The organism is Amycolatopsis sp. WAC 01376, assembly GCF_003947415.1.
Taxonomy (GTDB): Bacteria; Actinomycetota; Actinomycetes; order Mycobacteriales; family Pseudonocardiaceae; genus Amycolatopsis.
In genome coordinates, this window is record NZ_QHKL01000009.1 from 112205 (window position 1) to 168334 (window position 56130).

Annotated in this window: 55 protein-coding genes (2 of these 55 only partly in view); 20 read left to right on the top strand and 35 right to left on the bottom strand. The window is 68.5% G+C overall.

Going from position 1 to position 56130, the window contains the following annotated elements; translation table 11 throughout:
- Positions 1–989, top strand: partial view of a hypothetical protein gene (locus DMH03_RS35930; RefSeq protein WP_125796470.1) — the 3' portion only. It extends 292 nt beyond the left edge of the window; the window shows 989 of its 1281 coding nt (coding positions 293–1281); its start codon lies off the left edge, out of view; it ends in the stop codon at positions 987–989.
- Positions 990–1312: 323 nt separating this feature from the next.
- Here DMH03_RS35930 and DMH03_RS35935 read toward each other — a convergent pair whose 3' ends face one another.
- Positions 1313–1906, bottom strand: coding sequence for a TetR/AcrR family transcriptional regulator (locus DMH03_RS35935; protein ID WP_125796471.1), 594 nt, complete (start codon positions 1904–1906; stop codon positions 1313–1315).
- Between the two features lie 84 nt (positions 1907–1990).
- Between DMH03_RS35935 and DMH03_RS35940 the strand changes: the two genes are divergently transcribed.
- From DMH03_RS35940 to DMH03_RS35950, 3 genes are read left to right on the top strand one after another with little or no spacing between them, the layout of a single operon-like run.
- A complete protein-coding gene (locus DMH03_RS35940) occupies positions 1991–2392 on the top strand; it encodes a MerR family transcriptional regulator (RefSeq protein ID WP_125796472.1) in 402 nt (133 codons plus the stop codon).
- Entirely contained in the window at positions 2389–3372 is a 984-nt protein-coding gene (locus DMH03_RS35945) for an aldo/keto reductase (RefSeq protein WP_199749154.1), read from the top strand. Before DMH03_RS35940 ends, DMH03_RS35945 begins: the two co-directional genes overlap by 4 nt.
- Positions 3373–3400: 28 nt before the next feature.
- Positions 3401–4402: an aldo/keto reductase gene (locus tag DMH03_RS35950; protein WP_125796473.1), complete on the top strand. Its 1002-nt coding sequence runs from the start codon at positions 3401–3403 to the stop codon at positions 4400–4402.
- 62 nt (positions 4403–4464) lie between these two features.
- Here the strand turns inward: DMH03_RS35950 and hisS are convergent, their stop codons facing one another.
- From hisS to DMH03_RS35990, 8 genes are all read right to left on the bottom strand, one after another.
- Complete coding sequence (gene hisS, locus DMH03_RS35955) at positions 4465–5751, bottom strand: histidine--tRNA ligase (RefSeq protein ID WP_125796474.1); 1287 nt, start codon at positions 5749–5751, stop codon at positions 4465–4467.
- 36 nt (positions 5752–5787) lie between these two features.
- Positions 5788–6177 (bottom strand): hypothetical protein, encoded by a 390-nt coding sequence (locus tag DMH03_RS35960; protein WP_125796475.1) that lies wholly within the window; start codon positions 6175–6177, stop codon positions 5788–5790.
- 1059 nt (positions 6178–7236) lie between these two features.
- The gene (locus tag DMH03_RS35965) at positions 7237–8421 is read right to left on the bottom strand and encodes an amidohydrolase family protein (RefSeq protein ID WP_125796476.1); all 1185 of its coding nucleotides are present in this window, start codon (positions 8419–8421) and stop codon (positions 7237–7239) included.
- The gene (locus DMH03_RS35970) at positions 8418–9551 is read right to left on the bottom strand and encodes an MAB_1171c family putative transporter (RefSeq protein ID WP_125796734.1); all 1134 of its coding nucleotides are present in this window, start codon (positions 9549–9551) and stop codon (positions 8418–8420) included. The genes DMH03_RS35965 and DMH03_RS35970 overlap by 4 nt, the downstream gene beginning before the upstream one ends.
- A complete protein-coding gene (locus tag DMH03_RS35975) occupies positions 9548–10069 on the bottom strand; it encodes a hypothetical protein (protein ID WP_034304696.1) in 522 nt (173 codons plus the stop codon). Before DMH03_RS35975 ends, DMH03_RS35970 begins: the two co-directional genes overlap by 4 nt.
- Complete coding sequence (locus DMH03_RS35980) at positions 10066–10458, bottom strand: helix-turn-helix domain-containing protein (RefSeq protein ID WP_125788981.1); 393 nt, start codon at positions 10456–10458, stop codon at positions 10066–10068. Before DMH03_RS35980 ends, DMH03_RS35975 begins: the two co-directional genes overlap by 4 nt.
- A 404-nt stretch (positions 10459–10862) precedes the next feature.
- Positions 10863–11315 carry a flavodoxin family protein gene (locus DMH03_RS35985; protein ID WP_125796477.1) on the bottom strand — a complete coding sequence of 151 codons (453 nt, stop codon included), beginning with the start codon at positions 11313–11315 and terminating at the stop codon, positions 10863–10865.
- Between the two features lie 2 nt (positions 11316–11317).
- A complete protein-coding gene (locus tag DMH03_RS35990) occupies positions 11318–12955 on the bottom strand; it encodes a phospho-sugar mutase (RefSeq protein ID WP_125796478.1) in 1638 nt (545 codons plus the stop codon).
- Positions 12956–12984: 29 nt separating this feature from the next.
- Here DMH03_RS35990 and DMH03_RS35995 point away from each other — a divergent pair, with 29 nt between their 5' ends.
- Positions 12985–14139, top strand: a complete 1155-nt coding sequence (locus DMH03_RS35995; protein ID WP_125796479.1) for a glycosyltransferase — start codon at positions 12985–12987, stop codon at positions 14137–14139.
- 73 nt (positions 14140–14212) lie between these two features.
- Here the strand turns inward: DMH03_RS35995 and DMH03_RS36000 are convergent, their stop codons facing one another.
- The 3 genes from DMH03_RS36000 to DMH03_RS36010 are packed head-to-tail and all read right to left on the bottom strand — an operon-like array spanning position 14213 to position 16393.
- The gene (locus DMH03_RS36000) at positions 14213–14998 is read right to left on the bottom strand and encodes a purine-nucleoside phosphorylase (RefSeq protein ID WP_125796480.1); all 786 of its coding nucleotides are present in this window, start codon (positions 14996–14998) and stop codon (positions 14213–14215) included.
- Entirely contained in the window at positions 14991–15422 is a 432-nt protein-coding gene (locus tag DMH03_RS36005) for an ABA4-like family protein (protein ID WP_125796481.1), read from the bottom strand. Before DMH03_RS36005 ends, DMH03_RS36000 begins: the two co-directional genes overlap by 8 nt.
- Entirely contained in the window at positions 15419–16393 is a 975-nt protein-coding gene (locus DMH03_RS36010; RefSeq protein WP_125796482.1) for a hypothetical protein, read from the bottom strand. The genes DMH03_RS36005 and DMH03_RS36010 overlap by 4 nt, the downstream gene beginning before the upstream one ends.
- Positions 16394–16468: 75 nt before the next feature.
- Between DMH03_RS36010 and DMH03_RS36015 the strand changes: the two genes are divergently transcribed.
- Entirely contained in the window at positions 16469–17173 is a 705-nt protein-coding gene (locus tag DMH03_RS36015) for a MerR family transcriptional regulator (RefSeq protein ID WP_233611807.1), read from the top strand.
- A gap of 45 nt (positions 17174–17218) precedes the next feature.
- Here the strand turns inward: DMH03_RS36015 and DMH03_RS36020 are convergent, their stop codons facing one another.
- Together DMH03_RS36020 and DMH03_RS36025 are read right to left on the bottom strand one after the other, a co-directional pair.
- Entirely contained in the window at positions 17219–17962 is a 744-nt protein-coding gene (locus DMH03_RS36020) for a cyclopropane-fatty-acyl-phospholipid synthase family protein (protein WP_125796483.1), read from the bottom strand.
- A gap of 287 nt (positions 17963–18249) precedes the next feature.
- Positions 18250–20010 (bottom strand): serine/threonine-protein kinase, encoded by a 1761-nt coding sequence (locus DMH03_RS36025; RefSeq protein WP_125796484.1) that lies wholly within the window; start codon positions 20008–20010, stop codon positions 18250–18252.
- A 128-nt stretch (positions 20011–20138) separates the two neighbouring features.
- Between DMH03_RS36025 and DMH03_RS36030 the strand changes: the two genes are divergently transcribed.
- From DMH03_RS36030 to DMH03_RS36055, 6 genes are all read left to right on the top strand, one after another.
- Positions 20139–22028, top strand: coding sequence for a methylmalonyl-CoA mutase family protein (locus tag DMH03_RS36030; RefSeq protein ID WP_199749155.1), 1890 nt, complete (start codon positions 20139–20141; stop codon positions 22026–22028).
- Positions 22028–24196 carry a methylmalonyl-CoA mutase gene (scpA, locus tag DMH03_RS36035; RefSeq protein WP_125796485.1) on the top strand — a complete coding sequence of 723 codons (2169 nt, stop codon included), beginning with the start codon at positions 22028–22030 and terminating at the stop codon, positions 24194–24196. Before DMH03_RS36030 ends, scpA begins: the two co-directional genes overlap by 1 nt.
- Before the next feature lie 3 nt (positions 24197–24199).
- Positions 24200–25198 carry a methylmalonyl Co-A mutase-associated GTPase MeaB gene (gene meaB, locus DMH03_RS36040; protein WP_125796486.1) on the top strand — a complete coding sequence of 333 codons (999 nt, stop codon included), beginning with the start codon at positions 24200–24202 and terminating at the stop codon, positions 25196–25198.
- Positions 25199–25255: 57 nt separating this feature from the next.
- A complete protein-coding gene (locus DMH03_RS36045) occupies positions 25256–25555 on the top strand; it encodes a hypothetical protein (protein WP_125796487.1) in 300 nt (99 codons plus the stop codon).
- Positions 25556–25793: 238 nt separating this feature from the next.
- Positions 25794–27092, top strand: coding sequence for an amidohydrolase (locus DMH03_RS36050; protein ID WP_125796488.1), 1299 nt, complete (start codon positions 25794–25796; stop codon positions 27090–27092).
- Between the two features lie 239 nt (positions 27093–27331).
- Positions 27332–28174: a DUF559 domain-containing protein gene (locus DMH03_RS36055; protein WP_199749174.1), complete on the top strand. Its 843-nt coding sequence runs from the start codon at positions 27332–27334 to the stop codon at positions 28172–28174.
- Between the two features lie 63 nt (positions 28175–28237).
- Here DMH03_RS36055 and DMH03_RS36060 read toward each other — a convergent pair whose 3' ends face one another.
- Positions 28238–28690: a gamma-glutamylcyclotransferase gene (locus DMH03_RS36060; protein ID WP_199749156.1), complete on the bottom strand. Its 453-nt coding sequence runs from the start codon at positions 28688–28690 to the stop codon at positions 28238–28240.
- A 127-nt stretch (positions 28691–28817) separates the two neighbouring features.
- Between DMH03_RS36060 and DMH03_RS36065 the strand changes: the two genes are divergently transcribed.
- From DMH03_RS36065 to DMH03_RS36080, 4 genes are all read left to right on the top strand, one after another.
- Entirely contained in the window at positions 28818–30221 is a 1404-nt protein-coding gene (locus DMH03_RS36065; protein ID WP_125796489.1) for an NAD(P)H-quinone dehydrogenase, read from the top strand.
- 80 nt (positions 30222–30301) lie between these two features.
- Positions 30302–30763 (top strand): hypothetical protein, encoded by a 462-nt coding sequence (locus tag DMH03_RS36070; RefSeq protein ID WP_370311021.1) that lies wholly within the window; start codon positions 30302–30304, stop codon positions 30761–30763.
- A gap of 152 nt (positions 30764–30915) precedes the next feature.
- Positions 30916–31587 carry a class F sortase gene (locus tag DMH03_RS36075; RefSeq protein ID WP_125796490.1) on the top strand — a complete coding sequence of 224 codons (672 nt, stop codon included), beginning with the start codon at positions 30916–30918 and terminating at the stop codon, positions 31585–31587.
- A gap of 5 nt (positions 31588–31592) precedes the next feature.
- Positions 31593–32111 (top strand): hypothetical protein, encoded by a 519-nt coding sequence (locus DMH03_RS36080; RefSeq protein ID WP_125796491.1) that lies wholly within the window; start codon positions 31593–31595, stop codon positions 32109–32111.
- A gap of 216 nt (positions 32112–32327) precedes the next feature.
- Here the strand turns inward: DMH03_RS36080 and glpK are convergent, their stop codons facing one another.
- Together glpK and DMH03_RS36090 are read right to left on the bottom strand one after the other, a co-directional pair.
- A complete protein-coding gene (gene glpK / locus DMH03_RS36085; protein ID WP_125796492.1) occupies positions 32328–33842 on the bottom strand; it encodes a glycerol kinase GlpK in 1515 nt (504 codons plus the stop codon).
- 13 nt (positions 33843–33855) lie between these two features.
- Positions 33856–34611: an MIP/aquaporin family protein gene (locus DMH03_RS36090; RefSeq protein ID WP_199749157.1), complete on the bottom strand. Its 756-nt coding sequence runs from the start codon at positions 34609–34611 to the stop codon at positions 33856–33858.
- 234 nt (positions 34612–34845) lie between these two features.
- Here DMH03_RS36090 and DMH03_RS36095 point away from each other — a divergent pair, with 234 nt between their 5' ends.
- Positions 34846–36585 (top strand): glycerol-3-phosphate dehydrogenase/oxidase, encoded by a 1740-nt coding sequence (locus DMH03_RS36095; protein WP_052120197.1) that lies wholly within the window; start codon positions 34846–34848, stop codon positions 36583–36585.
- Between the two features lie 97 nt (positions 36586–36682).
- Positions 36683–38146 carry an aldehyde dehydrogenase family protein gene (locus DMH03_RS36100; protein WP_125796494.1) on the top strand — a complete coding sequence of 488 codons (1464 nt, stop codon included), beginning with the start codon at positions 36683–36685 and terminating at the stop codon, positions 38144–38146.
- A gap of 120 nt (positions 38147–38266) precedes the next feature.
- Here DMH03_RS36100 and DMH03_RS36105 read toward each other — a convergent pair whose 3' ends face one another.
- The 5 genes from DMH03_RS36105 to DMH03_RS36125 all read right to left on the bottom strand — a co-directional run bounded on the left by DMH03_RS36105 (position 38267) and on the right by DMH03_RS36125 (position 41963).
- Positions 38267–38797: a GNAT family N-acetyltransferase gene (locus DMH03_RS36105; protein WP_125796495.1), complete on the bottom strand. Its 531-nt coding sequence runs from the start codon at positions 38795–38797 to the stop codon at positions 38267–38269.
- Between the two features lie 21 nt (positions 38798–38818).
- Positions 38819–39193 carry a DUF1707 domain-containing protein gene (locus DMH03_RS36110; RefSeq protein WP_125796741.1) on the bottom strand — a complete coding sequence of 125 codons (375 nt, stop codon included), beginning with the start codon at positions 39191–39193 and terminating at the stop codon, positions 38819–38821.
- 41 nt (positions 39194–39234) lie between these two features.
- Positions 39235–39693: a DUF1707 domain-containing protein gene (locus DMH03_RS36115; protein ID WP_125796496.1), complete on the bottom strand. Its 459-nt coding sequence runs from the start codon at positions 39691–39693 to the stop codon at positions 39235–39237.
- A 46-nt stretch (positions 39694–39739) separates the two neighbouring features.
- Positions 39740–41530: an acetyl/propionyl/methylcrotonyl-CoA carboxylase subunit alpha gene (locus tag DMH03_RS36120; protein ID WP_125796497.1), complete on the bottom strand. Its 1791-nt coding sequence runs from the start codon at positions 41528–41530 to the stop codon at positions 39740–39742.
- Between the two features lie 148 nt (positions 41531–41678).
- Positions 41679–41963: an SAV_915 family protein gene (locus DMH03_RS36125; RefSeq protein ID WP_125796498.1), complete on the bottom strand. Its 285-nt coding sequence runs from the start codon at positions 41961–41963 to the stop codon at positions 41679–41681.
- A gap of 83 nt (positions 41964–42046) precedes the next feature.
- Here DMH03_RS36125 and DMH03_RS36130 point away from each other — a divergent pair, with 83 nt between their 5' ends.
- The gene (locus DMH03_RS36130) at positions 42047–42730 is read left to right on the top strand and encodes a hypothetical protein (protein ID WP_125796742.1); all 684 of its coding nucleotides are present in this window, start codon (positions 42047–42049) and stop codon (positions 42728–42730) included.
- 129 nt (positions 42731–42859) lie between these two features.
- On the opposite strand, the gene DMH03_RS36135 is transcribed toward DMH03_RS36130, so the two are convergent.
- Both DMH03_RS36135 and DMH03_RS36140 read right to left on the bottom strand, forming a co-directional pair.
- A complete protein-coding gene (locus DMH03_RS36135; RefSeq protein ID WP_125796499.1) occupies positions 42860–44224 on the bottom strand; it encodes a dicarboxylate/amino acid:cation symporter in 1365 nt (454 codons plus the stop codon).
- A 100-nt stretch (positions 44225–44324) separates the two neighbouring features.
- A complete protein-coding gene (locus tag DMH03_RS36140; RefSeq protein WP_125796500.1) occupies positions 44325–44951 on the bottom strand; it encodes a nucleoside triphosphate pyrophosphatase in 627 nt (208 codons plus the stop codon).
- Positions 44952–45118: 167 nt separating this feature from the next.
- Here DMH03_RS36140 and DMH03_RS36145 point away from each other — a divergent pair, with 167 nt between their 5' ends.
- Positions 45119–46924, top strand: a complete 1806-nt coding sequence (locus tag DMH03_RS36145) for a glycoside hydrolase family 3 protein (RefSeq protein WP_125796501.1) — start codon at positions 45119–45121, stop codon at positions 46922–46924.
- A 125-nt stretch (positions 46925–47049) separates the two neighbouring features.
- Here the strand turns inward: DMH03_RS36145 and DMH03_RS36150 are convergent, their stop codons facing one another.
- The 11 genes from DMH03_RS36150 to DMH03_RS36200 all read right to left on the bottom strand — a co-directional run.
- Positions 47050–48663 carry a DHA2 family efflux MFS transporter permease subunit gene (locus DMH03_RS36150; RefSeq protein ID WP_125796502.1) on the bottom strand — a complete coding sequence of 538 codons (1614 nt, stop codon included), beginning with the start codon at positions 48661–48663 and terminating at the stop codon, positions 47050–47052.
- Positions 48644–49270 (bottom strand): PadR family transcriptional regulator, encoded by a 627-nt coding sequence (locus DMH03_RS36155; protein WP_125796503.1) that lies wholly within the window; start codon positions 49268–49270, stop codon positions 48644–48646. Before DMH03_RS36155 ends, DMH03_RS36150 begins: the two co-directional genes overlap by 20 nt.
- Before the next feature lie 150 nt (positions 49271–49420).
- Positions 49421–49741: a hypothetical protein gene (locus DMH03_RS36160; protein ID WP_125796504.1), complete on the bottom strand. Its 321-nt coding sequence runs from the start codon at positions 49739–49741 to the stop codon at positions 49421–49423.
- Positions 49738–49944 carry a DUF397 domain-containing protein gene (locus DMH03_RS36165; protein WP_125796505.1) on the bottom strand — a complete coding sequence of 69 codons (207 nt, stop codon included), beginning with the start codon at positions 49942–49944 and terminating at the stop codon, positions 49738–49740. Before DMH03_RS36165 ends, DMH03_RS36160 begins: the two co-directional genes overlap by 4 nt.
- Positions 49945–50141: 197 nt before the next feature.
- On the bottom strand, positions 50142–50975 hold the full coding sequence (locus tag DMH03_RS36170; protein WP_125796506.1) for a helix-turn-helix transcriptional regulator: 834 nt from the start codon (positions 50973–50975) through the stop codon (positions 50142–50144).
- Between the two features lie 85 nt (positions 50976–51060).
- The gene (locus DMH03_RS36175; protein WP_125789011.1) at positions 51061–51279 is read right to left on the bottom strand and encodes an acyl-CoA carboxylase subunit epsilon; all 219 of its coding nucleotides are present in this window, start codon (positions 51277–51279) and stop codon (positions 51061–51063) included.
- Positions 51276–52913 (bottom strand): acyl-CoA carboxylase subunit beta, encoded by a 1638-nt coding sequence (locus tag DMH03_RS36180; RefSeq protein ID WP_125796507.1) that lies wholly within the window; start codon positions 52911–52913, stop codon positions 51276–51278. The genes DMH03_RS36175 and DMH03_RS36180 overlap by 4 nt, the downstream gene beginning before the upstream one ends.
- Positions 52914–52972: 59 nt before the next feature.
- Positions 52973–53635, bottom strand: coding sequence for a response regulator transcription factor (locus DMH03_RS36185; RefSeq protein ID WP_125796508.1), 663 nt, complete (start codon positions 53633–53635; stop codon positions 52973–52975).
- Positions 53632–54783, bottom strand: a complete 1152-nt coding sequence (locus tag DMH03_RS36190; protein ID WP_125796509.1) for a sensor histidine kinase — start codon at positions 54781–54783, stop codon at positions 53632–53634. Before DMH03_RS36190 ends, DMH03_RS36185 begins: the two co-directional genes overlap by 4 nt.
- A gap of 68 nt (positions 54784–54851) precedes the next feature.
- Complete coding sequence (locus tag DMH03_RS36195; protein ID WP_125796510.1) at positions 54852–55670, bottom strand: SRPBCC family protein; 819 nt, start codon at positions 55668–55670, stop codon at positions 54852–54854.
- Between the two features lie 52 nt (positions 55671–55722).
- Positions 55723–56130, bottom strand: partial view of a MarR family winged helix-turn-helix transcriptional regulator gene (locus DMH03_RS36200; RefSeq protein ID WP_125796511.1) — the 3' portion only. Its footprint extends 9 nt past the window's final position; the window shows 408 of its 417 coding nt (coding positions 10–417); its start codon lies off the right edge, out of view — the gene reads right to left on this strand; the stop codon is at positions 55723–55725.

Genomic DNA, 56130 nt, shown 5'->3' on the forward strand with positions numbered 1-56130 from the left:
GGGCCGCGAGCTTCCCGGCGCGGAACGAATGGGTGCCGCGATTCACCGTCGTTTCGCCGCCGGTCACCGTCGTCGCGATGATGGCGGACGGCAACCCCTTCTTCTGCGAGACCACGCTGATGACGGCGACCGTGTCCGATCCGAACGCCGTTCCCGCCTACACCGACGGCGCGCGGACCGCGGCCCTGCTGATGACCAGGGCCGGGACGGTCGCGGGCATCGCCGATCCGGACTGGCCGAAAGTGGAGATGACGGGCCAGAACGAGGCGTCACTGTCCACACGGGACATCCCGGTCTTCCGGCCGGAGAACCTGTTCGTGCACATCGCGCCGATGAAGCCGTCGCGGACCACCTACGCCGTCGGGCCGACCCCCGGAGAGCAATCACGCCCGCTCGGGTATCACGCGCCGTACGCCCTCCGGCCCGCGCCGGAGCCGGCCGCGTCGAGGCTCGACAAACCGGTGTTCCCGGTTCCCGACCGTGCCACGCCCGCGGGTGAGTTCTTCAACACCTGCACGAGAGGAGCGTCCGAAACGGTGTCCGACGAGGACGCCTACCGGATCGGCGCGTACCTCGAAGGCCAGGATGTCGGCGTGGTCGTCGCTCGCCTGGGTGGCCAGGCCATCGTGTGCCAGGGCGGATTCGGGTACGGAGACGGGAAGACCGAGTACTACCGGGTCTTTCCCGACCAGCCGCGGTCCGCGGGGCCCGTGCGCACGTTGCAGGCCGAAACGGTCGGCAGGGTCGACCGCAACGGGAACCCCGTCCCGGTCCGGAACACGTATCTGGGAGTCGTTCCCGACGCCGCGGCGGGCGTGAAGCTCGACTTCGGGACCGGCACGACGATCGACGCGACGGTCGCGGACGGGACTTTCGCGGCCTGGGTGCCGGACGGGGTCAGTCAGGACTACGAGCACGCGCGGGTGGGCATCACCGTCGTGGACGCGGCTGGGGGGCTCCTGTACCAGGGGGCGCTTCCGCTCTACTGACCGGAGCGCGTTTAGCCCGCTAAACGCGACGCGACCCCGGCCGCGTAGGTGGGATGCCGTGAGGGCCTCCTTCCCTACCCTGAAGGTAGGCAAGGAGGCCCTCACGGCATCCCGCAGCAGGGCTCCAGTCCGGCGGCCGGATCGCGTTTAGCGGGCTAAACGCGACGCGCCCTCGCTGGGGAAGGGGCGCGAAAGTCCGTGAAGGCCTCCTTGAGGGACCCAGAGTCCCTCAAGGAGGCCTTCACGGACTGCCGCCCAGACCGGCACGGACGAGTCCGTGCCGGGCCCAAGGGGCGGAGCGCGTTTAGCCCGCTAAACGCAGGTCACCGGCGCAGCCAGCCGGAGGCGTTCGCCCGCAGCGCGGTCTCGTAAGCGGTGCTCACGGTGAACTTCTCCGGCAGGTTCCCGTTCAGCTCCAGCGACACCAGTCCGTGCACGAATCCCCAGCACGCCACGGTGACGACTTCGGGCGGCAGGTCGAGGAAGACGCCGTCGGCGATGGCCTTGCGGATCGTCTCCTCCAGCGGCGCCATCGTGGCGCGAGCCTGCTCGGAGGTCTCTTCCACGGGCTCGAAACCCGGCACCGACTTCGTGAACATGATCGCGTAGAGGTGCGGGTCGGCCAGCGCGCTTTCCCGGTACGCGACGCCGAGCCGCACGAGGTCCTCGATCGGATCGCCGCTCAGGGTGACCCGGGACATCCGACGGCCGAAGCGCCGGAAGCCCTCGGCGAAGAGGGCGCCGACGAGGTCGGTTTTCCCGCCGAAGAGTGAATAGACCGCGGTGGTCGACGTGCCGACGTCGGCGGCCAGTTTGCGGAGGCTGAGTGCCTTCGGGCCGTCGGCCGAGATGAGCTCGCCGGCGCGGTCCAGTAGTTTCAGCCGGAGATTCTCGTCGTGCGTCCTGGGGCGGGGCATGCGCCCAGGGTAACGCAACGCTGTTATCAATCGCTCGTATTCGGAGTTGACCTGGAGCGCACTCCAGGTCGTAGTGTCGTTCGCATGAGCTACTCGATAGCGGAAGCCGCGCGACGTAGCGGACTGTCCATCGACACTCTCCGGTACTACGAGCGCATCAAACTCGTCGAACCCCCGGCGCGGGACGCCGCGGGGCGCCGCGCCTACACCGACGACGACCTCGGGTGGCTGGGGTTCCTGACCAAGCTGCGCCTGACCGGCATGCCCATCAAACGGATGCGGGAGTACGCCTCCCTGCGCCACCACGGGGCGGCCAGCGCGGGCCGGCGCAAGGCGATCCTCGTCGACCAGCGCAAATCGGTCGCCGACCGGATCGCCGAGTTGCAGACCTGCCTCGACATCCTCGACTACAAGATCGACCACTACGACCAGGTGGAGCGCGCGGTGCTCGGCACCGCAGCCACCGTGGAGGGAATTTCAGCGTGATCAGTACCAGGAGGCTCGGCGGCCTGGAGGTCGGGGCGCAGGGGCTCGGCTGCATGGGGATGAGTGCGGCCTACGGCGTCCACGACGACGACACGGAGTCGATCGCCACTGTCCACCGCGCCCTCGAACTGGGCGTGACATTGCTCGACACCGCGAACGTCTACGGCGACGGAGCGAACGAGGAGCTCATCGGCCGCGCGATCGCGGGCAAGCGGGACCAGGTCGTGCTGGCGACCAAGTTCGGCATCGTCTGGGACAAGGACGGCGGGATGTCCGCTCGCGGCGACGCGGCGTACGTCAGGCAGAGCTGCGAAGAGTCGCTTCGACGGCTGAACATCGACCACATCGACCTCTTCTACCAGCACCGGGTCGACGCGAACACGCCGATCGAGGAGACCTGGGGCGCGCTCGCGGAGCTGGTCCAGGAGGGGAAGATCCGCTACGCCGGGATCTCCGAGGCCGGTGCCGAGACCATCCGCCGCGCCCACGCCGTCCACCCGGTGACGGCCCTGCAGAGCGAATGGTCCCTGTGGACTCGCGGTATCGAAGGCGAGATCCTCTCGACGGTTCGCGAGCTGGGCATCGGCGTCGTGCCGTTCTCGCCGCTGGGCCGCGGTTTCCTCACCGGCAGCGTGACGTCGGTGAAGGACCTTCCGGCGGACGACATGCGCCGCGGGCTGCCCCGCTTCGCCGAGGGCAACTTCGAGCGCAACATGGCGATCGTCGAGGCGCTGCGCGCGCTGGCCGAGCAGAAGGGCGTCACCGCCGGACAGCTCGCGCTGGCCTGGGTGCAGGCCCAGGGTGACGACGTCGTGCCGATCCCGGGCACCAAGCGTCGCAAGTATCTCGAAGAGAACGCCGCCGCGGCGGAGCTGGAACTGTCCGAAGTGGACATCGAGGCCATCGAAAAGGCCGCGCCCGCCGAGGCGATCGCCGGTGAGCGTTATCCCGAGCGGCTCGCCCGCGCCGCCGGTAAGTAAAGCTCCCACGAACGCGAAAGAGAAGATCATGACGGGTTCCACCCTGCCCACCCGCAGGCTCGGCACGCTGGAAGTCGGCGCGCAGGGGCTCGGCTGCATGGGCATGAGCGAGTTCTACGGCCAAGGTGACGACGCCGAATCGATCGCGACGATCCACCGCGCGATCGAACTGGGCGTCACCCTGATCGACACCGCCGACATGTACGGCTACGGCCGCAACGAGGAACTGGTCGGCCGCGCGCTGGCGGGCAAGCGGGACCAGGTCGTGCTGGCGACCAAGTTCGGCATCGTGCGTGACGAGGCGGATCCCGCGAAGCGCGGGATCCGGGGCGACGAATTCTATGTGCGCCAACAGGTCGAGGCGTCGCTGCGCCGGTTGAACGTCGATCACATCGACCTCTACTACCAGCACCGCGTCGACCCGGAAGTGCCGATCGAGGAGACCGCGGGCGCGCTGTCGTCGCTGGTCGAACAGGGCAAGATCCGGCACATCGGGTTGTCCGAGGCCGGTCCGGAGACGATCCGGCGGGCGCACGCCGTGCATCCGGTGACGGCCGTGCAGACCGAGTGGTCGCTGTGGTCGCGCGACATCGAGAACGAGGTCGTCCCGGTCTGTCGTGAGCTGGGCATCGGGCTGGTGCCGTATTCCCCGCTGGGCCGCGGTTTCCTCACCGGCCGCTTCAAGTCCAAAGAGGACTTCGCGGACGGTGACTTCCGGCAGACGACGCAGCCGCGCTTCGCCGAAGGCAACCTGGAGCGGAATCTGGCGATGGTCGAGGCGTTGCGCGCACTTGCCGAGCAGAAGGGCGTCACCGCCGGCCAGCTCGCGCTGGCCTGGGTGCAGGCCCAAGGCGAGGACGTCGTGCCGATCCCGGGCACCAAGCGGCGCAAGTACCTCGAGGAGAACGTCGCGTCCGTCGGTTTGAAGCTGACCGCCGACGACGTGGCGGCGATCGAGGAGGCGGTCCCGGCCGACGCGGTCGCGGGGGAGCGTTACCCCGAAGCGGCCATGCGCCTGCTGTCACGCTGAACACGACAAAGCCGGCGCCCCGTCAAAGGTCGCCGGCTTTGCGTTGTCAGAGCAGGGCTCTGTCAGACTAAAGACGTGACCGCCGCGACCACGCCGTCGACGGCGACGGTCTGCTGTTCGCGGGTCGCGAGTCCGCGGACGGTCACGTTCCCGGCGTCCCAGTCCTCCTGGCCGACGATCACCACGGCCCGCGCCCCGGCCTTGTCGGCCCGGGTGAGTTCCTTGCCCAGTTTGCGGAGTTCGACGGGCGTGGACGTGCGCAGACCGGCCTTCCGCAGCCGTCCCGCGACCTCGCGCGAGGCGTCCGTGAGCTCCTCGACCACCGGGATCACCACGACATCGACCTCACTGCGCGGCTTCGGGGTGAGGCCGTGGGTGTCGAGGAAGTCGATCAGCGTGACGTCACCCATGCCGAAGCCGATCCCGGGGATCTGCTGCGACGTGAACAACGAAGCCAGGTCGCTGTACCGGCCGCCGCCGAAGAGGGCGCGGCGGTTCTCCGGCGAGGTGTCGAAGACCTCGAACACGGTCGACGTGTAGTACGCGAGCCCGCGCACGATCATCGGGTCGAACGTGATCAGGTCCGCGGCACCACTGTTCAGCACCTTGACCAGGTTCGAGTTCTCCTTGACCTGGTCCGGCAGCTCGTCGAGCAAAGCCGCGCCGGACGACAGGATCTCGGTCAGCTTCTCGAACTGCTTGTCGGTCAGCCCGATCTCGGCCGCGGTGTCGCTCAGCTTCGTGCGGTCCGACTTCTCCCAGCGGTCCACCAGGGTGAACACCTGCGGGAGCTGCTCCGCGGTCACGCCGACGATGTCGGTGAGCGCCGAAGAGAGCAGGTTCCGGTCGTTGGCCCGCACCTGGAACATGTCCGGGGTCGCCCCGAGCGCGCTCATCATGTCGTGGACGAGCTCGAAGATCTCGATCTCGCAGTTCGCGCTGTCCGAACCGAAGATGTCCGCGTTGATCTGCCAGTGCTCGCGGACCCGGCCACGCTGCGGCCGCTCGTAGCGGTGGCAGTTCGGGTGGCTGTACCAGCGCACCGGGAACTGCAGCGACTTCGCGTTGCCCGCGATCATCCTGGCGACCGACGGCGTCATCTCCGGGCGCAGCGCCAGCCGTTCACCGCCCTTGGTGGTCAGCGTGTACAGCTGCTGGTCCGCGATCTCCTGCCCGGACTTCCGCTCGTAGATCTCGGCGGGTTCGAGGATCGGCCCGTCGTAGCGGAGGAAGCCCCGCAGTTCGAGCACGTCGTAGAGATGACCGAACACCTGCGTCCGGACGGACATCTCGGGGGGCAGGAAGTCGCGGGTCCCCTTGGCGGGGGCTGTCGGCAGGTATTCAGGCACGTCAGCAAGCTTAACGAGCCGTTTCCACCGCTTTTGTCAGGGGAAGGCCACGCCGTACGCGGTGGTCAGGATCGCCGCCCCGAGCAGGACCGCTCCGACGCTGGTGACCCGGCCGCCGAGCTTGCCCTTGCCCGGCGCCAGGTGCAGGAAGAAGCCGCCGGACTGGGCGAGCACACCGAACAGCAGCAGGAAGCAGACGATCCACAGTGCGACGGACGGGAGACCGGTCTGCCCGAGGATCTGCAACGCGACCAGCGCGAGAACCAGCAGGACACCGGCGTGCGCGTGGCCGGCGCGGAACATCCCGCGCTGGTGTTCGGTCAGCTTCCTGTCGCGCAGGACACCCATCAGCGCGTAACCGCCGTACATCACGGTCGGCAGTGAAACGAGCGCGATGACGGTGAAAAGTTTGATCGGGTCTTCCATGAGGAAACGATAACACTGTTTTAAAACACTGTCACCAAAGTCGGCGTCCCACTTTTTTGAGAGGTGAGGCCAACGTGGGGTGGTCGGCGCCGGGGGTCGTGAGTGGCGATCCGGGTTATTGAGGGGAAAAGGCAAAGGTGGCGTGGCGTGGGGCCGGTGCCCGCTGCTGCGTAGGCGTTCTCCTGGTAGTGAGGGCCTCCTTGCCTACTCTGAGGGTAGGGAAGGAGGCTTTCGCTACCGTCGGATGTGATCCCTGGTGACAGTGGGGCGGCTGTGACCTCGACGGCCGGTCGTGAAGTACATGAACGCCCCCTTCCTTGCGCCTAGCGCCAGGGTCCCGGCAAAGTCGCATAACTGCTGGTCGGCTCCGCCGCCAGAGCGGGCCAAGGCGAACGTGTCGTGGTGGACCCGATAGGAGCGGGCTCCCGCAAGGAGCCTCACCCGGCTCTGGACTGTCCACAAGGGACACTGTACGAGACAAAGGTGCCCGATTTGGGCGATTTGCACGGTTTCGCGAGAGGGTCGTGAGTGATTTTTGTTGTTCTAACCCTCATCGCCACTCACGACCCTCCGCAGAAACGTGCACAGCGGCATCAATCGGACACTCAATCGCCCGGCGGTGTCCCTTGTGGACACTGAAGCCCCGCCGGCGCCCAGAATCCGGCCTGCCGACAGTGCAGGAATAGTCACCTGACCTGCAAGATCTCGACTTTGCCGGGACCGCCCAGGCACAGGAAGGGGGGCCTTCATGTACTTCGGCAAGGCGTGACTCGCGCGCTTGAGGACGTGACTCGCGTGTCTGGATGCCGCACTCGGGAGTGTGCGGACTCTGAACACGCGAGTTCCGGCTATGAACACGCCAGTGCGGTGTCGCGTCACCCAGCCCGCCGTCTCGCCCGAGACACGACACGTTTGCCTTACCCCTCAATAACCCGAAACGCCACTCACGACCCCATCGCGCCTGACCTGGGCCCCGAAGGCTCCCTTCGTCGCATCGGACGCGGCGAAAGGAGCCTTCACCTCACCGCCTGCCCCGCCCACGACACCTTGGCCTTCCCCTCAATAAGCCCGTGCGCCGCGTGAGAGGACCAGGCGGACGTTCTGGAGCGCGGAAAGATCGGCGAGCGGATCGCCGTCGACCACCAGGACGTCGGCGCTCAGGCCCGGAGCGAGCCGCCCGGTCACGTCGCCGAGGCCGACACCGGCGGCACTGTCCTCGGTCGCGATCTCCAGGATCCGGCGCCGTCCGAAACCGAGCCATTCATAGAGTTCGAGAGCGCCGACGGGGTCGTCGAAGACCGAACCGGGCAGCCCGGCGTCCGTCCCCGCCAGGAGCGGGACGCCCAGCTCCTCCAGCCAGGACAGCCGGCCGTAGACGGTCTTCGCGAGCTCCTCGCCCATGCGCTCGGCCAGCATCCGCCAGTTGCGGCTGCTCGTCGAACACGCCGCGATGCCCTCGGCCGCCATCCGCTTGGCGACGTTTTCGCGCCTGTCCTGCCGCTGCGGCCCGGTCATCCAGGTGCAGTGCTCGATCGTGCGGACGCCCGCCTCGACCGACGCCTCGATCGCGTCGGCGCCGTGGGCGTGCGCCGCGACCGGAAGCCCGTGGCGCGCCGCGTGCTCGACGATCACACGCAGCGCCTGGACGTCGAACTGCGACTCCCACATGTCCGCGCCTCCCTCGGTGATCTGGCCGCCGCTGGCCATCACCTTGATCACGTCCGCGCCGGCGGCCGCGTTGGCGTCGATCATGGCCAGGATCGCGTCGTCGCCGGTGACCTCGCCGCCGAAGAAATGGCAGTGTCCTTTGAGGACGGTCAACGGCGATCCCGCGGTCAGCAGACGGGGAGCGGCGATCCTTTCAGCTGCCAGCTCCGTCCGGACTCGCGCGCCCAGCGCGTCGCGATCCCCGAGGTCCCGCACCGTCGTGACGCCACTGCGCAGCAGCTGTCCCAAACGGTCTTTGGCGCCTGCGCGCAGCGCTTCGTCTTCGCTCGCCAGGAAGTTCGGCAGCATCTCGCGGGTGGCGTCGAACGCCAGGTGCACGTGGGCGTTGAACAGCCCGGGCAGCAACGTCGCGCCGGGGAAGTCGAGCCGTTCGGCGTCGGGTGCCGCCTGCGGGGCGACTTCGGCGCGAAGACCCGCGGCGAGGATCCGGTCGCCCTCGACGAGAACGGCGCCGTCTTCGAGCGGCGTGCTCGGGCGAGGCAGGATCCGGCTCGCCGTCACCAGCAACTGCGTCATGCTTCGCTCCCAGAGACGGCGGCGGAGAGGGCGAGCAGCGGCCGCACATCGGATTCGATGTCCGCGGCGCCGCCGGGCAGCACGAGTTTCGCCCGCCCGTCGGTCTCCTCGCCCGCGGTCTGCCTGGCGATCGCCGTCTTCAGCGCGGCCGCGGCCGCGCGGGGATCGTCGGCGGCGAGCGCGGTCAGATCGGTTTCCAGATAGGGACTCAGCTGGACGAGCCCGTCCCGGATCTCGATCACGCGGCGGTAGTACCGGCGATGGACGGTGCGCGGACGCCACTGCTCCCACCGTCCCTGAGGAGTGGTCCGCAGCACGATGTTCGGGTAGATCCCGGCCAGCGCGGTCCACAACGGGGTGAGCTCGTCGTGGTGGCGCCGGTGCTGGCGGCGGCGTCGCAGCGCGGCGAACCGCGCGCGGACACCCGGATAGGTGATCCCGGCGAGGAAGAGCACGATCCCGAGGAGCACCAGCGGGACGGCGACGGCGAGCAGAAACGGGATCGACGGCCCGAACGCCCACGCGATCACGATGTACAGCGCGCGGGAGACACTGCCGACCGAAAGGCAGATCAGCCCGGCCGCACTGAGTTTCAGCCCGGTCTTCAGATGGCGGTCCGCGGTGCGGATGTACCGGAAGATCCACCAGGCGCAGGCGGCGAGGCCGTAGATCAGGTAGATCCCGGCGCCAAGATAGAACAGCGCGACCCCGGGCACGTGCACGAGCTTCGGGCTCAGCGCGAGCCCTCGCACCTCCGGTGGCGTGAGAGCCATCGCGACCAGCATCAGCGCGATCGCGCCGGACAGCGGGATCAGCTCGAACAGCACCCGCCCAGGCCGGCGCGGCCCCAGTGCGGACCCGAGGAACACGATCAACAGCGCGCAGACCCCGATGGCGAGCAGGATGTTGTTGACCAGGCGTCCGGTGCCTTTGCCGGTCAGCCCGTCCAGCCAGCCGGAGATCACCTTCTGCTGGGCGAGGAAGGAACCGGCGACACAGACGATCGTGATCGTGATCGCCCAGTTCGGCAGCAGCCGGGGCGCCCGGTACGTCTGGTAGATCCGCCAGGCGAGCGCGGTCGCGAACAGCACCATCGCCACGACGTTGAGAGGGGAGAACAGCGAGTTCACAGCCACCCTTGATGGTCGCCCAGCGCGCCTTGGACACGGCGGACGTCATCGTCGTCGGCGCGACGGGGAATCGTGTAGTTCAAGACCGACGCCCATTCGAGGATGATGGTCGCCACGGTCTCGGCTTCCCATTCGTGCGCCTCATCGTAGGAGGTGCGGCGTAAAGCCCGGTGTACCGCGTCGCTGTCCAAGCCGGTGGCCGGGCCGCGCAGGAAATCGGCGGGTTCGGCGTCGCCGCCGGGATGGTGATCGGCGAGCATATGCCCGAGTTCGTGCAGGATGATGTGGTCCTGATGGGACTTCGTGGTCTCCTGCTGGAAGAAGATGTAATCCGCCGAACCGGTGGCGATCCAGCAGCCGAAGGGGCCGGGCACCTCCAGCGGATACGGCATCAGCCGGATCGGCCTGCCCCGCTGCTCGCCGAGCCGCTCGCAGAGCACGCCGACGTCGAGCGGTGGTTCGATGTCGAGCTTGTTCAGCATCTTGCGGCAGCGTTTGCGGAGTTCCCGTTCCTTCATCGGCTTTCGCCCGGCTGGTCGCGTTCGGCACGTTCGTACCGTTCGACGAGTTCCAGCAGGTCCATGACCTGACGACGGCCTTGCGGGGAGAGCTCCTGCGCGCGCATGGCCATGAGCTTCGCCTCTCCGACGGGTTGCGGTTCCTGATCTTCGAAGAAGTAGGTGATCGGGACCCCGAACAGTCTCGCCAGCGCCTCGACGTAGTGGATCTTCGGATTGACGCGTTTGCCCGTGGCGAGCTGCTGGAGGTACGCGGGCGACATGGTGGGCCCGCCGGCGCGATCGATCGCCGCCGACAGCTCGCGATAGCTGTGCGGGGCGCCTTCGTTCGCGCGCGCCGAATCGATCAGCGCGCTCAGTTTCTGGGCGAAGGTCTGGTACGGCGACATGACCCCCCATCCGTTCCAAGGTCCCGTTCCGTAGTGGGAGTGTAACGCGATTCGACCTGTTCGCAGCTGTTGACAGCCTATGTATGCAGTGGTTTACAGTTGTCAAGCGGTTTCGTACCGTGTCTCGGCCTCTTGCTCCGGAATCCGTGCCCTGGGGGTGCACGGACACCGGAGTGAGAGGCGTTTTTCCGGGCGGGTGCACAAGATCGTGCCGGATGTAGTACGCTGAGGCAGCCAAGGTTGATCGCCATCACGGCGAACCCTTGGCCTAGGCCTGTTGCCGGAGGTCGACCCCCAGGGCTTCCGGTAACAGGCCCCTTACTTTTCCCCCGCGTTTAGTCCTCTGAATGCGGTCGTTCGTATGGCCAACTACCGCATTCAGAGGACTAAACGCGGGGGGAGGGTCAGGGCATGAGGGTGGCGGCCAGGGTGCCGCCCAGCTCGAAACAGGCTTCCAAATCCGCTTTGCCCGGTTCCCCGGTGACGAGCACCGGAGACGCCGCGCTCTCCCAGCCGAGTCCGGTGGTGATGCTCTCGATTCCGCGCACGGTGCCCGAGGTGTCGTTGTTGCCGTGCACGAAGAAGCCGAACGGCCGTCCCCGCGTCGAATCCAGGCACGGGTAATAGACGGTGTCGAAGAAATGCTTCAGCGCGCCGGACATGTAACCGAGATTCGCCGGGGTGCCGAGGAGGTATCCGTCCGCCTCGAGGACGTCGGGCACGGTCGCGCTCAACGCCGCGCGGCGCACCACGTCGACGCCCTCGATGTCCGGATGGTTCGCGCCGGAGAGCGCGGCCTCGAACATCGCCTGCGTCGAGGGCGACGGCGTGTGGTGGACGATCAGCAGCCTCGGCATGGTCAGGCCAGCCGGGACTCGATGTCGGCCCGGAGCGCGGCCAGTCGCGCGTCCGCCGCGGTGTGTGCCTCGGCGAGATCGCCGGACACCGGTTCCTTCACCTGGAGATACGCCTTCAGTTTCGGCTCGGTTCCGGACGGCCTGATGACGACGCGCAGACCTTCGCCGGTCAGGCGAAGGACGTCGGCGTCGGGCAGCAGATCCTCCGTCGTGACGTCGGTGCCGCCGAGCGACGCCGGGGGAGCGGCGCGCAGGCCGGCCATCAGCCGCTCCCGCACCGAGAGATCGGTGACCCGCAGCGAGACCTGATCCGTCACGTGGACCCCGTGCTTCACGGCCAGTTCGTCGAGGACGTCCAGCGGCCCGCGGCCCGCCGCACGCAGGGAAGCGGCCAGTCCCGCGGCGAACACGGCGGCGGAGATGCCGTCCTTGTCGCGCACGAAGCCGGGGTTCACGCAGAGGCCGAGCGCCTCTTCGTAGGCGAACACGAGACCTTCGCCCGCACGGACCAGCCACTTGAACCCGGTCAACGTCTCCGCGTAGCGCGCTCCGAATTCCTTCGCGATCTCGCCGAGCATCGACGACGACACGATCGTCGTGGCGACCAATGGGTCTTCTTTGTCTACAGTGGACAGAACGTGCCAGCCGAGCAGCACGCCTGTTTCGTCGCCGCGCAGCATCCGCCATGAACCGTCCCGCTTGCGCACGCCCAGCGCGCAGCGATCGGCGTCGGGGTCGAGCGCGATCGCCAGATCGGCGTCCACTTCGGACGCCAGCGCCAGCAAAAGGTCCGTCGCGCCCGGTTCCTCCGGATTCGGGAAGGCGACCGTCGGGAAGTCGGGATCCGGCGTGGCCTGCTCGGCCACCACGTGGAGATCGCCGAAACCGGCGCGCTCGAACGCCGCGCGCAGGGTGTCCGCGCCGACGCCGTGCAACGCCGTCGCGGCGACCTTGACCTCGCGCTCCGGGCCGCGCGGCAGAAGCGCGACCTTCGCGAGGTACGCGTCGCGGAGTTCGTCGCCCAGCACCTCGGCGCCCGGCTCTCGCGGCACGCTGATCGCCGGGAGAGCGGCTTCGATGGCCCGCTCGATCTGACCGTCCGACGGCGGCACGATCTGGCCGCCCGACGCGTCGTAAAGCTTGTAACCGTTGTCAGCGGGGGGATTGTGCGACGCGGTGATCTGGATTCCCGCGACCGCGCCGAGTTCCAGTACGGCGAACGCGAGCACCGGCGTCGGCAGCGGACCGGGCAGCACCTTCACCGCGAACCCGGCGGCCGTCAGCACCTCGGCCGCGGCCTTGGCGAAGGCCTCCGAACCGTGCCGCGCGTCGCGGCCGACCACCACGACCCCACCCGGATGTCCTTGCGCGGTCAGCCAGGCCGCGACCCCGGCCGTCGTCCGCGTGACGACCGCGACGTTCATCCCGTTGGGGCCCGCGCGCACCGGACCGCGCAGCCCGGCGGTGCCGAATTCGAGCGGACCGGCCATCCGGTCCGCGAGTTCCTTCGTCGCACCGGGTTCGCCGCCCATCGCGCGCGCGAGGATGTTCTGCAGCTCGACACGGGAATCGTCGTCCGGGTCGTCGGCGATCCAGCGGAACGCCCGATCCCGCAGCCCCGAGGTCAAAGAAGTCGTCACCGAGTCAGCCTACGGGTACGTTGGAGAGGGTGCGATTGATCTTCACTTCTCTGGTGAGTCATGGTCATCTCTATCCCCTACTACCGCTCGCCGTCGCCGCTCGCGACGCCGGGCACGAAGTCGTCTTCGCCACCGGTGACGACCTGCTGACGGTGGTCGAAAAGGCCGGTTTGGCCGTGGAAAGCGCCGGACTCGGCATGCACGAGGCGTTCGCTTCGGTGCTCGGTCCCGACGTCCGGCCCAACGCCTCCGACGGGCCGCCCGAGTCGTTTTACCCCGTGATCGGGCAAGTATTCGGGAATGTACTGCCGCGGCGGTTCGTCGCCGATCTCACGCCGCTGCTGGAGCGGTTCCGGCCGGATCTCGTGGTGTACGAAAGCGGCAACGCCGGGGGCGCCATCGCCGCCCGGCTCGCCGGCGTCCCCGCGATCGGGCACGGTTTCGGCCGGTTTTCGCCGGGTGGGATCACAGACGCCATCCATGGCCGCCTCGAGGAATTCGCCGCGGAAGTCGGTTTCGAGGGCGTGTACCTGCCGTCCTTCGGCGATCCTGTCGTCGACATCTGCCCGGAATCGGTGCAGGAGCCCGATTTCGTGGCGGAGGCGAACAGGATCCCGTTGCGTCCCGTCGGCTGGGCCGAACCAGGAGACCTCCCGGCGGGCGTGATCGGCCGGGACAAGAGCCGTCCGCTGATCTATCTCACCCTCGGGACGGCGTTCGGTGACGAAGACGTGTTGAAGCGGGCCATCGGCGGTCTGGCTCGGCTCGACGCGGACGTCATCGTCGCGGCGGGCCCGTCGGCGGATCCGGCGGGACTGGGCGCGCTCCCCGTCAATGTCCGGGTCGAGGTCTGGGTGCCGCAGGTCGATCTCCTGCCGCACGTCGACCTCGTGGTCCACCACGGTGGCAGCGGGACGACGCTGGGCGCGTTCGGTGCCGGGCTGCCCCAGCTGGTGCTGCCGCAGGGGGCGGATCAGTTCACGAACGCCGAAGCCGTCGTCGCGGCCGGGGTCGGCACGCAGCTGATCGGCGCCGACATCGTCGAGGACGCCATTTTCGAGCAGGCACGGAAGCTGCTCACCGACGAAACGGTCCACGGCGCGGCGCGGAAACTCGCCGACGAGGTCGCCGCGATGCCTTCGCCCGCGGAGGTCGCGCGGCGGCTTCCCGAGTTCGCCGGCTGACACTCATCTCCGGATGTCATGAAAGGGTCGTTCAGGACAAAAGATGTCCTGAACGACCCTTTCATGACACTTCTCAGGCGCGGGCGACGAGTTCCCTGAGCAAGGTGCCCATACGGGTGGCCGACTGGCGGCCCGCTTCGAGGACCTCTTCGTGGTTCAGCGGTTCCCCGGTCATCCCGGCCGCCAGGTTGGTCACCAGCGAAAGCCCGAACACCTCGACCCCGGCGGCGCGGGCGGCGATGGCCTCCAGCACCGTCGACATGCCGACGAGGTCGGCGCCGAGCGTCCGCAGCATGTGGATCTCCGCCGGAGTCTCGAAATGTGGCCCGGTCAGCCCCGCGTAGACGCCTTCTTCCAGCGAAGCGTCGATTTCGCGCGCGATGTCGCGCAGCCGCTTCGAGTAGAGATCCGTCAGGTCGACGAAGTTCGCGCCGACGATCGGCGAACGCGCGGTCAGGTTCAGGTGGTCGGAGATCAGCACCGGCTGTCCGACACGGAAACCCTCGCGCAGGCCGCCGGCGGCGTTGGTCAGCAGCACCGTCCTGGCGCCCACCGCCGCGGCGGTGCGCACGTTGTGCACGACCGGGTCGATGCCCTTGCCCTCGTAGAAATGCGTGCGGCCCAGCAGGATCAGCGCGCGCTTCTCGCCGACGCGGACCGACCGGACGGTTCCCCCGTGCCCGACCGCGCCCGGCGCGACGAATCCGGGCAGTTCGCCCAGCGGGATCTCCGCCTCGGGCTCCCCGATGACGTCCGCCGCCGGGCGCCAGCCCGAACCGAGCACGACGGCGATGTCGTGCTTCTCGACGCCGGTGCGCTCGGCGATGGCGGCGGCCGCCGCGACCTCGTTCTCACTCATGCGACGAGCGTATCCGGACGGTTCTCACGAGCAGGAACGCCACCAGTCCGAACGGGGAAAGGAAGATCGTGAGCGCCAGGATCGGGCCGGTCACCAGCGGATGGATCCGGTGCTCGCGGGATTCGAGGTACATCCAGCGGGCGATGAACAGGTCGAAGGCGATCAGATGGGCCCAGATCGTGGCCGCTCCGTACGGCGTGCCGGTGAACGCGCTGAGCACGTCGAGATCCGGTCTGCTGACCGCCGTCCAGAGTTCGCCGAGATGCGTGAGGGCGAGCACGAAGTACGGGATCAGCGGCAGCAGCGGCGTCCAGGGCGAGGACATGATCCGGCGGGTCCACGACCAGCCCGGCAGGAAGATCATCAGCAGCCAGAACGGCGTCGCGAGCGGGAAGGTCCAGGTGAACAGTGTCTCGACGCTCATCGCAGCGAGTCCTCCAGCTCCCGGTCCCTCGACGGCCGCCCGATCGCGATCAGCCCGCTAAAGGCGACACCCGCCACGAGCAGGGCGAAGGCGGTCAGCGTCTGGGAGTCGGGGGAGACGATCGACTGGCCGCGCAGGGCCTGCCAGGTCAGAAGCGCGAGAAGGCCCGCGTAGCCGACGCCGGCGATCACCACGAGCCGCAGCCTGAGGACGTCGTCGCGAAGCCGCGGGTAGCGCGCGGCCAGGACGCCCAGGGCGAGCGCGAGCAGCGGAAGCGCCTGGAGTCCGTGCAGGCCGACGAAATGCGGGATCCGGAGGTCGCCGCCGACCGTGCTCCAGCCGAGGATCGGCAGGCCGGGGCCGCCGTCGGGGAGGCCGACGGTATGTGCGCCGATCATCGCGGACTGGCCGGTCGCGTCGAGCGCGGCCTGCTGGTCCGGGGTCGGGGGGCCCATCAGTGTCGCCAGCGAGATCCCGATCATGCCGAGGAGCGCGCCGATCCGGGCCGCCCACGCCGTCGCGCGGTCGGGGAGCCGGGTGAACATCACGACGATCGTCAGGACGAGGTTGACCCCCCAGAGCACGGCGATCATCCGGCCCATGACCTGGTAGATCGTGATGTCCAGCGGGGTCGCGTTGTTGAAGTGGCTCGCCCGGACGCGGGCGGCCTGGAAGATCATCAGCACGTACTCGGCCGTGAAGATCACGACGAGCGCGTTCACCAGCCAGTTCGCGGTCCGCCGGAACTTCGGCAGCAGCGAGACGAGCCAGCTCCAAGTGAAGAAGTAGAGGACGGCCGAGACGGCGAATTTGAACGGCTTCGCCCAGAGCGGCGCGCCGTTCAGCGTCCGCTGGTCGATCAGCATGGCGAGCACGCACAGCACGGTGATCACGGCGAAGACCTGGGCCAGGCGATAGGAACCCCGATGCCAGGTGCGGGTTCTCTCGCGAAGATCGGTCAAGATGGTCATGGATCCCTCCAGGAATGGATAGTCAAGCTCTCCGTTATGGGAAGCTAAACTATCCATCCTGAGGAATCTTCAGGGATGACCCTGGAACCGTCCCCGAGATCGGAGCTGGCACGCGTGCGGATGGCCGAACTGAGTGAGAAAACCGGGGTCCCGGTCGCCACGATCAAGTACTACCTGCGCGAAGGGCTGGTCCCGCCGGGCGAACGGACCAGCCCCAACCAGGCGAAGTACGACGACGGGCACGTCCAGCGGATCAAGCTGATCAGGGCGCTGATGGACGTCGGCGGCCTTTCGCTCGCGACCGTCGGCGAGGTGCTCGCCGAGGTCGACACCGGGGAAGCCAGCCCCCACCACGTCCTCGGCATCGCGCAGCAGGGCATCACCACCTCCCCGCAGGTCGTCGACGACGAAGCCAGGGAATGGGCGCTCGCCACGGTCCGTGACCTCACCGAACGCCGCGGCTGGCCATGCAAGTCCGGCGACGACCTGGTCATCCAGGCCCTGGTCGGCGTCCTGTGCACGATCCGCGAGGTCGGGCACGGCTGGTACCTCGACAAACTCGACGACTACGCCGAGATCGCCGACCGGATCGCCGATCTGGATCTGGAAGGGATCGCCGGGATCGAGTCGCTGGAGAAGATCATCGAGATCGCCGTCGTGGAGACCGTTCTCGGCGACAGGCTGCTTTCGGTGCTGCGCAGGCTGGCGCAGCAGCGTGCCTCGAAGGCGTACTTCGCCGGGGTTGCCGGCGACGGGCAGTTCGGTCGAAGGAGCCCGTGACCCCCGCCCGCCGGTCCGGAGCCGGACCGGTGGGCGGGCAGCGATTCAGCCTTGGCCGGGCGTACGGCCGAGGACCAGGGACACGAAGCCCCAGGTGTCCCGGTAGACGCGCAACCACTCGGTCCGGCGAGTGTTCGCCATCGAGAGCGCTTCCGCGCTGTCCGGGTCGGCGGGACGGTCGAGTGCCCACGCGGCCAGCGACCCCCAGCACGCCCATTCGTAGGCGTCCAGTTCGTGGCGGGCACTGACATGGCCGTGGATCGGCGTCCACCCGTCGGCGACCACACGGTCCACCGTGGTGGCCAGGTCGGTGAACTCACCCAGCATTTCGACGGCCTCGGTGGTCGGGGTCCGATCCCAGAAGCCTTCCCCGATCAGGACGCGGCCGCCGGGGGCCAGTTGCTCCCTGGCCGCGGCAAGGGTGGGGAGCAGCCCGCCGAAAGCGTGAGTGGCCCCGACGCTGATCACCAGGTCGAATCGCCGGGCCGAGACGAACTCGGCGGCCTCCTGGTGGTGGAGGACGAGGCGGTCCGCGACGCCGCGATCGTCCGCCGCGTGGCGCGCCTGTGCCAAGGCGTCCTCGGAGACGTCCACGCCTTCGGCGAGCAGGTGCGGCCGCGTGGCCAGGGCGCGCAAAAGCCATTCCGCGCTGCCGCAACCGAGGTCGAGGACGCGCTCGTCGCCCCGGGGAAGCCCTCGGTCGAGGAGTCGATCGACCGAAGCGTCGTCGAGCGGCGACTTGATCGGGTGATCGGTGTGGGCGATACGGGAAATCTGTTCACGGTTCAAGGGTGAAGCCTTTCGATGGCAAAGGCTCACGCGGTGGCCGTCGCTCCGGCTCGACGATCCCGTGGATCAGTATCGATCGGCGAGGTGATGGCGAGGGGCGCTACGGCTCCGTCGTGAGGGGGCGAACGTCGAAATCGGGTTCGACGGCTCCACACTTGTGCGCATGTGCTGCACACCTCCTCATCGACGATGGGCCTGCCCTGTCGCAGCCGGCCGAACCCTAGCCAGCTGGGGAGCGCACACGCAATCTCTTATCCACGGTTGTCCACAATGGACAATTGGGGGGTTCAGCCGTCGACGATGAGGGACAGCGCCACGGGCTCGAAGATCCCCGTCTTCGCGGAGTTCTCCTGCTCGATCGTCGAGGTCACCGAGAGGATCCAGAGGTCCGTGCCCCCGCTGAACAGGTCCATGTACGTCGTGCGGGTGACGGAGTCCCTGTTGCCGGGGGCGCGCTCGGTCGTCCGGTAGGTGTACCGCTGGCTGCCCTCACCCCGGCCGGGAACGGTGGCCGGCCCGCCGATGGGGGCGATCTCCGGATGCTGGCTCTTCAGCCAGCTGAAGTAGGCGGGCGGCGGGCTGTCGGCCAGGAAACCACTCAGCCGCTCGATCCGGATGACCTGGCGGCCGTCGGGCGAGACGTACTGCACGACGGTGCTCGGCACACCCCTGGTGACGTGCGGGGCGACGAACTTCTGCCAGCCCTCCGGGACACCGATGCTGAACCGGCCGCCCTTGAGGCCGTTCACCGTGCTGGCGTCACCCTGCTGCGTGATCAGTTTCGGCGGCGGCTGAGTGACGATGGTGTCGCCTTGCTGCATCTTCTCCGGCGGCCGCAAGTCCTGCCCGCCCGCGGTCCTGGCCAGCACGAACCCGCCGCCCGCGGCCAGCAGGAAGAGCACGATCGACGCGAGCGCCAGCACCACGGTGGCGGCCGGGGACCGGCCCGGCGTGCGAGGCGGCGGCGGGGTGACGGTCGGCATCGGCGCGAGTTCGGCCGGGGGTGCCGGTGCCGCGGCGGGCTGGTTCAGGAACGGCAGCGGACCCGGGTCGGCGGCGAGTTCCGAACTCGTGCCCTCGCCCGGCTTTTCCACCTTGACCGGCTTGATCACCTGGGTGTCGGTCGCGTCCAGATGCGCGGTGGTCTTCTTGCCGTCGGGCGTGTGGAACAGCTCCGCGGGGAAGAGGTCGATGAGTGTCTTGGCCTGCAACGGGTACAGACGGCGCCGCACCTCGCGCAGCGTGATCCGCTTCGACGGCTCCTTCTTCATGAGCGCGCCGATCACGTCGGCCAGCGGACCGGGGCCGGGCTTCGGCACCTTCCCGTTGACGACCTTCCCGACCGTTTCGAGCGGGTCGCCGTCGGCGTCGTAGGGCGGCGAGCCCTCGATGGCGGCGAACAGCGTCGCGCCGAGCCCCCACAGGTCGGCGGCGGGAACGACGGCGCCGCCGGAGGCGACCTCGGGCGCGATGTAGGCGGGGGAGCCCAGCATCATCCCCGTACGGGTCATGGTGGCTTCGGAAACGTTGCGCGCGATGCCGAAGTCGGTGAGCTTGATGCGCCCGTCCCCCGCGACCAGGACGTTCCCCGGTTTGACGTCACGGTGGGTGATCCCGGCGGCGTGCGCGGCTTCGAGCGCCGACGCCACCGCGATGCCGATCGCCGCCGCCTGCTCGACCGTCAGCGCCCCGTGGTCGCGCAGGATGTGCGCGAGGCTGCGCGAGGGCAGCAGCTCCATGACCACGAACGGTTCGTCGTTCTCGCGCGCGACGTCGTGCAGGATGATCACGTTCGGGTGACTCAGGACGGCGATCGCGCGGGCTTCGCGCAGGGTCCGTTCGCGCAGTTCGTCGGCCTGCGAGGCCGGGACGCCGGGCGGGAGGCGGACCTCTTTGACCGCGACCGGACGGTGCAGGAATTCGTCGTAGGCCGACCAGACCGTGCCCATCGACCCTGATCCGATGACCGAGCGCAACCGATATCGCCCGGCGACTACACGCTTCTCGTCGCCGGGACTCTCGCTGGGCTCGGTGGTGTCGGACGGCACGGCCCAATTGTGGCGTATGCCCGCGTGACGGACCTATGCGCCGTGCCCTGTCGGAGTGAACGGGCCGGCCCTCAGGCGCGACTAGCGTCACAGGTAGGTCCAGTTGCGGGCCGTTAGCATCGTTGGTTATGACGGATGTGGCCGAGACGGAGTCAGTGCCGACCCCTGCTGGACACACTGCGCCCGACGAGCCTGAGGCACTGAAGCTCGCGGCGGAGTTCCCGGAAGCGAGCCGGGACCAGTGGCGGGAACTCGTCGCCGGCGTGCTGCGCAAGAGCGGCGCGATCGACGAGTCTTTCGACGGCCTGCCCGAAAGCAAGCTCGTCACCCGGACGTATGACGGCCTCGAGATCCAGCCGCTCTACACGGCCGAGGACACCGTCGAGGGAACGGGTTTCCCCGGCCTTCCGCCGTTCGTGAGAAGTGCGCGGCCCGAGGGCTCGGTGACGACCGGCTGGGACATCCGTGCCCGGTACGCGCGCCGTGACGCGAAGGTCACGAACGCCGCGATCCTCGCCGATCTCGAAGGCGGCGTCAGCTCGATCTGGCTGCGCGCCGGCGCGACCGGTGTCCCCGTCGCCGATCTGGGTGACGCGCTGAACGAGGTGTACGTCGACCTCGCGCCTGTCACCCTCGACGCGGGCGAAGAGTACGAAGCCGCCGCGAACGAGTTGTTCGCTCTCTTCACCGAGCGTGAGATCCCGGCGAGCGCGGTCACCGCGACCCTCGGCGCCGACCCGATCGGGTCGGCCGCGCGCACTGGTTCGCCGCAGCCGCTCGCTCCCGCCGCGGAATTGGCGGCGCGGGTCGCCGTCAGTCACCCGAAGGTGCGGACGATCGTCGCCGACGGCCTGCCGTTCCACGAGGCGGGCGGCTCCGACGCGCAGGAACTCGGCGCGACCATCGCCGCCGGCGTCGCGTACCTGCGGGCGCTGACCGAAGCGGGGCTGGACGTCGACACCGCCGCCGGGCAGCTCGAGTTCCGGCTCGCCGCCACCGCCGACCAGTTCCTCACGATCGCCAAGTTCCGCGCCGCGCGGCGCCTGTGGGCCCGGGTCACCGAAGTGTCCGGTGGCAAGGGGACCGGCATGCGGCAGCACGCGGTCACCTCGCCCGCGATGCTGACCCAGCGCGACCCGTGGGTGAACATGCTGCGCACCACGCTCGCCTGTTTCGGCGCCGGGGTCGGCGGTGCGGACGCGATCACGGTGCTGCCGTTCGACGCCGCGATCGGCCAGCCGGACGCGTTCTCCGCGCGGATCGCGCGCAACACGCACGCCGTCCTGCTGGAGGAGTCCAAACTGGCCGGTGTCATCGATCCGGCCGGCGGCTCCTGGTACGTCGAGAACCTCACCGAAGACCTGGCCAAGGCCGCGTGGCGCGAGTTCACCGCGATCGAGGCGGCGGGCGGTATCGAGGCGGAACTGGCCTCCGGTGCGCTCGCCGAGCGGCTGGCGGAGACCTGGGAGAAGCGGTCGAAGCGGCTCGCGACCCGGCGCGATCCGATCACCGGCGTCAGCGAATTCCCCAACCTGACTGAGAAAACCGTCGTCCGCGACGCCGTCGAAGACCTGCCGGACGGCGGTCTGCCCCGGCACCGGTACGCCGAGGCGTTCGAGGCCCTGCGGGACCGGGCGGACGCGCATCCGAGCCGTCCCCGCGTCTTCCTCGCCACGCCCGGCCCGGTCGCGGCGCACACCGCGCGGGCGAGTTTCGCGGCGAACCTGTTCCAAGCGGGCGGGATCGAGGCGGTGAACCCCGGTGCCCCCAAGGACATCGACGGCGTCATCGCGGAATTCCGGGCCAGCGGAACGAAGATCGCTTGTCTCTGCGGAAGCAACACTTCCTATGCGGAAGAAGCCGACAGTGTCGCGAAAGCCTTGAAGGAAGCGGGCGCCACCTCGGTGCTTCTCGCCGGGAAACCCGGCGACCACCCGGACGTCTCGGGCTACCTCTTCACGGGCTGCGACGCCCTGGAAATCCTGACCGGCACGTTGAACGAGCTCGGAGTGCAGTGATGACCATCCCGAACTTCGCAGGCATCGACCTCGGCGCCCCCGATCCGGCCGACCGTCCTCAATGGACCGAAGCGTTGCACGCCACCACCGGCAAGGGGCCCGACGCGCTCGCGTGGGAGACGCCGGAAGGCATCGGCGTCAAACCGGTCTACACCGCCGACGATCTGTCCGGAGTGGACTTCCTCGGCACGTATCCGGGTATCGCGCCGTATCTGCGCGGCCCGTACCCGACGATGTACGTCAACCAGCCGTGGACCATCCGCCAGTACGCGGGTTTCTCCACCGCCGAGGAGTCGAACGCCTTCTACCGCCGGAACCTCGCTGCCGGGCAGAAGGGTCTCTCGGTCGCCTTCGACCTCGCGACGCACCGCGGTTACGACTCCGATCACCCGCGCGTCGCCGGTGACGTCGGCATGGCGGGTGTCGCGATCGACTCGATCTACGACATGCGCCAGCTCTTCGACGGCATCCCGCTCGACAAGATGAGCGTCTCGATGACGATGAACGGCGCCGTCCTGCCGGTGCTCGCGCTGTACGTGGTCGCGGCCGAGGAACAGGGTGTCACGCCGGACAAACTGGCCGGGACCATCCAGAACGACATCCTCAAGGAGTTCATGGTCCGCAACACCTACATCTACCCGCCGCAGCCGTCGATGCGGATCATTTCGGACATCTTCTCGTTCACCTCGCGGAACATGCCGAAGTACAACTCGATCTCCATCTCCGGCTACCACATGCAGGAGGCCGGGGCGACCGCCGATCTGGAGCTGGCGTACACGCTCGCGGACGGCGTCGAGTACCTCCGATCCGGCGTCGAGGCCGGGCTGGACGTCGACAAGTTCGCGCCGCGCCTGTCCTTCTTCTGGGCGATCGGGATGAACTTCTTCATGGAGGTCGCGAAACTCCGCGCGGCGCGCCTCCTGTGGGCGAAATTGGTGAAGGGCTTCGAACCCAAGAGCGCGAAGTCGCTTTCGCTGCGGACGCACTCGCAGACCTCCGGCTGGTCCCTGACCGCCCAGGACGTTTACAACAACGTCGTCCGCACCTGTGTCGAGGCGATGGCCGCGACCCAGGGACACACGCAGTCGTTGCACACCAACGCCCTCGACGAGGCGCTCGCGCTGCCGACCGACTTCTCCGCCCGCATCGCGCGGAACACGCAGCTGCTGCTGCAACAGGAATCCGGCACCACTCGCGTCATCGACCCGTGGGGCGGCAGCGCGTTCGTCGAGAAGCTGACCTACGACCTCGCGCGCAAGGCCTGGGCCCACATCGCCGAGGTCGAGCAGGCGGGCGGGATGGCGAAGGCGATCGACGCCGGCATCCCCAAGCTGCGCATCGAAGAGGCCGCCGCGCGGACCCAGGCGCGCATCGACTCCGGCCGTCAGCCGGTGATCGGCGTGAACAAGTACCAGGTCACCGACGACGAACAGATCGACGTCCTCAAGGTCGACAACGCCGGTGTGCGCGCGCAGCAGCTGGAGAAACTGCGGCGGCTGCGCGAAGAGCGGGACGAGGACGCCACGCAGGACGCGCTTCGGCGGCTCACCGCCGGCGCCCAGGCCGACGGCAACCTGCTCGCGCTCGCCATCGACGCCGCCAGGGCGAAGGCCACGGTCGGCGAGATCTCCGACTCGCTGGAGCGGATCTGGGGGCGCCACTCCGGCCAGATTCGTACCATCTCCGGTGTGTACCGCGAGGAGGTCGGCAAGGCCGAGAACGTCGAGCAGGCGCGCGAGCTGGTCGAGAAGTTCGCCGAGGAAGAAGGCCGTCGTCCCCGGATCCTGGTCGCGAAGATGGGCCAGGACGGCCACGACCGCGGCCAGAAGGTGATCGCGACCGGCTTCGCCGACATCGGTTTCGACGTCGACGTCGGCCCGCTGTTCTCTACCCCCGGCGAGGTCGCGCGGCAGGCGATCGAGGCGGACGTGCACGTCATCGGCGTTTCGTCGCTGGCGGCGGGGCACCTTTCGCTGGTGCCCGCGCTGCGCGCCGAACTCGCCGAACAGGGCCGCGAGGACATCATCGTCGTGGTCGGCGGCGTCATCCCGCCGCAGGACTACGAAGAGCTGCGCGCGGCTGGTGCGGCGGCGATCTTCGGGCCCGGCACGGTGATCGCGGAAGCGGCGATCGACCTCATCGGACAGCTGACCGCCCAGGAGTCGTGAATCTTGCCGCGCAAGATCGACGTCGGGGCGCTGGCCAAGGGCGTACTCGCGGGTGACCGCGGCCTGCTGTCTCGGGCGATCACGCTCGTCGAATCCAACCGCGAGGACCACCGGGCGCAGGCGCAGGAACTGCTGGTCGAGCTCCTCCCGCACGCGGGCGGCGCGCGGCGCGTCGGCATCACCGGCGTCCCCGGTGTCGGCAAATCGACTTTCATCGACCAGCTCGGCACCGATCTCACGGAGGCCGGGCACAAGGTCGCCGTGCTGGCCGTCGACCCGTCGTCGACGCGGACCGGCGGCTCGATCCTCGGCGACAAGACCCGGATGGCGCGGCTCGCGGTGGACCCGAAGGCGTTCATCCGCCCTTCGCCGACTTCGGGCACGCTCGGCGGTGTCGCCAGGGCGACCCGCGAAACGATCGTGCTGATGGAAGCGGCCGGATACGACATCGTGCTGGTCGAGACCGTCGGCGTCGGGCAGTCCGAGGTGACCGTGGCGAACATGGTCGACCACTTCCTGTTCCTGACCCTCGCCCGCACCGGCGACCAGCTGCAGGGCATCAAGAAGGGCGTCCTCGAACTCGCCGACGTCATCGCGGTCAACAAGGCCGACGGCGACCACGAACGCGACGCGAAACGCGCGGCCCGCGAACTCGCCGGGGCGTTGCGGATGATCTACGGGCGGGACGCCGAGTGGACGCCGCCGGTGCTGACCTGCAGCGCGCTCACCGACGTCGGACTGGACGAGGTGTGGGCCGAAATCGGCCGTCACCGTGACGTTTTGACCGCGTCGGGGGAACTCGACGCCCGGCGACGGCGGCAACAGGTGGACTGGACCTGGTCGATGGTCCGCGAACAGCTGCTCGGCAGGCTCGCCGCGCATCCGGACGTGCGAGCGGTCGTCCCGGACGTCGAACGGGCGGTCCGGGACGGTGAACTGACCCCGACACTGGCCGCGCAACGGATTCTGGAGGCGTTCTCCGGTCCTCCGCGTGGCGGCTGACGCGGGAACCCGGCAGAGTGCAGAATCGGATTCGCGCCACGCCGTCGAAAGGGAGTCATGCCGAAAAGGTCTCGTCTCGGGCAGCTTGCCGGACTCGTCGCCGCCGGGCTGGTCGTCTGCGCGCCTGTCGCGCAGGCCGTGGAGATCCAGGCGCCCGCGCCGGTGATCGCGCAGGCGGCGGCGGTGCACGAGGTGCCGCGCCAGGCACCCCCCGGGCCGGTGCTCGACCCCGCCGAGACCGACAAGGCCAACAGCCAGGAGACCAAGAACAAGATCATCGCGGGCGTCGCCGCGGCCATCTTGCTCGGCCTGGTGATCCTCGGCCGCCGCGCCCGTTCCAAGAAGAAGAAGTCCTGAACCGCGACCGGTAAGTAGAAGGACTCTCCGCTTAGCCCGGGCCGAATTCCCGTAGCCGTTCAACGCAGATCCACTACCGGCCGTCTCCGGCTCGATCACTCGACGAGCGGCTTGTCATCTGCATGGTGCACGATCTATCGCAAATGCGTATCACAGATCGAACGGCACCCAGCGTGCCTTCGGCGACCACTCGTACGGTGGTAGACGAAGGCAACTGTGTTGCGGGAGGAGGTGCGGCGTGACGGTGCTCGATTCACGTCCGGATATTCCAGGCGACCCCGAGGGTCGCGTCGTTGCCCCTATAGAGGCGCCCACCGCGCTGATCTCCGAGGCCGGCGTCAGCATGGCACCTGTGCATGATCTGGGTGCCGGACGCGGCCCTTTCTGGCTTGACGACTGGCTCCGCGCGAACGCCACCGACGTCCTCGCGTGGCGTCGGCACATCCACGCGCACCCGGAACTCTCCCGCCACGAGTTCGCCACGACCGAAATGGTCATGTCCCTGCTCCGCGCGGTCGGGCTCAAGCCATGGGTGCTCCCCACGGGCACCGGCGTGGTCTGCGACATCGGCAGCGGAGACCGCTGCGTCGCACTGCGTGCCGACATGGACGCCTTGCCGCTGACCGAGGCCACCGGCCTCCCGTACGCCTCCAAGACCGAAGGCGCCGCGCATATGTGCGGGCACGACGCGCACACCGCGATCCTGCTGGGCGCGGCGCGGGCACTGGCGGGTGCGCCGGAGCTGCCCGGTCGAGTGCGGCTGATCTTCCAGCCCGCCGAGGAAGTCATGCCCGGCGGCGCGCTGGACATGATCGCCGCCGGCGCAATGGAAGGCGTCGAGCGGATCTACGGGCTGCACTGCGACCCGCGGCTCGAGGTCGGCAAGATCGGTCTGCGCGAAGGTGCGCTGACCTCCGCGGCCGACCTCATCGAGCTGCGGCTCACCTCGCCGGGCGGGCACACCTCGCGGCCGCATCTGACCGCGGACCTGGTGCACGCGCTGGGCACCGTGATCACGTCGCTGCCCGCGGTCCTTTCGCGGCGCGTCGACCCGCGATCCGGGACCGTGCTGGTCTGGGGCGCGGTGCACGCCGGGCAGGCCGCCAACGCGGTCCCGCAGGACGGGGTGCTTCGCGGCACGCTCCGGACGGCGGACCACGAGGTCTGGACGATGCTGGAGCCGCTCGTCGCGTCTTCGGTCGAGTCGCTGCTCGCGCCGACCGGCGTCGGGTTCTCCCTCGATTACCGCCGCGGCGTCCCGCCGGTCGTCTCCGACCCGGAGTCGCACCTGCTGATGCGTGCCGGTGTCGAAGCCGCGCTGGGCGAGGCCGCCGTGGCCGGGACCGAGCAGTCGTCCGGCGGCGAGGACTTCGGCTGGTACCTGGAGCACGTCCAGGGCGCCTTCGCGCGCCTCGGCGTTTGGTCCGGTGAAGGCCCGATGGCCGACATCCACCGCCCGACCTTCGTCCTCGACGAGCGTTCACTCCTGTGCGGTGTCCGCACCCTGGTCCACACCGCCCTGGCCACCCTGGCCTGAGTTACGCCTCCAATCACGCGAGTTACGGCTTCAATCACGCGAGTTCCGTCTCTGGGTACGGGTGTTCGGTCCTATCGGGCCCGAACACCCGTACCCAGAGTTGTCCACAGCCTGGGCGAGTTATCCACAGCCCGGGAAACGTGCCCTTCCCAAGACTGTTCAGATCGCGGATTCTCGAAGATGTGATCAACTGGGGAGGACGACATGGGGTGGTCTCGCGTAGTGAGGCCGACAAGATCTTGGGGCGGCGAGTCGTCGTCGAAGGGTTGGCGCGGGGTGTGCTGGCTCAGCCATGGCGAGGCGTGATCGTCCACGCGGCGGATCTGCTCAAGTTGCCGTGCCTGGCACAGGCGGCACTGCTCGCGGTCGGCCCGCCGTCAGTGCTTTCCGGCGCGACTTCTCTTGCCCTGCATGGGATTTCGGCTGCCGACAGTACGGTCGTCCACCTGACCGTTCCCTACTCGAGACGGGTCCAATCGAGGTCTGGGCTGGTGGTGCACAGGGCCGAATTCCACCCGGCCGACGTGCTCGAACTGGACGGGCTTCCGGTGTTCTCGTTGGACCGCGCGCTGGCCGACCACCTCTGCGACGGCGACAAGCGAACAGCGTTCGCCGCGCTCGAAGAGGCGCTGCACAACCTCGCGCCGGGCCACCGGGGAGTCCTGCATACCAACGTCCGGGACCGCATCCTCGACCGCCGCGACCGGCGAGGTATCCACAGGGCACAGATGCTGCTCGCGCTTGCCACGGGCGAGGCCGAATCGCCGCCGGAGAGCATTCTTCGCTTGATCGTCGTGGAGGCGGGACTCCCGGTCCCGGTCGCCCAGTACGAGGTCGTCACCATCGACGGGCGGAAGCTGTACGTGCTCGACCTGGCGTGGCCTGAGCTGCGTATCGCCCTGGAGTACGACGGCTATGCCGCACATGAGGGCAGGCAGGACTATGACGCGGAGCGGGACGCCAGGATGGCGGCGCGCGGGTGGATCACGATCCGCGCGACAGCGGCCGATCTGCGGGATCCGCGACGGTTGCTGGGGGAGCTACGGGGAGCGTTCGAGCGTCGTACGGCGCGACTCGCGTGATTGGAGACGCGACTCACGTGTTTGAAGGCGTAACTCGCGTGATCGGAGGCGTAACTCGCGGGGTCAGCCGCTGATGCCTTGGCAGGGGCGGGTGCGGAGCGCTTCGACGTAGTCGGCGGGGGCGCCCGCGGCTTCGGCGGCATCGGCCAGCACGCCGAGGTAGCGCGCCGAAGGGAGGCCGCCCTCGTAGCCGTCCAGGACGTACAACCAGGCCAGCACGGACCCTTCCATGGTCTGCACGCGCAGCCGGATCTTGTTGTGGATGCCCAGCTCGCCGCCTTCCCAGCGGTCGAGGCCGTCCTCGTCCAGCGGCGTGACGTCGTACAGCACCACGAAGACCCGGGAGCCCGGGTCTTCGACGATGGTCGCCAGCGCGCCTTCCCAGCCGATGTCCTCGCCGCCGAAGGTCAGTCTCCAGCCCTCCAGCCAGCCAGTGCCGGCCATGGGCGAGTGCGGAGCGCGCTCCAGCATCTGGGCGGGCTCCATATTGGATCCATACGCGGCATACAACGGCACGGCCACAGCCTAGCGACCCGGCGGTCACCCGGCTGGACGCACATGCCGTGTCCGGCCACTCAATCCGCCCAGCGGTCGCCCGCGTACGGTAAACGCAGTCACAGACATCGCAGCGAGGAGGAGACCAGTGACCAAGATCGTGATCATGGGCGGAGGCCCCGCCGGTTACGAAGCGGCACTGGTCGCGGCCCAGCACGGAGCCGACGTCACCATCGTCGAACGTGACGGTCTCGGCGGCGCGTGCGTGCTCTACGACTGTGTCCCGTCGAAGACGTTCATCGCCTCCTCCGGCGCCCTCGCGAACATGCACGACCTCCGCGAGCTCGGCATCAACACCGACATGGCCGACACCAGCGTCGACCTGCCGACCGTCCACGGCCGGGTGAAGGGCCTCGCGCTCGCGCAGTCCGCCGACATCCGCGCTCGCGTCCAGCGCGAGGGCGTCCGCGTCGTCATCGGCCAGGCGCGCTTCGACGACGACGAGGCCGGGCTCGCCGCGCACAAGGTCGCCGTCACCGCTCCCGACGGTTCGACCGAGGTGCTCGACGCCGACGTCGTCCTCATCTCGACCGGCGCCACCCCGCGTGTGCTGCCCGGCGCGGTGCCGGACGGCGAGCGCATCCTCGACTGGCGTCAGCTCTACGACCTGCGCGAGCTGCCCGAGCACCTGGCCGTCATCGGTTCGGGTGTCACCGGCGCCGAATTCGCCTCGGCCTACACCGAGATGGGTGTCAAGGTCACCGTCGTGTCCAGCCGCGACCGCGTGCTCCCGCACGAGGACGCCGACGCCGCCGCAGTGCTCGAAGAGGTCTTCTCGCAGCGCGGCACCACGGTCGTCAAGCAGGCCCGCGCCGACAAGGTCGTGCGCACCGAAAAGGGGGTCGAGATCCACCTCGCCGACGGCCGCGTGATCGAAGCCAGCCACGCGCTGATGACCGTCGGTTCGGTGCCCAACACCACCGACATCGGCTTGGAGAAGGTCGGCATCGAGCCCGGCCCCGGCGGCTTCATCGGCGTCGACCGCGTCTCCCGCACCAGCGCGCCCGGCATCTACGCCGCCGGCGACTGCACCGGGGTGCTCATGCTCGCCTCCGTGGCCAGCATGCAGGGCCGCATCGCGATGTGGCACGCGCTCGGCGAGGGTGTCGCGCCGATCAAGCTCAAGACCGTCGCCGCGAACGTGTTCACCCACCCCGAGATCGCGACCGTCGGCATCAGCCAGCAGGCGATCGACTCGGGTGAGGTGCCCGCCCGCACCATCATGCTCCCGCTCGCGACGAACGCCCGCGCGAAGATGGAAGGCCTGCGACGCGGTTTCGTGAAACTGTTCTGCCGCCCCGCCACCGGCGTGGTCGTCGGTGGGGTGGTCGTGGCGCCGAACGCGAGCGAGCTCATCCTTCCCATCGCGCTCGCCGTCCAGAACCAGCTCACAGTGGAACATCTGGCACTGACATTTTCGGTGTACCCGTCGCTGTCGGGGTCGATCACCGAGGCGGGCCGCCAGCTCATGCGCCACGACGACTTGGACTGATCTCCGCCGTCGAAGCAACCCGCGCGGGGATGTCCGCGTCTAGCGCGTGTCGGTGTTTCGTTGACAGCTAGGGGTTTTTCGTGGTTCGCAGGGTTCTCGCCGGGATGGTGGCGATCGGCGCGGCGGTGCTGGCGGGTTCGTCGGCAGGTTTCGCTCAGCAACCCGAGGCGGATCCCGGTGTCACGGTGCAGCTCAACGACGACACGGCCTACGAGCTCGGACTCGTCAACAAGTACGTGCACGGCGACTCCAACGTGGCGCTGGCCCAATGCCCCGGCGACGGTCTGAAGGCGCCGAAGTCGACGACGTTCGCTTCGCCGGTGCTGGCCATCGGGAAGTACGACTACGGCCCGCTCATCGGGGTCCCGGCGAACATCAGTGCCGAGGTCACCCTCAAGGAGGGCACCGCCCCGGGCAGCTACCCACTGACCGTCAACTGCAACGGAAAGTCTTATACGGCAACGTTTTCCGTTCCTTCCCGGCAGGTGGGCGCGGTGCCCGCCGGTGCCGCCCAGGCCGGCGACGGCAGCATGGCGTCCTGACGCTCCTCATCGCGATGATTTCGTGACCTTGGCGGGCAACCGTCCGGCCGCGCCCGGCGTCTGGCAGTCGTGGGGGTGAACGACGAGCCGGTCCTGGTCTGGGGGCCGGGACCGGTTCCGTCGCTCCCGCGCCGGTTCCGTGAGGGGTGAACATGAAGTCGACGTGGTGGCGAGGACGACGGGCGCCGTTGGTGCTCGCTGCCGTCTTGCTGGCCGTCCTGGCGACGCTGGCGATCGTCCTGTCCGGACCGGGGGAGACCGGGCAGGCCGCTCCGCCGCAGGTCACAGCGCAGGCAGCGACCTCGACGACGCCGCCGAGCGGCGCGCCAGTACCGGAGCCTGCGGGCGAGGCCGTCGCCGAGGGGCTGCCCAAAGTCGATCCGCTCTCGATCGACGTGCCGAAGATCGAGGCGAAGTCCAGTCTGGTCCCGCTGGGGCTCAACGCGGACAACACCGTCGAAGTCCCGCCGATCACCCGGCCGATGCAGGCGGGTTGGTACGTGCACGGGCCGACCCCGGGGGAGGTCGGGCCTTCGGTGATCCTCGGGCACGTGGACGGGAACAAGCAGAAGGGCATCTTCTTCCGGCTGAAGGAGCTGGCGCCCGGTGACAAGGTCTCGATCGCCCGGAAGGACGGCAAGACGGCCGAGTTCGCGGTCACGAAGGTCGAGCGGGTGGCGAAGGACAAGTTCCCCACCGACGCGGTCTACGGCGACACCACCGAGCCGGAGCTGCGGCTCATCACCTGCGGCGGGGTCTTCGACAAGGCGTCGAACAACTATCTCGACAACATCATCGTTTTCGCCCGGTTGATCGCGAGGTGAGTTTCATGATCAGGTCCGCCTTGATGGTGGCGTGCGGCGTGGCCTTGGCCGCCCCTGCCGTCGCGTACGCGCAGGACGACGTCCCGCCGACCACGACTTTCACCCCGCCGCCCATGCAGTACCCGTTCGTCGCCATCTCCCCGTCGAAGTCGACGGCGGGAGAGGACGTCCTGGTCTCGGTCGGCTGCGCGAAGGACGACTTCGGCGAGGTGAAGTCGATGGTGCTGGACCGCATCGGGACCTTCGAGGTGACCTCGGAGGATCCGGTGATCCTCGGCACCGTCGCGCATATCAGCGACAAGGCGAAGCCGGGCTTCTACGCGGTCAAGGCGACTTGCAAGACGACGACGGTGACGATCAACCTCGAAGTCGCGCCGGTCAAGACCCCGGCCCCGACGCTGCCCCCGGCTCCGTCGGCCAAGCCGACGAAGGCGACGCCGCCGAAAGCGGTGCCCGCGGCCGGGCGTCGTCAGGTTTCGAAGATTCCGGTGGGGGCGCCGCAGACCGGCGGCGGTTTCGCGTGATTGAACGGACGACACGCGTGATTGAGCGGACGACATATGTGATTGGGCGGACGACTCATGGCGGGACCCCGCCGCGGTCGTGTCGTCCACTCAGTCACGCGTGTCGTCCGCCGGATCACGCGTGTCGTCCGGTCAGTCACGTGACATCGCCGGTCAAGTCTCGTGAGTGGTGAGGACGGGGTCAGAACCGTCCTCACCACTCACGAGTAGTGAGGATCAGCCCTCGTCGTCGACCCAGTCGAAGGTCTTCGTGACGGCCTTCTTCCAGTTGCGGTACTCGGATTCGCGGCGGGCCTCGTCCATCGACGGGTCCCACTGCTTGTCCTGCGCCCAGTTGTTGCGGATGTCGTCTTCGCTCTCCCAGAAGCCCACCGCGAGACCGGCCGCGTACGCCGCGCCGAGCGCGGTGGTCTCGTTGACCACCGGGCGGATCACCGGCACGCCGAGGATGTCGGCCTGGAACTGCATGAGCAGTTCGTTGACGACCATGCCGCCGTCGACCTTCAGCGACTTCAGCGGGACACCGGAGTCGGCGTTCATCGCGTCGATGACCTCGCGCGACTGGAACGCGGTCGCCTCCAGGACCGCCCGCGCAATGTGGCCCTTGTTGACGAACCGGGTGAGGCCGACGATCGCGCCGCGGGCGTCGGAGCGCCAGTACGGCGCGAAGAGGCCCGAGAACGCCGGCACGAAGTACGCGCCACCGTTGTCCTCGACGGTGCGGGCGTGCTGCTCGACTTCGGCCGCGGAGCCGATCAGGCCGAGGTTGTCGCGCAGCCACTGCACGAGCGAACCGGTGACCGCGATCGATCCTTCGAGCGCGTACACCGTGTCGTTCGAGCCGATCTTGTAGCAGACCGTGGTGAGCAACCCGTTGTCCGACATGACCTTCTCGGTGCCCGTGTTGAGCAGCATGAAGTTGCCGGTGCCGTAGGTGTTCTTCGCTTCACCCGGCGAAAGGCAGGCTTGCCCGAAGGTCGCCGCCTGCTGGTCGCCGAGGATGCCCGAGATCGGGACCCCGGCCAGCGCGCCCTTCTCGCGGACCTTGCCGTAGGTCTCCGAGGACGACCGGATCTCCGGCAGCATCGACAGCGGGACCGTCATCTCTTCGGCGATCCCGGCGTCCCAGGCCAGCGTGTCGAGGTCCATCAGCATGGTCCGCGACGCGTTGGTCGGGTCGGTGACGTGCACGCCGCCGTCGACCCCGCCGGTCATGTTCCACAGCACCCAGGTGTCCATGTTGCCGAAGATGAGGTCACCGGCCTCGGCCTTCGCGCGGGCGCCCTCGACGTTGTCGAGGATCCACTTGATCTTCGGCCCGGAGAAGTAGGTCGCCAGTGGCAGGCCCACCTTCTCGCGGTAACGCTCCTGGCCGCCGCCCAGCGCCCCCAGGTCGCTGACGATCTTGTCCGTGCGGGTGTCCTGCCAGACGATCGCGTTGTACACCGGTTTACCGGTGGTGCGGTCCCAGACCAGCGTGGTCTCGCGCTGGTTGGTGATGCCGACCGCGACGATGTCGCCCGCGACCAGGTCGCCCTTGGCCAGCGCGCCCGCGGCGACGGCTCGTGTGTTCTCCCAGATCTCTTCGGCGTTGTGCTCGACCCAGCCCGCCTTCGGGAAGATCTGCTCGTGTTCCCGCTGGTCGACGGCGACCACCCGCCCGGAGTGGTCGAAGATCATGCAGCGGGTCGACGTGGTGCCCTGGTCGATCGCGGCTACGTACGAAGTCATCGAAGCTCCAGTCTCAGGTCAGGTTGTGGACGGCGAGGAAGAGGAGGGCGGCCAGGGCACCGCCGACCAGCGGGCCGGCGACCGGGATCCAGGAATAGCCCCAGTTCGGGTTGGCCTTGTTCTTGATCGGCAGCAGGAACGCGTACGCGATGCGGGGGCCGAGGTCTCGGGCCGGGTTGATGGCGTAACCGGTCGGGCCACCGAGGGACTGGCCGATGACCAGCACGACGAACGCTACACCCGCGTAGCCGAGCGCGGAGTTGCCGAAGTTCGGCGTGCCGCCTTCCGCCGTGGCGTTGGCGTAAACCGGGCTGAGCAGGATCCACGCGACCAGCACGAAAGTGCCGATGATCTCGGTGACGAGGTTCCATGCCTTGTTCGGGATCTGCGGCGCGGTCGAGAAGATGCCGAGCGTCTCGTCGCGTTGCGGATGGTCGTCGAACTGGAGTTTGTAGGCGGCCCAGCAGAGCACGGCGCCGAGGATCGCGCCGACCATCTGCCCGGCGAAGTAGATCGGGACGTCCGCCCACTTCGTCTTGTCCGCGATGGCGAGGCCCAGTGTCACCGCGGGGTTGAGGTGCGCGCCGCTGGGCGCGGCGATGCTGGCGCCGGCGAAGACCGCGAACGCCCACCCGAAGGTGATCATCACGACGCCACCGTTGTGGCCGTTGTTCTTGCGCAACACGTGGTTGGCGACCACGCCGTTACCCAACAGGATCAGGACCGCCGTTCCCAGCAGCTCCCAGACGAAGATGGCTCCCACACTCACCGCTTGACCTCCACTTTGGACATTCCGCGCAGGGTCGAACACGGTGTGCTACGGCGCCCTTGCCGACCCACGTCCGTGGCACGTTACCGTCGCGTATTTGTTCCTTCCAGGCGTTGTGGGAACCAATCCTTCCAAGATCGACGAGGGTTACGCCACACGTGTCACCCGCATAACGGACCGGTCGCGGCCGATCGTGCGATGCTGGAGCCACAGCGGCACAAGGAGGAATGTCACGTGGCAAGCTCTCAGCGCGAAGCCGAAAACAGCCCCGCCAGGCTGGGACCGCTCAAGCGGGAAGAGTCTTGGCAGCGGCTGGGTGAGGACAAGTTCGACCTCGTCGTCATCGGCGGCGGAGTGGTCGGTGCGGGCACGGCGCTCGACGCCGCCACACGCGGCCTGCGGGTCGCCCTCGTCGAAGCGCGCGACCTCGCGTCGGGGACGTCGAGCCGGTCCAGCAAGCTCTTCCACGGCGGGCTCCGGTACCTCGAACAGCTGGAATTCGGTCTGGTGCGGGAAGCCCTGCGCGAACGCGAACTGATGCTGACGACGATCGCCCCGCATCTGGTGAAGCCGGTCAGCTTCCTGTATCCGCTGACCCACCGGATCTGGGAGCGGCCGTACACCGCGGCCGGCCTGCTGATGTACGACACGATGGGCGGCGCGCGGTCGGTCCCCGGCCAGAAACATCTGAGCCGCGCGGGCGCGCTGCGGATGGTCCCGGCACTGAAGCGGTCCGCGTTGATCGGCGGGATCCGTTACTACGACGCGCAATCCGACGACGCGCGGCACACGATGACCGTCGCCCGCACCGCCGCGCACTACGGCGCCGTGGTGCGCACCTCCACCCAGGTGGTCGGTTTCCTCCGCGAGGCGGACCGTATTTCCGGTGTCCGCGTGCGCGACGTCGAGGACGGCCGCGAGACCGAGATCCACGCCTCCGCGGTGGTCAACTGCACCGGCGTCTGGACCGACGAACTGCAGCGCCTTTCCGGCGGCCGCGGCCGGTTCCGCGTGCGGGCGAGCAAGGGTGTGCACATCGTCGTCCCGCGCGACCGGATCGTCTCGGAATCGGGCATGATCCTGCGCACCGAGAAGTCCGTGCTGTTCGTGATCCCGTGGCGCAACCACTGGATCGTCGGGACCACCGACACCGACTGGAACCTCGATCTCGCGCATCCCGCCGCGACGAAGCACGACATCGACTATCTCCTCGAACACGTCAACACCGTGCTCGCGACCCCGCTGACGCACGACGACATCGAAGGCGTCTACGCGGGGCTCCGGCCTTTGCTGGCAGGGGAAAGCGAAGAGACGTCGAAGCTTTCGCGTGAGCACGCGGTCGCCAGGGTCGCCCCTGGACTGGTCGCGATCGCGGGCGGCAAGTACACGACGTACCGCGTGATGGCGGCCGACGCCGTCGACGCCGCGGCCGTCGACCTTCCCGGCAGGCCGCAGTCGTCCATCACGGACAAGGTGCCGCTGCTGGGCGCCGACGGGTACCACGCGCTGGTGAACCAGGCCGACCATCTGGCGAGCGAGCACGGGCTGCACCCGTACCGCGTCCGGCATCTTCTCGACCGGTACGGCTCGATGGTGCACGAGGTTCTCGCGCTCGGCGAAGGACGGCCGGAGCTGTTGAAGCCGCTGGAGCACGCTCCGGACTACCTCGGCGTCGAGGTAGTCTACGCGGCCAGCCACGAGGGCGCGCTTCACCTGGAAGACGTGCTCGCGCGCCGGACGCGGATTTCGATCGAGTACGCGCACCGCGGTGTCGACTGCGCGGCGCAGGTCGCCACGCTGGTGGGCGAGGTGCTCGGCTGGTCGAAGGACGAGGAGAAGCGCGAGGTCGAGGTGTACAAGGCGCGGGTCGACGCGGAACGGGAGTCCCAGTCGCAGCCGAGCGACGAGGCCGCCGACGCGTTGCGTTCGGCCGCGCCGGAAGCGCGGTCCGGGATCATCGAACCGGTGAGTTGATCCCTGCTGCCGAGTCGTGTGCCACGCGCGCAGAGATCGTTGCCTGATCGGGTGAATCTGGCATAGCGTCGGCCGTCCCGATACGGAAGGCGGCCTTGTGGTGTTTCTCGACTCGTCGACGTGGACGGACCGGATCTTCGCCGGTGGTTCCTGGGTGCCAGGGTCCGGTGGCGTCCGTGACGTCATGGAGCCCGCGACCGGTGCGGTGCTGGGAAGCGTGGGGATCGCCTCGGCGGAGGACGCCGCGAAAGCGGCCGAGACCGCGGCCGAGGCGCAGCGGGCCTGGGCGGCGACACCGCACGTCCAGCGTGCCGCCGTCCTGCGCAAAGCCGCTCGGCTGTGGTCCGAGTACGCCGACGAGATCCGCTGGTGGAACATCCGCGAGGTCGGCGCCGTGCCGGGAGTCGCGGGCTTTTCGCTGCACGTCGCCGAGCAGGAGTGCTACGAGGCGGCGGCCCTGCCCGGCCGTCCGTACGGCGAACTCCTGCCGAGTGAGGAACCGCGGCTTTCGATGGCGCGCCGCGTCCCGGCCGGGGTCGTCGCGGTGATCTCGCCGTTCAACATGCCGATCATCCTCGGCATCCGTTCGGTCGCCCCGGCGCTCGCGCTGGGGAACGCGGTCATCCTCAAGCCGGATCCGCGCACCGCCGTCACCGGTGGCGTGGTCCTCGCGCGGATCTTCGAGGAAGCCGGTCTGCCGCCGGGTGTGCTGCAGATGCTGCCGGGCGGCGCGGACGTCGGCGAGACGCTGGTGACGCATCCGGCGGTGCGGGTCATCTCGTTCACCGGGTCGACCGGTGCCGGGCGCAAGGTCGGCGAACTCGCCGGGAAGCACCTGAAGCGGGCACATCTGGAACTGGGCGGGAACTCGGCGCTCATCGTGCTCGACGACGCGGACGTCGACGAAGCCGCCGGTGTCGCCGCGTTCGGCTCCTTCTTCCACCAGGGCCAGATCTGCATGACCACCGGGCGGCACCTCGTGCACGAGCGACTCTACGACGACTTCGTCGAGCGGCTGGCGGCGAAGGCGGCCGCGTTGCGGGTGGGCGACCCGGCGCTGGACGAGGTCGCGCTCGGGCCGATCATCGACGCCGGACAGCGGGACAAGATCCACGAGCTCGTCGCGTCCAGTGTCGCGGCGGGGGCGCGGGTCGCCGCCGGCGCCGAATACGACGGGCTGTTCTACTCCGCGACGGTGCTCGCCGACGTGCCGCCGACGGCGCCCGCGGTCGCCGAAGAGATCTTCGGCCCGGTCGCGCCGGTCGTGCGGTTCTCCGACGCCGAGGAGGCCATCCGCCTCGCCACGGCGAGCGAATACGGGCTCTCGCTGGGGATCATCACCCGCGACGTCCTCAAAGGACTGGAGCTGGCCGACCGCGTCCCGACCGGGATCGTGCACATCAACGACCAGACCGTCAGCGATGAGGCGAACAGCCCCTTCGGTGGCGTCGCCGCTTCGGGCACCGGAAGCCGTTTCGGCGGCGCGGCGGCGAACATCGAGGCCTTCACCGAGACGCGGTGGGTCACCGTCCGCAACCCGCCGCCCACCTACCCCTTCTGACCGCCCGCGTTTAGTCCTCTGGATGCGGTAGTTCGGATTACCAACGACCGCGTTTAGTCCTCTGAATGCGGTAGTTCGTGTCGCGTACTGCCGCATTCAGAGGACGAAATGCGGCGAGGGTCAGGCGGTGCGGCGCCAGCGGATGAGGCGTTCCCCGGTCGGGGCCGGTTCCAGTTCGGGCCCGACCAGGGTGAACCCGCATTTGCGGGCGACCGAGGCGGAAACCTCGTTCGTCTCCTCGTAGCGGTAACTGACCTCGCGCAGGCCGAGCCCGCCGAAACCGAAGCGCAGGGCCGCGTTGAGCGCGGTGCTCGCGACGCCCTTGCCCCGCGACGCCGCGCGCACCCAGACCGACGCCTCCGCGTACCCGGCGTCGAAATCGAGATCCCGCAGGCCGACCTCGCCCAGCAGCTCGCCGGTCGTCGGCTCGGCCACCGCCCAGGAACAGCGTTCGTCACCGGCCCACTGGGCCGTGCGCAACGCGACGTACTCGGTCGCCTCGTCCAGATCCCGCAAACGGTAGTTCAGGACGTACTTGCGATGCGTCGGGTCGGCGAAGGCCGCGACCAGCGCCGGACGGTCGTCGAGTGCCTTGTCCGCCCGCAGCTGCCGCAGGTAGTACTCGCCCGCGTTGATCTCCACCGGTTCCACCCTTCGAGGGTAACCGGCCCTTCAGCGACGGCGGCTCATGATCAGCGCGACCGCCAGCGGCAGCAGGAAGACCAGGAACGTCCCCCGGGTGAAGAAGAACAGCGCGATCGCGACCGCCGCCGCGATCGGCACGGCGCTGGCCGTCAGCCATTTCGACGGCGGAGCGTCGTTCTTCGCGGACGCCTGCGCCACACCGGGCATCGGCGGCAGGGGGAGCAGCGCGCCGGGCCGGGGCGAGGGCAGGTCCGTGAACAGCGGTTCGAGATCACTCACCATCCGCGCGGCGCTGATCTTCGCCGACCGCGTACCGAACTCGTCGAGGTCCAGTCTGCCGGTGCGGACATGTTCTTCCAGCGCTTCGAGCGCGTCTTGGCGTTCGGCGTCGCTCAGCCGCATGTCCGGTCTCTCGGCACTCACGACCCGAGTCTACGGGCGGATCAGCCGTCCAGTTCCCGCCGACGTTGTTTCCCGAGCTTCTTGTGGGCGTTGTCCCAGCCCTTGCCCCAGATGCCTTCGCCGACGGCGCTGATCCCGATCGGGACGAGGATGAACCACCAGGTGACACCGGTGGTGATGATGAGCGCGATGGAGGCGATGAAGAGGATCGGCAGGAGCGCGCCCATGATCCGTTGCATCGGCGGGATGTCCGCCCACGCAGGTTTCCCCGGTTCGGTCACGGCGGCCTTGGGCGCGTCGAAAAGCGGATGTGGTTCGGGCAGGTCCGCGAAGATCCCGGACAGTTCGCCGCGGGTCTTGGCGGCGGTGACCTGAGCGGACCGCTCGCCGTACTCGTCGATGTCGATCCGGCCCACGCTCATGTGCTCGCCGAGCGCGGTCAGCGCGGACTCACGATCCTGATCACTGATCCGCAGCCGCGGAGACGGAACCTCGCTCACCTTTTCGATGGTAGGCCGAGCGAGGCCCCGTCGACCACGACAAACGTCAGTCTTTCAGCTCGAACAGCTGGGTTCCCTGGGTGACCGCCGCGCCGACCTCGACCGAAAGCCCGGTCACGGTGCCCGCTTTGTGCGCGGTGACCGGGTTCTCCATCTTCATCGCTTCGAGCACGACGACCAGCTCGCCCGCTTCGACCCGCTGGCCCTCTTCGACGGCGATCTTGACGATGGTGCCCTGCATCGGCGCGGTGACCGCGTCGCCGCTCACCGCGGCCTTGGTGCCGCCCGCGCGTTTGCGCGGCTTGGCCTTCACGGCCGTCCCGCCGCCACCGGCGTCGAGCGAGAAACCACCGGGGAGCGACACTTCGAGGCGGCGTCCGCCGACCTCGACGACGACGTTCTGGCGGGGCTGCTCTTCCTCGGCCTCGGCGGCTTCCGGCGCCACGAAGGGTTCGATCCGGTTGTCGAATTCGGTCTCGATCCAGCGGGTGTGCACGCTGAAACCGTTCTCGTCGCCGACGAAGGCCGGGTCGTTCACGATCACCCGGTGGAACGGCAGGACCGTCGCCATTCCGTCGGCGACCATCTCGGCGACCGCGCGGCGGCTGCGCTCGAGCGCGTTCTGCCGGTCCGAGCCGGTGACGATCAGCTTCGCGAGCATCGAGTCGAACTGGCCGCCGATGACGCTGCCGGATTCGACACCCGAGTCGACCCGGACCCCCGGGCCGCTGGGCGCGACGAACTTGGTCACGGTGCCGGGCGCGGGCAGGAACCCGCGGCCGGCGTCCTCGCCGTTGATGCGGAACTCGATCGAGTGGCCGCGCGGTTCCGGGTCCTCGGTGATGCGCAGCTTCTCGCCGCGTGCGATGCGGAACATCTCGCGCACGAGGTCGAGGCCCGTGGTCTCCTCGGACACCGGGTGCTCGACCTGGAGCCGCGTGTTGACCTCGAGGAACGAGATCGTGCCGTCGACCGCGACGAGGTACTCGACGGTCCCGGCGCCGTAGTAACCGGCTTCCTTGCAGATCGCCTTCGCGGACTCGTGGATGCGCTTGCGCTGGTCGTCGGTCAGGTACGGCGCGGGCGCCTCTTCGACCAGCTTCTGGTGGCGGCGCTGCAACGAGCAGTCCCGGGTGCCGACGACGATGGCGTTGCCGTGCTGGTCGGCGAGGACCTGGGCTTCGACGTGGCGCGGCTTGTCCAGGTAGCGCTCGACGAAGCATTCGCCGCGGCCGAAGGCGGAGATCGCCTCACGCGTCGCGGATTCGAAGAGCTCCGGGATCTCCTCGCGGGTGCGGGCGACCTTCAGCCCGCGGCCGCCGCCGCCGAACGCCGCCTTGATCGCGACGGGCAGACCGTGCTCGTCGGCGAAGGCGATGATCTCGTCGGCGTTCGCGACGGGATCCTTCGTACCGGGCACGAGCGGGGCTCCGGCACGCAGCGCGATGTGGCGCGCGGTGACCTTGTCGCCGAGGTCGCGGATGGCCTGCGGGCTCGGGCCGATCCAAGTCAGCCCCGCGTCGATCACCGCCTGCGCGAAATCCGCGTTCTCGGAAAGGAACCCGTAGCCGGGGTGGACGGAGTCCGCGCCCGACCGCTTGGCGGCGTCGAGCAGCTTGTCGAAGACGAGGTAGCTCTCGGCGGCGGTGGTGCCGCCGAGGGCGAAGGCCTCGTCGGCGAGGCGGACATGGGGTGCGTCACGATCCGGATCGGCGTAGACGGCCACGCTGGTCAGCCCGGCGTCCTTCGCCGCCCTGATCACCCGTACCGCGATTTCCCCGCGGTTCGCGATCAGGATCTTGGTCACCGGACCACCTGTGCCGGCCTGCTCGGTCACGCCGTACCTCCTGCGTTCGCACGTCGGGCCGCCCCGATGCGGCTCCGCAGCAGTTTACGGAAATTCCCGCCCCGATTAGTGAGAGCAAGGCCACCCAGTGACCTCTGTTTATACCAGCGGCGACGGGTTCCGGTTCTTTTATCAGGCCCTACACCAGCGCTTCGCGGTGCCGCAGTTCTTCCGGAAGGTCGGAGTCGAGCACGATCAGGTCGTACGGCTGGGCCTGGTGAACCCGCCCGAGGTGCTCGGACTTGACCAGCGCCCACGGCTGATGCGGGCCGCAGCACTCGACAAGGCGCTGCACGGTGCTGAAGGCGATCAATGCCGTCCGGCCGTCCTTGGTCGGGCGAAGTTCGATCTCGGCGCTCGTGAAGTCCTTCGGCTTTTTCGCCGTGGGAAGGAACAGGGCGTTGGGCAGTCCGGGGTTCGTCACGGGAACAACATAGCCGTGCACTCTGCGCTAGATCACTTACGCTCTCGGATATGCGGACTCAGGAAGCGCGGGCGCCGCGATCCGTGCTGTTCACCGCACTGCTGGCGGTGGTGGTGACGGCGGGCGTGATCGTGGCCGTGATCCTGCTCCGCCCGGCCGCACCGATGCCCGCCGGAGACCCCGGCGTGCCTCCTGTTTCCGACGGCGCCCCGACCGCGCCCGGGGCCGACTGCGGCGACTCGGCCTGCCGGGAGATCGGCGCGATGACCGTCGGCGGGCTTCCCGTCGTGCTGCTGGCCGACGACGCGGGGAAGCAGGGTGTGGTCCGGATCGGCGCGGACACGGTGTACCCGCTGATCGTCAACGACCGGGGGGTCACCCTCAAGGGCGATTCTTTGCGCTGCGTCGACGGCGCGACGCCGGTCTGTCTGGTGCGCGGCGAAGTGAGCGGTGGCTCGGTCGGCGAGTTGTTCGTCGCGCGCGGCGGGATCTGGCGGGACACCGGGAAGCCGTACTTCTCCGACGCCGGGACGGTCGCCCTGAACGACGTGACCGCCGACGGGATCGCGGACGTCATCGTCGTGCGGCACGAGTGCCCCGGCGCGCAATCCGGCTCGGCTCGATGCCAGGCGGCGCCGGTGCTCGCCGAGGTCTACGACGTCGCCCGCGGCTCGGTGGGCTGCACGCGGCGGTACACCGCTCCTTCGGAACTGCGGGGGTGGCCGGACGTCCGGCTCACCAAGGCTGACCTGCGGGCCTGCCCCTGAAAGAAAGCAAGGGACCTTTGCTATCACGCCGGAAGTCGGTGAGGGCCTCCTTCCCTACCCTCAAGGTAGTGAAGGAGGCCCTCACCGACTCCTGGTCCCTCAAGGAGACCTTCACGGACTTAAAGAACCTCAAGCACCCGCGGCAGCAGGCTCCTTCGCAGAGGTAGTAGCCGCTTCGCCGTCGGAAGTGGGCGAAGGGTCTGTCGGCGAGTTGAGCACGTCGTCGTCCAGCAGACCTTCGCTGCGCGCGACGACGACCGGCACGACGATCTGGCCCGCGACGTTGGTCGCGGTCCGCATCATGTCCATGATCGGGTTCACCGAGTAGATCAGCGCGATCCCGAGCGCCACCTGCTGCGCGTCGAGTCCGATGAACGCGGTGGTCAGGGTCAGCGCGGTCAGCCAGCCGGTGGTGCCCGCAGTGGCCAGCGCGCCGAGCACGGCGACCACGACGATGCCGGCGTACTGCCAGATGTTCAGCGAAACACCGGACAGGTTCGCGATGAAGATGGCGCCGATCGCGGGGAACACGGCGGCGCAGCCGTCCATCTTCGTGGCGCTGCCCAGCGGAGTCGCGAAGGCGGCGTACGCGGGCTGGACGCCCAGGTTCACGGCGGACTGCCGGGTCAGGGGCAGCGTCGCGCCCGAAGACTGCGAAGCGAACGCGAACTGGATCGCCGTGCCGGCCTTCGAGAAGAACGTCAGCGGGCTGACCTTCGCCACGAACTGCAGCAGGATCGGGTAGACCACGAACAGCACCAGCAAGCAGCCGACGTACACCGCGAGAGTGGTGGACAACAGCGGCCGGAACAGGGCGTCACCGTAGTTCGAGACCGCGGCGCCGATCAGGCCGATGATGCCGATCGGGGCGAGCCGGACGACCCAGCCGAGGTAGCGCTGGATGATCTCGAAAACGCTGGTGGTGAAGTCGACGAACGGCTTGGCCTTGTCGCCGAGGCTGTAGGCCGCGGCGCCGATCAGCACCGCGAGGAACAGCACCTGAAGGGTCTCGCCCTCGGTGAAGGCGGTGAAGAAGTTCTTCGGCAGGAAGCCTTCGACGAAGGCGCTCCAGGAGCCCCAGTTGTCGACGCTCTTGGTGGCCTTGTCGGCGTTCTTCGCGGTCGCGGCGACGCCTTCGCCGAGGCCGCCGCTGCCCGGGTTGAACAGCTTCGCGACGGCGATGCCGATCAGCGACGCGATGAACGAGGTGATCGCGAACCACAGCACGGTCTTGCCGCCCAGCCGAGCGGCCTTCTTGCCGCCGCCGAGGTTGCGCAGGCTGTTGATACCGACCACGATCGCCGTGAAGACCAGCGGGATCACCGCGATCTGCAGCAGCGTCGTGAAGATCGTGCCGATCTGGTCGAGCAGGTCGGTCAGCCAGCTCGCTTCGGTCGTCCTGGCGAGCACGCCGAGCAGGGCGCCCACGACGAGCGAGCCGAGGACCGCCGCCGCGAAGACCTTTGGCCTTGTGTAGGTCCGAATGAAAGACACGGGGCGACTCCGGTGCGTGAAAGTTTCCTGATTTCCCGAACGTGAAGAACGTTCGGCGAGGCAGGACTCTTCCGGATCACCCGATCGTGTGGGAGTCGTCTCAGGATGCGGGATGGGTCCACAGGTCGATGACGCTGACGCCGACCTCGGCCAGCAAGCGCCGGGTCAGCGGCAGGCTGATCCCGATGACGCTTGAGAAATCGCCGTCGATGCCCTCGATGAACCAGCCGCCGAGCCCGTCCAAGGTGAAACCTCCCGCAACCTGAAGCGGTTCGCCGGACGCGATGTAGGCCTCGATCTCTTCTTGCGACGGCGTGCCGAAGCGAACAGTGGTGCCTTCGGTGCCGGAGGCTTCCTTCGTCCTCACGCCGTCCTCGACGCGGATGATCGCGTGGCCGGTGAGAAGTTCCCCGGTTTTGCCCGCCATCGATGCCCATCGCTCGCGCGCGGCCTCCGGCGTGATCGGCTTCCCGACCATCTCGCCGTTGATCGACAGCATCGAATCGCAGCCCACGATGACCATGTCGGTGTGGCCGCCGAGTGCCTCGAAAACCGCTTCCGCCTTCGCGGCCGCGAGCGCGCGGACCAGCTCCTCCGGCGCCGGATCGGTCAGGGACGCGGCGACGGCGTCCTCGTCGACGCCGGAGACGACGACGCTCGGGTCGAAGCCGGCGGAACGCAGGACGCCGAGGCGGGCGGGGGACTGGGAAGCGAGGACGAAACGCACTTGAAGGAAGGTACTCGACCGCCCTCCGTTGCCTGATTGTGACCTGGAACACCCGAACGTGGAGCTAGTTTGTTGTGGCGCGCAACATATGGATTGTTCGAGCTACGGAGGAACCAATGCCGTCCAGCCTCCGCGTCAGAAGATCGCTTCGCACGACGCAAACCACAGTGCTCGCAGGCCTGCTCCTGGCCGGTACGGCCCTCGCGCCGATCGCTTCGGCCGCCCCTGGGCCGGTCTACAAGAATCCCCACGCTTCGACCTCCGCGCGGGTGAACGACCTGCTCAAGCGGATGAGCCTCGACGACAAGATCGGCCAGATGACCCAGGCCGAACGCGGCGCGGTCACCCCCGATCAGGCCGCCGCGCTCAAGCTGGGGTCCTTGCTCTCCGGCGGTGGCTCGGTGCCCGCCAGCAACACGCCGAACGGGTGGGCCGACATGGTCGACTCGTATCAGAAGGCGGCGATTTCGACGCCGCTCGGCATCCCCACGCTTTACGGCGTCGACGCCGTGCACGGCCACAACAACGTCTACGGCGCGACGATCTTCCCGCACAACATCGGCCTCGGCGCGGCCAACAATCCGCGCCTGGTCGAGAAGATCGGCCGTGCGACGGCGCTGGAAGTCGCCGGAACCGGTCCGCAGTGGGACTTTTCGCCGTGCCTGTGCGTCGCCCGTGACGATCGCTGGGGCCGGACCTACGAATCCTTCGGCGAATCCCCGCGCGACGCCATCGCCAACGCGTCGGCCATCACCGGCCTTCAAGGGCGCAGGCTCGGCGAGAAACCGGGATCGGTGCTCGCGACGGCGAAGCACTACGTCGGCGACGGCGGCACGGCGAACGGCGTCGACCAGGGCGACACCGTGATCAGCGAACGCGAACTGCGTCAGATCCACCTGCCGCCGTTCCGCGAGGCGATCGACCGCGGCGTCGGCTCGGTGATGATCTCGTTCTCCAGTTTCCAAGGTGTGCGCATGCACGCCGAGAAGTACCTCATCACCGACGTCCTCAAGAAGGAACTGCGGTTCTCCGGACTGGTGATCTCGGACTACAACGCGATCAACCAGATCGACGGCAAGGAAGGCTTCACCCCCGAAGAGGTGCGGCTCTCGGTCAACGCGGGCATCGACATGTTCATGGTCCCGTGGGACGCGCCGCAGTTCATCGCCTATCTCAAGGCCGAAGTCGAGGCGGGCCGCGTCTCACGCGACCGGATTGACGACGCGAACCGCCGCGTCCTGGCGGAGAAGTTCAAGCTCGGCCTGTTCGAGCGCCCGTACACCGACCGTTCGCTCCAGAAGACGTTCGGCAGCAAGGAACATCGCGACCTGGCCCGGCAGGCCGTCCGCGAATCCCAGGTACTGCTGAAGAACGACGGTGTGCTGCCACTGGCGAAGAAGAACAACAAGATCTTCGTCGCGGGTAAGAACGCGAACGACATCGGCAACCAGGCGGGCGGCTGGACGCTCACCTGGCAAGGGCAGAGCGGCCCGGTGATCCCGGGCACGACCATCCTCGACGGCATCAAGTCGGGGGCGGGGAAGGGAACCACGGTGACCTATGACCGTGCGGGTGACGGAATCGACGGCAGCTACCAGGTCGCCGTCGCCGTGGTGGGCGAAACGCCGTACGCCGAAGGACAGGGAGACCGTCCGAACGGCTTCGGACTCGACGCGGAAGACCTCGCCACGATCGCCAAGCTGAAGAGCACCGGGGTTCCGGTCGTCGTGGTGACCGTCTCCGGGCGTCCGCTCGACATCGCACCGCAACTGCCGCAGTTCGACGGGCTTCTCGCCGCCTGGCTCCCTGGCAGCGAAGGCGCCGGTGTCGCCGATGTCCTTTACGGCGACTACAACCCGACCGGGAAGCTGACGTTCAGCTGGCCGACCAGTGCGGCGCAGGAACCGGTGAACGTCGGTGACGGCAAGAAGGCGCTGTACCCGTACGGCTACGGCCTGCGGTACCGCCGGTAGCTTCCGCCGTCGGCGCGGATGCAATGAAAGGTCCTTTCCTTGCAAATTTTGCAAGGAAAGGACCTTTCATAGCGTGGGCGGCGGACCCACGAGCCGCATTCAGAGGACTAAATGCGGCAAGGGGGTCAGGCAGCGCCGGCGGCGGGTTCCAGGGCGGGGGAGCGAGGCGCCCGCGCAGCCGGGCGGCGCATGGTGAGCGCCGCGAGCACGCCCAGCACCAGCACCGCGGCCGGGAGTAGCAGCGTCACCCGCGCCGCGTCGGTGAGTCCATTGTGGACGGCGTCGAGCGCGAGCCGTTGCGCCTGCTCGGCGACGTCGGAAGGCAGGCCGGGGAACGCCGTCGGCCCGGAAGAACCGAACTCCCCGGTCGATTCCGCGGCCTTCGCGACGCCTTCCGCGAACGGCGCCCGGTACTGTTCCGGCAACGCGCTCGCGGCCGACACCGCCTCGTCGGCGATCGACGCACTGATCCGCGCCTGCAGCAGCACACCGACGGCGGCGCTGCCGAGTACGCCGCCGACCTGGCGGGCGGTGTTGAAGATGCCCGACGCGGTCCCGACGAGCCGCGGTTCGACCGAACTCATCGCCAGGTTGCCCATCGGCGCGAAGATGAACCCGATTCCGAGACCCGCCACCAGCAGTGCCGGGGTGAGCGTCCACGCGTTCGCTCCCGCCCGCGCGATCAGCGCCACCAGGCCCAGCCCCACGGACAGCGCCGCCAGTCCGATGATCAGCAGGAACTTGCCGTTGACCTTGTCCGAAGCGCGGCCGACGAATGGGCCGATCATGCCCGCCAGCAACGACATCGGCGCGAACAGTAACCCGGACATCGTCGGTGATTCGCCGAGCACGGCCTGGATGTAGATCACCAGCGGCAGGAACATGCCGGTCATCGCGAAGCCGACGGTGACCGCGGTCAGCGCCCCGGCCGAGAAGTTGCGGTTCGCGAAGACACCCAGCGGCAGCAGCGGTTCCTTGCGGTTGAACCGTTGCCACAACACGAAAGCGACCAGCAGCGCGACGCCGGCGCCGATGATCTCGAACACGGTGATCGGCCCGAACACTCGGCCCCACTCGTAGTGCTGTCCATTTTGGACGCCGTAGACGACGCAGAACAAGCCGGCGCCGGACAGCAGGATCCCGGGAACGTCGAAGGAATGCGAGTGTTTCGGCTGCCAGTCCGGCACCTTGAGCAACGCCAGTGCGAACGCGACCACTCCGACCGGAAGGTTGACGAAGAAGATCCATTCCCAGCCGAGGTGGTCGACGAGCACACCGCCGAGCAGCGGTCCGGCGATGGCCGCGATGCCGGCGACACCGCTCCAAAGTCCCATCGCGGGGCCGCGTTTCGACGGCGGGAACAGGTGGCTGATGAACGCCAGCGTCTGCGGCGTCATCAAAGCGGCCCCGAGTCCCTGCACCGCGCGGGCCGCGATCAGCATCTCCACCGAACCGGACAGGCCGCACCACAGCGACGCCAGCGTGAACACCACGAGCCCGGCCAGATAGACGCGTTTCGGGCCGAAGCGGTCGCCGAGGCGGCTGGCGAACAGCATGGGCACCGCGTAGGTGAGCAGGTAGACGCTGATCACCCAGACGATCGCGTTCAGCCCGGCGCCGAGTTCGCGCAGCATCGAGGGAATCGCGGTCGAAACGATCGTGGTGTCCAGCAGGATCATGAAGAAACCCAGGCACAGCGCGGAAAGCGCCGCCCACGGGTTAGCTTGTCTTGCGTTCATCGGTGTCGTCCTCGGTGACCAGGTTGAGGTGCGGCGTGCAGTGCTCCTGGAACCCGATGCGACCGGATTCGAGGTCTCCGATCAGTTTCTGGGTCCAGTCGAGCTCGAAGGCGCGCCGCGCGGTGGCATAGGACCAGTCGAGCCAGTAGACCTCGGGGAGCTTGTGCTCCTTGACCAGGTTTTCGAGCACGACCTGATCGGAAGCGATGGCGGCCTGTAGCCGCAGCACGCGGTGTTTGAGCTGGGTGAGCGTCATCTCCGGGCCGAGCTCGTCGATGACGGCGAGCGCGCTGAGGTACTCGGGGTACTCCTCGGCGGGCGTGGCCAGCATGTCCTGCGCCCGGTCGACGAACTCGTCGCGACCGGCCTCCGTCATCGCGTACAGGGTGCGCTCGGGGCGTTTCCCGTCCCGCTGTGTCTCGACGATCTCGACGAAACCGTTCTCCGCCAGGCGGTCCACCGTGTGGTAGAGCGAGCCGGCCTTCACTTTGACGCGCGTGCTGACGTAGCGCTCCTTCATCAGCTGCGCCATCTCGTACGGATGCATGGGCCGCTCGTGAAGGAGTTCGAGCACCGCCATCGCGAGCGGGGTGAGCTTCGCGGCCATGATAGTCCCCTCGGATGATTCCGTACTGATTATTCCGAGTGGACTATATGGCAGGGCGCGACCGGGCTCAAGTACGGGGTTCGCGTGCTTGGAGGCGTAACTCGCGTGTCTGGAGGCGTGACTCGCGTGCTTGGAGGCGGAACTCGCGGGTCAGTTCAGCGGTCTGGGGCCGATTTCGCGTTCGAGGAAGCGGTGGTACTCGATGGCCGCGATCGAGTTCTCCAGCTGTTCGAACGTCGGCGCGGGGAGCGCGCCGTTGAAGACGATGGTCAGGCTTTTACGCGGGATGTTGATGACGTACGGATCGACGTCCAGCTCCGCGCAGTACTCGCGGAGGACGGCCGTCCAGTGGTCCAGGTCCTCGTCCTCACCGAGGTGCTCCCAGCGCGCGACGATCCAGTTGCCGTTGATCAGCTGGCCCGCCATCTCCCGTGGATGGTGGACCATGTACGGCTCGGCGACGTCGTTCATCGGCCAAGGTGGTCGAGGAGCGCGGCGAAGGACTCGGACGGCAGCACCAGGATGGGCCGGGTCTCGTCCGGCATCGCCCACTGTTTGGTGTCCCGGATGCCGACCAGGCCGGGTGCGGCGCCGACCTCGACGCAGGCGTTCTCTTCCCAGTGCGTGTAGGTCGACTTGTGCCAGCCGGTCATGTTCTCGTGCCAGGTGGTCATCGGAGGCCCTTTCCCCAGTGACTGTTTCGGCAAGTAGACGGGTTGCGCGGCAGCAAGGTTGGCGAGATCGGGTGATCTGTGCCCGCTGGTCGGTGAACGGCTTCGGTGATCGCGTTCGGCGCACGAAAGTGGGCCTTCACCGACAGCTGCTTTACTCACGATGCACTCTCGGAGTGCATAGCGCAAAGGGTCTTAGGTCACCGAAGTGGTTCGACCGCGAGCTGTCGGTAGTCGGCCGCGATCCGCGTCAGATGCGAGCAGGCGACGTCGCCATAAGTGGCGTAGCGCTCGACTTCGGCGAAGTTCTTCTCGTAATCGGCGACTTCGCGTTCGTCCGTCACGAGCGCCGTGGCCGTCTGCGTCCCGAGGAGCACCGCGCGCGAGTCGTAGATGTCGAAACCGTGGAGCACGGCGACCGACACCGGCGTGGTCCACGGGATGACGCCGAGCCGCACCCGGCCGCGGCGGGACACCTCGATGAGGTGACCGAGCTGGGCCAGCATGGTCGCCGCGCCGCCCATGTTCCAGCGCAGGGCGCCTTCGGTGAGCACGAAGTGGAACTCGCGGTTCGAGTCGAGGATCCGCTGGCGTTCCAGCCGGGCCTCGACGGTCTGGTCGCGTTCGTCCGACGGCAGGGAATCGTCGAACAGCGCGGTGATGTAGTCGCGGGTCTGGAGCAGGCCGAACACGATGGTCGGCTGGAAACTGCGGATACGCGCGGACGCCGTCTCGATCTTGCCGATGCGCTGCTGCATCCGCCAGGCGCCGCGCTGGAGGACGACGCGGGCGGGGGACGCCTCTTCGCGGAGGTCCCGCGTGATCGCGACCAACGTCCGCCGGACCTTCGCGGGTGCGCGGTACGCCCGGCACAACGCGACGACCTGGTCCTCCGTCGGCATGAACGCGCCGGTTTCGACGCGGGAGACCTTCGACTGACTGAGACCGGTGAGCCTGGCCGCTTCGGTACCGGACAACCCGGCGGCTTTGCGCAGACGGCGCAACTCGGTGGAAAGCTGATCCTGGTTCGTCACGCACGGCTTTCTGAGGGCGGATCCGGTCGGCAGGACTGTCACCATAGTCCGCGGAAACCGGATCCGCGCCGTCAGAAGGTCCGTGTCAGCGAGGAAGCGCCGAAGCCCGCCAAGCGCCTTCGCCGGGGGCGAGCGGGGCCCGCACGAGTGAAGCCTTGTCCGCCCACCACGAATCCCGTTTCGGTGCCGGTTCCGGCGCCCGCGCGCCGGCCGCCGCCGCGACGACGGCGGTCAGCGCGGCGAGTTCGGCGTCGTCCGGATTGCCGCGGACGACCTTCAGCAGCGGGGTTTCGGGCGTGCTCACAGCGGGATGTTCCCGTGCTTCTTGGGCGGCAGGCTTTCCCGCTTGCCTTGGAGCAGCGACAGCGCCTTCGCGATGTGACCGCGGGTGTGCGCGGGCACGATCACCGAGTCGACGTAACCGCGCTCGGCCGCCGCGTACGGGTTCAGGAGTGTGTCCTCGTACTCCTGGATCAGCTCGGCGCGCAGCGCGTCGACGTCCTTGCCGTCGGCGGCGGCCGCGGCGAGGGTCTTGCGGTGCACGATGTTCGCCGCGCCCTGCGCGCCCATGACCGCGACCTGCGCCGTCGGCCACGCCAGGTTGATGTCCGCGCCGAGGTGCTTCGACCCCATGACGTCGTACGCGCCGCCGTACGCCTTGCGGGTGATGACGGTGACGAGCGGGACGGTCGCTTCGGCATAGGCGTAGATCAGCTTCGCGCCGCGGCGGATGATGCCGTTCCACTCCTGGTCGGTGCCGGGCAGGAAGCCGGGGACGTCGACGAAGGTCAGCACCGGGATGTTGAACGCGTCGCAGGTGCGCACGAACCGCGCGGCCTTCTCGGACGCGTCGATGTCGAGGCAGCCGGCGAACTGGGTCGGCTGGTTCGCCACGATGCCGACGCTGCGCCCGTTCACCCGGCCGAAGCCGACCAGGATGTTGGGTGCGAACAGTTCGTGCACCTCGAGGAAGTCGCCGTCGTCGACGACGCGGTTGATGACCTCGTGCATGTCGTACGGCTGGTTCGGCGAATCCGGGATGAGCGTGTCGAGTTCGCGGTCGGACTCGGTCACGTCGTCGAAGAAGCCGCCCGCCGGCGCGTCCGTCTCGAACAGCGGCGCTTCGGACAGGTTGTTCGCGGGGAGGAACGAGAGCAGTTCTTTGACGTAGGCGATCGCGTCCTCGTCGTCGGAACCGAGGTAGTGCGCGACGCCCGAACGGGTGTTGTGCGTGCGCCCGCCACCGAGTTCCTCGAAAGTGACCTCTTCGCCGGTCACGGTCTTCACGACGTCGGGGCCGGTGATGAACATGTGGGAGGTCTTGTCGACCATCACCACGAAGTCGGTCAGCGCGGGGGAGTAGACGTGCCCGCCCGCGTTGGCGCCCATGATCAGCGAGATCTGCGGGATCACGCCGGACGCCTTGACGTTGCGGTTGAAGATCTCGCCGTACAGCCCGAGCGAGACGACGCCTTCCTGGATCCGCGCGCCGCCGCCCTCGTTGATGCCGATGATCGGACGGCCGGTCTTGATCGCCAGGTCCATCACCTTGACGATCTTCTCGCCGTACACCTCGCCGAGTGAACCGCCGAAGACGGTGACGTCCTGGCTGAACACGCACACCGGGCGGCCGTCGACGGTGCCGTAGCCGGTGACGACGCCATCGCCGTACGGCCTGTTCTTCTCCTGGCCGAAGTTCACCGAGCGGTGCTTCGCCAGCTCGTCGAGTTCGACGAACGAGCCTTCGTCCAGCAGCAGGTCGATCCGCTCGCGGGCGGTCTTCTTGCCCTTGGCGTGCTGTTTCTCCACCGCCCTCGCGGAACCCGCGTGCACCGCCTCGTCATACCGGCGGTACAGGTCGGCCAGCTTGCCGGCCGTCGTGTGGATGTCCGGTTCGTCCTCGGGCGGCGTCCCGAGCGGCTCCGTCGCACTGCTCATGAAACCGCAGCCTAGCTACTCGACGGTCACTTCGCGTGTGGCGTAGGCAACGTCCGTCGCTAGATCGAAGCACGCACCAGACCGGACTCGTAGGCCGCGATCACGAGCTGCGCCCGGTCCCGTGCCGCGAGTTTGTGCAGGAGGTGGCCGATATGCGTCTTCACCGTCGCCAGCCCGAGGTGCAGGGACCCGGCGATCTCGTCGTTCGACAGGCCGCGCGCGATCAGGCCAAGGACCTCGCGTTCGCGGGTGGTGATGTTGTCCAGCGACGCCGCGACGCGCTGGCCCGGTTCGGGCAGCCGGGCGAATTCGGCGATGAGCCTTCGCGTGATCGAAGGGGCGAGCAGTCCTTCGCCCGCCGCGACGACCCGGATCGCGGTCAGCAGTTCGGCGGGCGGGGTGTCCTTCAGCAGGAATCCGCTGGCGCCCGCGCGCAGGGCCGAATAGACGTAGGCGTCGAGGTCGAAGGTCGTCAGCATCAGCACGTGGACGCCTTCGGTGGCGGCCGACGCGCAGATCCGCCGGGTCGCTTCGATGCCGTCCAGCTCCGGCATGCGGACGTCCATCAGCACGACGTCGGGGCGTTCCTTCTCGGCCAGTTCCGCCGCCTCCACGCCGTCGCTCGCCTCCCCGACGACTTCGAGGTCCGGCGCGCTGTCGACGAGCACGCGGAAACTGCCGCGCAGCAACGCCTGGTCGTCGGCGATCAGTACGCGGATCATCGTGTCCCCACTTCCTTGGCGGCGTACGGCAGCCGCGCGAACACCCGGAATCCCCCGGCGGGCAGCGGGCCCGCTTCGAAGTCACCACCGTAGACGGCGACGCGTTCGCGCATGCCGATCAAACCGTGCCCGCCGCCGGTCGACGGCGAGCCTTCGCCGCGCCCGTCGTCGACGATTTCGACGCTGACCTCGCCGGGGCCTTCGGTGATCGTGACCCGGCAGGCCGACGGCCCCGCGTGCTTCACGACGTTGGTCACCGCCTCCTGCGTGATGCGGTACACCGAAAGCGCGACACCTTCGGGGAGGTCGTCGACCGCCTCGCCGGTCAGCTCGACGCGCACCCCGGCCTGTCCGGCGCGTTCGGTGAGGGTCCGCAGGTCGGCGAGTTTCGGCGCGGGGCCCAGGGCCGCTTCGGGCGTCCCGTCACCCGAGCGGAGGACGCCGAGCATCCGCCGCAGTTCGACGAGGGTTTCGCGGCTGGTGAGCTCGATGACCCGCAACGCTTCGCGGGCTTCTTCGGGCTGTTCCCGCGCGACGTGGTTGCCGACGGCCGCCTTGACCGCGATCAGGCTCATGCTGTGCGCGACGACGTCGTGCATTTCGCGCGCGATGCGCAGCCGTTCGTCGGAAACCGCCTGATCGGCCTGGGTTTCGGCGAGCTGGGCCAGATTCGCGCGCCGTTGCCGCGTCATCCAGCCCAGCGCCCACGAACCCACCACCCCGCCGCCCGCGAAGGCGGTCGACGCGATCGTGTTCGGCCCGAGCCGCAGGAACTCGAAGATCATGACGACGACCAGGCCGAGCCCCATCGCGATCAGCGAGCGGGCCCGCGGATGTTCCAGCGCCACGGTGTACAGGGCGCACGCGGTGGCCAGGAGCGCGGCCGGGCCCAGCCCGTTGCCGGCGAGCAGAGCCGGGACCAGGCCGGCGAGGCCGAGGCCGTAGGCGACCAGTGGCCGGTGGCGCCGCAGCGCGATCGCGATCCCGCTGGCGGCGACCGTCGCCCAGGCGAGCCACATCGGGATGGCGATGAGGAACGTCCAGGTCCTCGCGGCGAGGTTCCCGCCGACGGCCACGACGAGGACCACCGCGAGGAGCGCGTCGATCGCGTACGCCACCCGCTGCGGGAGCGCCGACGGCTGTTTCATACGGCGAACTTAGCCGGACGGGTGGCGCGTGCGCGTCCGTCCGGCGGAGGTCATCCCCAGGGTGGAGATCAGCCCCCGTGCACCGCCGCGAAGAACTCCTTCAGTTTTTCGCGCCAGCTTCGCAGCGCCTCGGGCACGACATCGTCTTGTCCGTCCGGGACGGTCTGCGTCAGCTCGACCATGGTGCCGTCGAGTTCGGAATGACTGAACTCCCAGCGCACGACGCCGCCACGTGGCAGGGACAGCTCCAGCAGCCGCGGCGGTTCTTCGCGGATGACCGTGCCTGACGCCTTTTCGGGAGTGACCAGCGCCCAGACGTCGTCGAGCGGTTTCCAGATCAGGTCGCGGCGGAAGCGGATCACCTTGCCCTCACCGGTTTCCAGGACTTCGCCGTCGGCGAGCCCGAACTCCTCGATGTAGGCCTCGATGGGGCCGGCCCAGTCCTGCGGCGGCTCGTGGTCCTCGCCGTCGAGCAGGGCGGTGAGCGAGACGAGGCAGCTGTCCCAGCCGGCGGCCGTGCGGCCCGCCGCGATCCTGGCGATGGCGGGTTCACCCCGGCCGAACGTATGGGTGAACAGCAGGCGGCTGCCGTCGCCCTCCGGAGTGATCTCCCAGCGCAGCACATCTTCGTTCCAGCTGAACGCGAACACGCGAGGCTCGTCGGCTTCGAGGACCTCGCCCGCTGTCGGGGTCTCTTCGCCTTCGAAAGTGAACTCGATGGTCCCGCCCGGTCGCAGGTCGACGGCGACCGCCGCGGGGAACCACTTCGCGAGCTCCGACGGTTCGGTGATCGCCCGCCAGACGCGCTCCGGCCGGTGCGCGAGACGGCGTTCGATCCGCAGCGCGGGACGCTCTCCGACGGTTTCCAACCGGGCGCGAGGGTTCACGGTTACCTCCTAATGTGCCTCAAGGGGAATATAACCGTGGAGGAATACTTGGTCAAACGCCGCGCAGGGCGGCGACCGCGTCCTTCAGCTCGGGGTCGGCTTGGGCCTTGTCGAGGGCCGTCGCCAAGACCTCGTGATAGGTCGGTTCGGTTTCGGCGAGCCGTTTCCTGCCTTCCTTGGTGATGCACGAATACACCCCGCGGCGATCGTTCACGCAGGGGTCTCGTTCCGTCAGGCCGGCGTCTTCGAGGCGGACGACCATCCGGCTCACCGAACTCTGGTTGAGCCCGATCGCCTCGGCGAGTTCCTGCATGCGCAGGACACCCCTCTCGGTGGCGGCCAGCTTGCCGAGCGCGCGGAACTCGGAGAGTCCGAGTCCGTGCCGCCTTTGCAGTGCCTTCGCGAGTTCTTGCTCGATGCGCCCGTGCAGCGTGAGGACACGGCCCCATGCCTGTTCGTC

What these genes read in the sequence shown, in the direction of transcription:
- DMH03_RS36075 (WP_125796490.1), top strand. Translation starts at nt 30,916, where the DNA reads ATGAAGTCGACGTGGTGGCGAGGACGACGGGCGCCGTTGGTGCTCGCT.
- DMH03_RS36045 (WP_125796487.1), top strand. Translation starts at nt 25,256, where the DNA reads ATGCCGAAAAGGTCTCGTCTCGGGCAGCTTGCCGGACTCGTCGCCGCC.
- DMH03_RS36160 (WP_125796504.1), bottom strand. Translation starts at nt 49,741, where the DNA reads ATGAACGACGTCGCCGAGCCGTACATGGTCCACCATCCACGGGAGATG.
- DMH03_RS36165 (WP_125796505.1), bottom strand. Translation starts at nt 49,944, where the DNA reads ATGACCACCTGGCACGAGAACATGACCGGCTGGCACAAGTCGACCTAC.
- scpA (WP_125796485.1), top strand. Translation starts at nt 22,028, where the DNA reads ATGACCATCCCGAACTTCGCAGGCATCGACCTCGGCGCCCCCGATCCG.
- DMH03_RS36150 (WP_125796502.1), bottom strand. Translation starts at nt 48,663, where the DNA reads ATGAACGCAAGACAAGCTAACCCGTGGGCGGCGCTTTCCGCGCTGTGC.
- DMH03_RS36015 (WP_233611807.1), top strand. Translation starts at nt 16,469, where the DNA reads ATGACCCTGGAACCGTCCCCGAGATCGGAGCTGGCACGCGTGCGGATG.
- DMH03_RS35935 (WP_125796471.1), bottom strand. Translation starts at nt 1,906, where the DNA reads ATGCCCCGCCCCAGGACGCACGACGAGAATCTCCGGCTGAAACTACTG.
- DMH03_RS35980 (WP_125788981.1), bottom strand. Translation starts at nt 10,458, where the DNA reads ATGTCGCCGTACCAGACCTTCGCCCAGAAACTGAGCGCGCTGATCGAT.
- DMH03_RS36005 (WP_125796481.1), bottom strand. Translation starts at nt 15,422, where the DNA reads ATGAGCGTCGAGACACTGTTCACCTGGACCTTCCCGCTCGCGACGCCG.
- DMH03_RS35950 (WP_125796473.1), top strand. Translation starts at nt 3,401, where the DNA reads ATGACGGGTTCCACCCTGCCCACCCGCAGGCTCGGCACGCTGGAAGTC.
- DMH03_RS36030 (WP_199749155.1), top strand. Translation starts at nt 20,139, where the DNA reads ATGACGGATGTGGCCGAGACGGAGTCAGTGCCGACCCCTGCTGGACAC.
- DMH03_RS36000 (WP_125796480.1), bottom strand. Translation starts at nt 14,998, where the DNA reads ATGAGTGAGAACGAGGTCGCGGCGGCCGCCGCCATCGCCGAGCGCACC.
- DMH03_RS35940 (WP_125796472.1), top strand. Translation starts at nt 1,991, where the DNA reads ATGAGCTACTCGATAGCGGAAGCCGCGCGACGTAGCGGACTGTCCATC.
- DMH03_RS35975 (WP_034304696.1), bottom strand. Translation starts at nt 10,069, where the DNA reads ATGAAGGAACGGGAACTCCGCAAACGCTGCCGCAAGATGCTGAACAAG.
- glpK (WP_125796492.1), bottom strand. Translation starts at nt 33,842, where the DNA reads ATGACTTCGTACGTAGCCGCGATCGACCAGGGCACCACGTCGACCCGC.
- DMH03_RS36010 (WP_125796482.1), bottom strand. Translation starts at nt 16,393, where the DNA reads ATGACCATCTTGACCGATCTTCGCGAGAGAACCCGCACCTGGCATCGG.
- DMH03_RS35965 (WP_125796476.1), bottom strand. Translation starts at nt 8,421, where the DNA reads ATGACGCAGTTGCTGGTGACGGCGAGCCGGATCCTGCCTCGCCCGAGC.
- DMH03_RS36110 (WP_125796741.1), bottom strand. Translation starts at nt 39,193, where the DNA reads ATGCGGCTGAGCGACGCCGAACGCCAAGACGCGCTCGAAGCGCTGGAA.
- DMH03_RS35960 (WP_125796475.1), bottom strand. Translation starts at nt 6,177, where the DNA reads ATGGAAGACCCGATCAAACTTTTCACCGTCATCGCGCTCGTTTCACTG.
- DMH03_RS36185 (WP_125796508.1), bottom strand. Translation starts at nt 53,635, where the DNA reads ATGATCCGCGTACTGATCGCCGACGACCAGGCGTTGCTGCGCGGCAGT.
- DMH03_RS36190 (WP_125796509.1), bottom strand. Translation starts at nt 54,783, where the DNA reads ATGAAACAGCCGTCGGCGCTCCCGCAGCGGGTGGCGTACGCGATCGAC.
- DMH03_RS36180 (WP_125796507.1), bottom strand. Translation starts at nt 52,913, where the DNA reads ATGAGCAGTGCGACGGAGCCGCTCGGGACGCCGCCCGAGGACGAACCG.
- DMH03_RS36080 (WP_125796491.1), top strand. Translation starts at nt 31,593, where the DNA reads ATGATCAGGTCCGCCTTGATGGTGGCGTGCGGCGTGGCCTTGGCCGCC.
- DMH03_RS35985 (WP_125796477.1), bottom strand. Translation starts at nt 11,315, where the DNA reads ATGCCGAGGCTGCTGATCGTCCACCACACGCCGTCGCCCTCGACGCAG.
- DMH03_RS36155 (WP_125796503.1), bottom strand. Translation starts at nt 49,270, where the DNA reads ATGGCCGCGAAGCTCACCCCGCTCGCGATGGCGGTGCTCGAACTCCTT.